The sequence below is a fragment of the Arcicella sp. GW822-FHT02H01 genome (genome assembly GCF_058802005.1).
The window spans coordinates 1856201-1913871 of sequence record NZ_JBXANT010000001.1; the positions used below are offsets into that span (position 1 = coordinate 1856201).

At 33.9% G+C, this 57671-nt stretch carries 43 protein-coding genes (2 of these 43 running past the window's edge); 22 read left to right on the forward strand and 21 right to left on the reverse strand.

Annotated elements, in window-relative coordinates:
- Positions 1-105, forward strand: partial view of a hypothetical protein gene (locus tag AC1RNE_RS07895; protein ID WP_492800476.1) — the 3' portion only. It extends 21 nt beyond the left edge of the window; 105 of the gene's 126 nt are visible here — the last part of the coding sequence; its start codon lies off the left edge, out of view; it ends in the stop codon at positions 103-105.
- Positions 106-123: 18 nt separating this feature from the next.
- Here the strand turns inward: AC1RNE_RS07895 and AC1RNE_RS07900 are convergent, their stop codons facing one another.
- The 14 genes from AC1RNE_RS07900 to AC1RNE_RS07965 all read right to left on the reverse strand — a co-directional run bounded on the left by AC1RNE_RS07900 (position 124) and on the right by AC1RNE_RS07965 (position 18840).
- On the reverse strand, positions 124-513 hold the full coding sequence (locus tag AC1RNE_RS07900) for an Imm44 family immunity protein (RefSeq protein WP_492800477.1): 390 nt from the start codon (positions 511-513) through the stop codon (positions 124-126).
- Between the two features lie 12 nt (positions 514-525).
- The gene (locus AC1RNE_RS07905) at positions 526-3933 is read right to left on the reverse strand and encodes a DUF6443 domain-containing protein (protein WP_492800478.1); all 3408 of its coding nucleotides are present in this window, start codon (positions 3931-3933) and stop codon (positions 526-528) included.
- A gap of 136 nt (positions 3934-4069) precedes the next feature.
- Complete coding sequence (locus AC1RNE_RS07910; RefSeq protein WP_492800479.1) at positions 4070-9379, reverse strand: BACON domain-containing protein; 5310 nt, start codon at positions 9377-9379, stop codon at positions 4070-4072.
- Between the two features lie 513 nt (positions 9380-9892).
- The gene (locus tag AC1RNE_RS07915) at positions 9893-10141 is read right to left on the reverse strand and encodes a hypothetical protein (RefSeq protein WP_492800480.1); all 249 of its coding nucleotides are present in this window, start codon (positions 10139-10141) and stop codon (positions 9893-9895) included.
- 2 nt (positions 10142-10143) lie between these two features.
- Entirely contained in the window at positions 10144-10569 is a 426-nt protein-coding gene (locus tag AC1RNE_RS07920; RefSeq protein WP_492800481.1) for a hypothetical protein, read from the reverse strand.
- Positions 10570-10733: 164 nt separating this feature from the next.
- A complete protein-coding gene (locus AC1RNE_RS07925) occupies positions 10734-10919 on the reverse strand; it encodes a hypothetical protein (RefSeq protein ID WP_492800482.1) in 186 nt (61 codons plus the stop codon).
- A 57-nt stretch (positions 10920-10976) separates the two neighbouring features.
- Complete coding sequence (locus AC1RNE_RS07930; protein WP_492800483.1) at positions 10977-11981, reverse strand: AAA family ATPase; 1005 nt, start codon at positions 11979-11981, stop codon at positions 10977-10979.
- On the reverse strand, positions 11971-12279 hold the full coding sequence (locus AC1RNE_RS07935; protein WP_492800484.1) for a hypothetical protein: 309 nt from the start codon (positions 12277-12279) through the stop codon (positions 11971-11973). Before AC1RNE_RS07935 ends, AC1RNE_RS07930 begins: the two co-directional genes overlap by 11 nt.
- On the reverse strand, positions 12276-12581 hold the full coding sequence (locus AC1RNE_RS07940) for a helix-turn-helix domain-containing protein (protein ID WP_492800485.1): 306 nt from the start codon (positions 12579-12581) through the stop codon (positions 12276-12278). The genes AC1RNE_RS07935 and AC1RNE_RS07940 overlap by 4 nt, the downstream gene beginning before the upstream one ends.
- Before the next feature lie 151 nt (positions 12582-12732).
- A complete protein-coding gene (locus AC1RNE_RS07945) occupies positions 12733-13710 on the reverse strand; it encodes a hypothetical protein (protein ID WP_492800486.1) in 978 nt (325 codons plus the stop codon).
- 92 nt (positions 13711-13802) lie between these two features.
- Positions 13803-18083 carry a hypothetical protein gene (locus AC1RNE_RS07950; protein WP_492800487.1) on the reverse strand — a complete coding sequence of 1427 codons (4281 nt, stop codon included), beginning with the start codon at positions 18081-18083 and terminating at the stop codon, positions 13803-13805.
- 203 nt (positions 18084-18286) lie between these two features.
- Positions 18287-18457 (reverse strand): hypothetical protein, encoded by a 171-nt coding sequence (locus AC1RNE_RS07955; RefSeq protein ID WP_492800488.1) that lies wholly within the window; start codon positions 18455-18457, stop codon positions 18287-18289.
- Positions 18458-18517: 60 nt separating this feature from the next.
- Positions 18518-18649, reverse strand: a complete 132-nt coding sequence (locus tag AC1RNE_RS07960) for a hypothetical protein (protein ID WP_492800489.1) — start codon at positions 18647-18649, stop codon at positions 18518-18520.
- A gap of 23 nt (positions 18650-18672) precedes the next feature.
- Positions 18673-18840, reverse strand: coding sequence for a hypothetical protein (locus tag AC1RNE_RS07965; RefSeq protein ID WP_492800490.1), 168 nt, complete (start codon positions 18838-18840; stop codon positions 18673-18675).
- Positions 18841-18862: 22 nt separating this feature from the next.
- Between AC1RNE_RS07965 and AC1RNE_RS07970 the strand changes: the two genes are divergently transcribed.
- From AC1RNE_RS07970 to AC1RNE_RS08010, 9 genes are all read left to right on the forward strand, one after another.
- A complete protein-coding gene (locus AC1RNE_RS07970) occupies positions 18863-21490 on the forward strand; it encodes a type I restriction-modification system subunit M (RefSeq protein WP_492800491.1) in 2628 nt (875 codons plus the stop codon).
- Entirely contained in the window at positions 21480-22703 is a 1224-nt protein-coding gene (locus AC1RNE_RS07975) for a restriction endonuclease subunit S (protein ID WP_492800492.1), read from the forward strand. Before AC1RNE_RS07970 ends, AC1RNE_RS07975 begins: the two co-directional genes overlap by 11 nt.
- Positions 22704-22795: 92 nt before the next feature.
- Positions 22796-26140, forward strand: a complete 3345-nt coding sequence (locus AC1RNE_RS07980) for a type I restriction endonuclease subunit R (RefSeq protein WP_492800493.1) — start codon at positions 22796-22798, stop codon at positions 26138-26140.
- A 3-nt stretch (positions 26141-26143) separates the two neighbouring features.
- A complete protein-coding gene (locus tag AC1RNE_RS07985) occupies positions 26144-26824 on the forward strand; it encodes a M48 family metallopeptidase (protein WP_492800494.1) in 681 nt (226 codons plus the stop codon).
- The gene (locus AC1RNE_RS07990) at positions 26772-27092 is read left to right on the forward strand and encodes a hypothetical protein (RefSeq protein WP_492800495.1); all 321 of its coding nucleotides are present in this window, start codon (positions 26772-26774) and stop codon (positions 27090-27092) included. The genes AC1RNE_RS07985 and AC1RNE_RS07990 overlap by 53 nt, the downstream gene beginning before the upstream one ends.
- Before the next feature lie 564 nt (positions 27093-27656).
- Positions 27657-29429, forward strand: coding sequence for a DUF8426 domain-containing protein (locus AC1RNE_RS07995; RefSeq protein WP_492800496.1), 1773 nt, complete (start codon positions 27657-27659; stop codon positions 29427-29429).
- Entirely contained in the window at positions 29416-30735 is a 1320-nt protein-coding gene (locus tag AC1RNE_RS08000) for an McrC family protein (RefSeq protein WP_492800497.1), read from the forward strand. The genes AC1RNE_RS07995 and AC1RNE_RS08000 overlap by 14 nt, the downstream gene beginning before the upstream one ends.
- Before the next feature lie 1405 nt (positions 30736-32140).
- Positions 32141-35236, forward strand: coding sequence for a SusC/RagA family TonB-linked outer membrane protein (locus AC1RNE_RS08005; RefSeq protein ID WP_492800498.1), 3096 nt, complete (start codon positions 32141-32143; stop codon positions 35234-35236).
- Positions 35237-35248: 12 nt separating this feature from the next.
- On the forward strand, positions 35249-37066 hold the full coding sequence (locus AC1RNE_RS08010) for a RagB/SusD family nutrient uptake outer membrane protein (protein WP_492800499.1): 1818 nt from the start codon (positions 35249-35251) through the stop codon (positions 37064-37066).
- Positions 37067-37381: 315 nt separating this feature from the next.
- On the opposite strand, the gene AC1RNE_RS08015 is transcribed toward AC1RNE_RS08010, so the two are convergent.
- From AC1RNE_RS08015 to AC1RNE_RS08030, 4 genes are all read right to left on the reverse strand, one after another.
- On the reverse strand, positions 37382-38803 hold the full coding sequence (locus AC1RNE_RS08015; protein WP_492800500.1) for a RagB/SusD family nutrient uptake outer membrane protein: 1422 nt from the start codon (positions 38801-38803) through the stop codon (positions 37382-37384).
- Positions 38804-38845: 42 nt separating this feature from the next.
- Positions 38846-42355, reverse strand: coding sequence for a TonB-dependent receptor (locus AC1RNE_RS08020; RefSeq protein WP_492800501.1), 3510 nt, complete (start codon positions 42353-42355; stop codon positions 38846-38848).
- Positions 42356-42537: 182 nt separating this feature from the next.
- On the reverse strand, positions 42538-43638 hold the full coding sequence (locus tag AC1RNE_RS08025; protein WP_492800502.1) for a FecR family protein: 1101 nt from the start codon (positions 43636-43638) through the stop codon (positions 42538-42540).
- A gap of 131 nt (positions 43639-43769) precedes the next feature.
- A complete protein-coding gene (locus tag AC1RNE_RS08030) occupies positions 43770-44378 on the reverse strand; it encodes an RNA polymerase sigma factor (RefSeq protein ID WP_492800503.1) in 609 nt (202 codons plus the stop codon).
- A gap of 233 nt (positions 44379-44611) precedes the next feature.
- On the opposite strand from AC1RNE_RS08030, the gene AC1RNE_RS08035 reads away from it, so the two are divergent.
- The 4 genes from AC1RNE_RS08035 to AC1RNE_RS08050 all read left to right on the forward strand — a co-directional run bounded on the left by AC1RNE_RS08035 (position 44612) and on the right by AC1RNE_RS08050 (position 47452).
- A complete protein-coding gene (locus AC1RNE_RS08035; RefSeq protein ID WP_492800504.1) occupies positions 44612-44836 on the forward strand; it encodes a hypothetical protein in 225 nt (74 codons plus the stop codon).
- Positions 44836-45576 carry an ATPase gene (locus AC1RNE_RS08040; RefSeq protein WP_492800505.1) on the forward strand — a complete coding sequence of 247 codons (741 nt, stop codon included), beginning with the start codon at positions 44836-44838 and terminating at the stop codon, positions 45574-45576. The genes AC1RNE_RS08035 and AC1RNE_RS08040 overlap by 1 nt, the downstream gene beginning before the upstream one ends.
- 93 nt (positions 45577-45669) lie before the next feature.
- On the forward strand, positions 45670-46722 hold the full coding sequence (locus tag AC1RNE_RS08045) for an arginyl-tRNA--protein arginylyltransferase (RefSeq protein WP_492800506.1): 1053 nt from the start codon (positions 45670-45672) through the stop codon (positions 46720-46722).
- Positions 46723-46783: 61 nt separating this feature from the next.
- Entirely contained in the window at positions 46784-47452 is a 669-nt protein-coding gene (locus AC1RNE_RS08050) for an NAD-dependent epimerase/dehydratase family protein (RefSeq protein ID WP_492800507.1), read from the forward strand.
- Here the strand turns inward: AC1RNE_RS08050 and AC1RNE_RS08055 are convergent.
- Entirely contained in the window at positions 47449-48573 is a 1125-nt protein-coding gene (locus AC1RNE_RS08055) for an adenylate/guanylate cyclase domain-containing protein (RefSeq protein ID WP_492800508.1), read from the reverse strand. The genes AC1RNE_RS08050 and AC1RNE_RS08055 overlap by 4 nt on opposite strands.
- 267 nt (positions 48574-48840) lie before the next feature.
- Here AC1RNE_RS08055 and AC1RNE_RS08060 point away from each other — a divergent pair, with 267 nt between their 5' ends.
- The 8 genes from AC1RNE_RS08060 to AC1RNE_RS08095 all read left to right on the forward strand — a co-directional run bounded on the left by AC1RNE_RS08060 (position 48841) and on the right by AC1RNE_RS08095 (position 55430).
- Positions 48841-49587: an acyl-CoA desaturase gene (locus tag AC1RNE_RS08060; RefSeq protein WP_323246181.1), complete on the forward strand. Its 747-nt coding sequence runs from the start codon at positions 48841-48843 to the stop codon at positions 49585-49587.
- A gap of 117 nt (positions 49588-49704) precedes the next feature.
- Positions 49705-50517 (forward strand): phytanoyl-CoA dioxygenase family protein, encoded by an 813-nt coding sequence (locus tag AC1RNE_RS08065; RefSeq protein ID WP_492800509.1) that lies wholly within the window; start codon positions 49705-49707, stop codon positions 50515-50517.
- A 133-nt stretch (positions 50518-50650) separates the two neighbouring features.
- Complete coding sequence (locus tag AC1RNE_RS08070) at positions 50651-51037, forward strand: group III truncated hemoglobin (protein WP_492800510.1); 387 nt, start codon at positions 50651-50653, stop codon at positions 51035-51037.
- 211 nt (positions 51038-51248) lie between these two features.
- Entirely contained in the window at positions 51249-52328 is a 1080-nt protein-coding gene (locus AC1RNE_RS08075) for an efflux RND transporter periplasmic adaptor subunit (protein WP_492800511.1), read from the forward strand.
- Positions 52325-53584 carry an ABC transporter permease gene (locus AC1RNE_RS08080; protein WP_492800512.1) on the forward strand — a complete coding sequence of 420 codons (1260 nt, stop codon included), beginning with the start codon at positions 52325-52327 and terminating at the stop codon, positions 53582-53584. The genes AC1RNE_RS08075 and AC1RNE_RS08080 overlap by 4 nt, the downstream gene beginning before the upstream one ends.
- A 1-nt stretch (position 53585) precedes the next feature.
- Positions 53586-54269, forward strand: a complete 684-nt coding sequence (locus tag AC1RNE_RS08085) for an ABC transporter ATP-binding protein (RefSeq protein ID WP_492800513.1) — start codon at positions 53586-53588, stop codon at positions 54267-54269.
- Positions 54270-54336: 67 nt separating this feature from the next.
- Positions 54337-54849, forward strand: a complete 513-nt coding sequence (locus AC1RNE_RS08090; RefSeq protein ID WP_492800514.1) for a hypothetical protein — start codon at positions 54337-54339, stop codon at positions 54847-54849.
- Positions 54846-55430, forward strand: a complete 585-nt coding sequence (locus AC1RNE_RS08095) for a Fic/DOC family protein (protein ID WP_492800515.1) — start codon at positions 54846-54848, stop codon at positions 55428-55430. The genes AC1RNE_RS08090 and AC1RNE_RS08095 overlap by 4 nt, the downstream gene beginning before the upstream one ends.
- Here the strand turns inward: AC1RNE_RS08095 and AC1RNE_RS08100 are convergent.
- The gene (locus AC1RNE_RS08100) at positions 55399-55560 is read right to left on the reverse strand and encodes a hypothetical protein (RefSeq protein WP_492800516.1); all 162 of its coding nucleotides are present in this window, start codon (positions 55558-55560) and stop codon (positions 55399-55401) included. The two genes, AC1RNE_RS08095 and AC1RNE_RS08100, sit on opposite strands and share 32 nt — an antisense overlap.
- Positions 55561-55718: 158 nt before the next feature.
- Positions 55719-57671, reverse strand: partial view of an alpha-amylase family protein gene (locus tag AC1RNE_RS08105; protein WP_492800517.1) — the 3' portion only. Its footprint extends 150 nt past the window's final position; only the last 1953 of its 2103 coding nucleotides appear in the window; its start codon lies off the right edge, out of view; it ends in the stop codon at positions 55719-55721.

Below are 57671 nucleotides of genomic sequence, written 5' to 3' on the forward strand. Positions count from 1 at the left end.
CATGAGATTGGCGAACACAATGACATGGTGAAACACTACGCGAATAGAGGACAAAACTCATATCCAGACCTCCAATTTGTACATATCGGATTTGCATCTTTATAATGCTATTATTAATCAAGTTTATTCTCTTCTCAAAAAAAAATCTAAATCAGATAAAAAAGATTTATAGTCAAACTCTTTAATACTTTTATTTTCAAGTATTTCTTTAATATTTTTCAAATATTCAGTTTCAATATATTTTACCTGCCGTTCTTCATTCATTGCCTTAAAAGTCTTGAAATCTAATTTGTATTCAAAACCAAGTTTAGCCGTTTCTTTCACTATTCTTGCTTTGCGGATAGGGTGTAATAATTCAAACCTATCAGAAACACATATTATTATGGTTGAAATATGTCTAATTGAATTACCATAGTTTTTCTCGTAAAAAAAACTATTCAATTTATCTTCAAATTCAACAGTTCTAAGGTCGGGAATCTCATACGAAGATTCGCTTGTTATAAAAAAAGTCATAGTAGTTAATTTTTATCTAAAATACTTATTCCCTGGAGGTAATGAGCCACGATTAAAATAGTATCCATATATAAGATATTTTTCAAACACTTTTATTTCAACCTGATTCCCATAAAATATATCTCTCCTTGTTACTCCTCCGGGAACCATTGTTTCTAACTTTTCATCAGAATATCGTTGTTTACCAATTGTTGTTTCACCATATTTCCAAATCTCTCCAGCACTTAATGTGATAGGATTTCCTCTAACATCCAAATATATTCCTGCTCGCCTTACTCTAAGTTCATAAACTGCTCCATTATTAGGAAGTGTTTTTTCCTTTATTCTGTCTATTTCTTTAGACATCTTTTCAACGATACCTGATGTTGCTAGTGCATAAATACCAACAACAATAGTAGCCACACCCATTACTGCTTCTCCTGCTGGAGTAGGCTCACCAAGAGCAATACCCCATCCTGCGGTTAAAAATTTAGAAATATCACTTTCATTGGATGTCGAATTTACAGTCCCTAAAAGTCGTGTTCCAGTGTTATAAGTGCTAATACCTGATGATGAGTTTTTATTTTCTTCTTTCTTCTTCGTTCTATTCTTGTCATCCCCTTCTTGGTTTTCATTAAATATGGTATTATACTCGAAACCTTCTTTTAAACCATAATCAATGGCTGCCATTCCGTCAGGATCAATAAATCGAATAGGGTTATTATATGTATAGGTATAAGGAGACCATCGTCTTGATATTTCAGCCATTGGATCCACTCCCATCCATCTACCAAGTTCTGGTTGATACATCCTAGCCCCATAATCTAACCAATTAGTCCCATCCTGTAACTCCTTATCATTGTAAAGATACTTATTAACACTCGTATTTGGTGTACTTACCGCTACGCCAAAGGCTGTATAATCACTTATCTGTACTTGTGTTGCGTTGGCATCATCACCTATTACTACTCTTACATTCCCTAAATGGTCTTTTAAACTGTAAAAGTAATTATATTTTCCTGTACTTGCTCCCGGTACATAATTAGGGTTTTCCATAATATAACCCTCAGAGGTTGCCATACGGTATAATTTACCGCCTACGTATTCTCCTGAGCCTAAGTATGCCTTCCAGCTAGTACCATTATGCTGAGCTAATTTCGCTCCACTGCCATCATATAAATAACTTTGGGGTGCAATAGGGCTTGTTCCAAATCCTGTTACCTTTCGCACTAAATTAAATACATTATAAACAATATCAATTCCTTTATCATTATCTTTTAATAAATTTCCATTGGCATCATAAGTAAAATCATTTGTAGTACTTGTTTTGTCGGTATAACCCCCTACGTTAGTAGCACCATCAGTAACTTTTAATAATTGGTTGGTATTATCTGTTGCATTATCTTCAATGTACTTATAGCTTAAATTATCTACTAAAGTATTATTAATATTCCTTTGTAATGTCTTGATATTACCATTCACATCATAAGTCAACTCTTCACTGTGCTTACCTGTCGAACTTGTTAAACGGTTTAAACCATCATAAGTAAAATCACTGATATTGTCATTCCACGTCAGTTTCCCAATATTACCATTATACTGATTTGCATTGCTATAGTTCAAGCTAAAGTCAAAATTCTTTACACCGCCTACCGTATTACTACCAGCATTGGGCTTCTGATAACCTGTAATATTCTCTAGCCATCCTCGTAAATTGTAGCTATATGTCAACACTTCTGTAAATGCCTTATCTGTTAATGTTGCCAAAGTAGCTGACGGGAATTTACCTAGTTTTTTAGTCGTTAAACGTCCTATAGCATCATAAGACTGGCACTGTAAAAGGCGAGAAGCTTCCGTATAAATTACGGCATTGTTATTACCAGCATCATGCTCACTTAAGGTTTGGCAGGTGCTTATCAAACGTCCTACATGGTCATAGGTATAAACCTCTTTGGTTTTGATGGTTAATGCCGATGATACTTTCTGCTCGGTTGTACTTTCTTCTACTCTACCTGTATAGTGTAACTTTAGATGGATAGTTTCTGAAATAACTTTTGTGCCATCAAAGGTTTCTTTGTAAGTAGAGACTACTCTACCACGGCTATCATAATAAATGGAACTCTTTAATTCTAATAATTCAGCTGTTTCTATGCTACCATCAGCTTTTAATATTCTTCTGCTACTTCCTGTTAAAAGTCCTTTTTTCACGTTTAAATCTACATTACCATAAGGAAAATCAGTTATCTCTTTAGGACGATTACCATCATAATTGTTTTTAACTAACCATTGATCTGTATTAATACCAGTATTTGTTAATCGGTTTAACTCATCATACTCATAATAAGTCACTGTACCTTTAGCATCGGTTTGAGTTTTTAATAAATCGGTATCGGTATAAGTCATACTCGCCCAACCAGCATCAGGTACTTTTTTCTTGACGACTCTACCTTGGTCATCATAGCAATAAATAAAACCTAACTTACCCAATGCTGTTGCTAATTTATCCGCTGCTGCGTCGCTATTTAACAGCAGACTTAATTTAGGAGGAAATACCCCCCTGAGTTGGCCATAAATATCATATACATAATAGGTATCTAAGCTGTATGTCTCTAAGGTATTGGTCCCTGATATTTTTCTAACATCATAGCTCCGCTTTAATATCACTTTACCTGAACGGTCTTTATATTCTTGGATTCTATTACCTCCAGTACCAGTCGTATTGTTTTCATCCAATGTCTCTGTAACCAGTAATGTTCCAGCACTATAAAAGCCTATTTTAGTAAAACCTCCCGCATTTGAGGGCGTACTACTTGAACCAAAGCTATTACCCGAACCATCTATGTTACTTGCACTAAAAATAATTACATTATCAGCAGCTACATTAGCTAAGGTTTTTACTTTAACCGTACGATCATCAAATTCCGTTGAAGAAGATTTAAAACTCCAAGCATCACCTGCACCTGCTTGTTTAACTACTCGGTTTAAAGGAGAATTTTCATAAACACTCTCTGAAAAGGGGCGATTATCATTTCCATAAAATGATTTAGCATTATTAAAAAAATCAACATCTATATCTCCTTTTCCAGATGATTTGGGATAAGGCAGATAACTTTTGGATGGTCTGCCATAAGCATCATACTCTGTTGCTGTGATAATATCTTCTCCCGTTGAACCTTGTGAAGGTAAAACTGTTTGAATAGGACGCCCTAGACCATCAAAATACGTAATTTTATGTTGTATTTGTTTGGGGTCGCTATAATTGATTATATTACCAGATTGTACAGATGGTTTAGCTTGTTGGAAGCTACTTTCTCGAACAAAGTTTTTACTTTGAGCATTTGACATCGTTTGTGCTTTTGCTTGAAAGAAAAGCCCTAGAAAAGTGACAAACAACAGCGTTAAACGTTGTAATATGGGATAAAAATATTGTTGATAGAACATGAGCATTGATGCTTTTAGAATATTTTTAGAAAGTTTTTTGCTAGTATCATTTATTAGAATTTGGTAATCCTAATAAATGATAACACATAGCTTAAAAGACAATGAGTTACAATTTGGTTTGAACTACAGTCCTTACTTATTGTTTGATGATTTTTGTAACTAATTGCTTATTATTCAATTGTAGCTGAATAAGATAAGTCCCAGAGGCATATTGTTGTAAATCAAGGTCTATAATATTAGTCCCTGCATCAGCATCCTTGTCATATATACCAATAATACGACCTTGTGTATCAATCACTGACAGACGTACTGATTGTGCTTCGCTTAAATAAAACGCAGCTTTAACCTTTCCATCTGTTGGATTTGGTGACACAACTAATACATCCTCTTTTTGCTCTTCTTGCTTTTGATACACATCATTCTGAACAGCTATTCTTAATGTTGCATTTTCTTGTACACTAAGATATACTTTGTCTCCACTGACTACTGAGCTAAAATCTGGGAAATACTGACAATAATCTTGACAGGTACTAGCTTGACTCCATTTTTGTACACCATTCACATATAGTTTAAGTACTTTAGAAGTAGTATTCGGCCACCAAATATCAACACGATAACCAGAGCTTGTAACGGGTAGATTAATGTCATTCTGATAGGTTGAATAAATAATATTACCTGCACCACTAGCATATCCTTGAAGAAAACCTGCATTACCATAGAAAGGCTGTGTACCTCCGTCAAGATTATTCCTAGGGCCTGCAATATTGGTAGAAGCATAGCTAGAATAAAATCTAAACTGATTTGCTGGAATAGTGCCCGTCAAACAATAGTTCTGAGGAGTATCTCCACAATTTGCTGCAATACTACATGTATTACTTAATTGTAACCCTGAATAGTTAATAGTACCAATAGCAGTTCCATGCCACAGTGTTGTTATATTTCCATCTTGGGCCTGACTAGCACCAATAACTGTTCCTGTTAATTTAGTTGACCCACTATAAAACTCTAATTCAAATAACTCTCCATAACTATTTGCACTAGCCTGAAAGCGAACATACTCATAAGCAGTACTATTGCTAAAAGTAAACTCTTGCCAGCTAGAGGTTCCATTACTAGTAATTGTATAAATATCCGTCCAATCACTATTGTTGTTAGAACCTTGGATTTTAGCTCCTACCAAACGATCCACACAACAGTCTCTGAATAACAACCTTACTTTATTAATAATACAAGGTTGGGCAGTTGGAGAAATTGCTTGGTTTACAGTTACAATTTGGGTAGCTCCTTCACCCGTTACAGTTATGGTAGCTGCTCTTGCTGCTCCAGTATTAGCTGCAGCTGTTAAGATAAGAGATCCATTATTGCTTCCTGAACCAGGAGTCACACTTAACCATGTATCACTACTAGTGGCTGTCCAAGATACATTTGAAATAATACCAATATTTATTGTACTATTACTAAATGAAGGTGACCAACTATTTTGTGATAAACTTAGCGTAGGAGCTGCAATACTGCATGTATTACTTAATTGTAACCCTGAATAGTTAATAGTACCAATAGCAGTTCCATGCCACAGTGTTGTTATATTTCCATCTTGGGCCTGACTAGCACCAATAACTGTTCCTGTTAATTTAGTTGAGCCACTATAAAACTCTAATTCAAATAACTCTCCATAACTATTTGCACTAGCTTGAAAACGAACATATGGATAAGATGTAGTATTACTAAAAGTAAACTCTTGCCAGCTAGAGGTTGCATTACTAGTAATTGTATAAATATCTGTCCAATTACTATTGTTGTTAGAACCTTGGATTTTAGCTCCTACCAAACGATCCACACAACAGTCTCTGAATAACAACCTTACTTTATTAATAACACAAGACTGGGCAGTTGGAGAAATTGCTTGGTTTACAGTTACAATTTGTGTAATGTTTCCTCCCGTTACAGCTATACTAGCTGTTCTTGCTGCTCCAGTATTAGTTGCAACTGTTAGGATAAGAGATCCATTATTGCTTCCTGAACCAGGAGTCACACTTAACCATGTATCACTACTAGTGGCTGTCCAAGATACATTTGAAATAACACCCACATTGAATGTATTACTACTAGATGAAGGTGTCCAATTAGTTTGTGATAAACTTAGCGCAGGAGGAATGACTGCACACATACTAGTTAGCTGTAAACCTGCATAGTTACCAGTACCAATAGCAGTACCATGCCACAATGTAGTTACATCACCATCTAAGGCTTGTCCCTCTCCAATAACAGTACCTGCTAATTTGGTTGAGCCATTATAAAATTCTAATTCAAATAACTCTCCATAGCCATTTGCACTAGCCTGAAAACGAACATAAGGATAAGATGTACTATTGTTAAAGGTAAATTCTTGCCATTGACCTGTTCCATTACTAGTAATTGTATATAAATCTGTCCAAGTACTATTATTAGTAGAACCTTGGATTTTAGCTCCTGCAAGACGTTCGAAACAACAGTTGGATCTAAATAATAATCTTACTTTGTTAACAATACAAGGGGCAGAAGTTACAGCAGCGGATTGAGTAACTGTAACTCCCACTGTTTGAGTAATTCCATCTCCTGTTACAGTGATAGTAGCAATTCTAGTTTGTCCTGTAGTATTAGTAGCTGCTGTTGAGGTAAGTATTCCATTATTGCTTCCTGAACCAGGAGTCACACTTAACCATGTGTCACTACTAGTAGCTGTCCAAGGTACATTTGAACTAACACTAACTGTTGTACTATTGCTATTAGCACTTGGATTCCAACTATTTTTTGATAAACTTATCGTAGGAGCGGCACATGTGCTAGTTAGCTGTAAACCTGCATAGTTACCAGTACCAACAGCAGTACCATGCCACAATGTAGTTACATCACCATCTAAGGCTTGTCCCTCTCCAATAACAGTACCTGCTAATTTGGTTGAGCCATTATAAAATTCTAATTCAAATAACTCTCCATAGCCATTTGCACTAGCCTGAAAACGAACATAAGGATAAGATGTACTATTGCTAAAGGTAAATTCTTGCCATTGACCTGTTCCATTACTAGTAATTGTATACAAATCTGTCCAAGTACTATTATTAGTAGAACCTTGGATTTTAGCTCCTGCTAGACGTTCGAAACAACAGTTTGATCTAAATAATAATCTTACTTTGTTAACAATACAAGTACTAGTAGTTCCGCCAGTTGTGGCTTGAGAAACTTCTATTGTTTTTGTTATTCCTCCTCCTGTTACAGTGATAGTAGGATTTCTAGTTTGCCCAGTAGTATTAGCTGTTGCTGTTAAGGTAAGTGTGCCATTGTTACTGCCTGAACTAGGGCTAACAGTTAACCATTCTGTACTACTAGGTTTAGTCACTACCCAAGATACATTTGAACTAACATTAATTGTTGTACTATTACCACTAGCACTTGCACTCCAGCTATTTTGTGATAAACTTAGCGTAGACGAAGAAGTATTCTGATAGAAATATAATATCGGATTATTATCAGCATCTAAAAAAGTACTACTCAACCAGCCTGTAGGTACGTAGTTACTAGCAAAGGGATTCGCTAATCCAAAGTAGTTTGACTCATTACTATTAATACATGTATAATATTGATCTGCATTACTGTTCTTTGCAAAACCACTCCAATTCCAGTAATTCTTCCCTCTAGGTACATACCTAGTAACTGTCTCACTAATAGATTTTGTGCATAAAACATAATAGGTATCAAAATGTCTTATTACTACGTCCAAATCACCTTGCTTACCGACTAGCACTTCATCTGGTGGACAACCTGTACCTGCTTGTGAAACTGCAACTGTTCGTGAGATTCCCCCTCCTGTTACAGTAATAGTAGCAGGTCTACTATCTCCTGTATTAGCTGTTGCTGTTAGGGTAATAGTTCCATTGTTACTACCTGACTCAGGGCTAAAAGTTAACCATCCTGCATTACTAGTTACTACCCAAGATGTATTTGAACTAACACTAACATTGAATGTATTACTACTAGACGAAGGTGACCAACTAGTTGGTGATAAAACTAATGTATTTGTGTTTTGATAGAAATATAATATTGGATTATTATCACCATCTAAAAAAGTACTACTCAACCAGCCTGTAGGTACGTAGTTACTGGCAAAGGGATTCGCTAATCCAGAGTAGTTTGACTCATTACTATTAATACATGTATTATAATATTGATCTACATTACTGTTCTTTGCAAAACCACTCCAATTCCAGTAATTCTTCCCTCTAGGTACATACCTAGTAACCGTCCCACTGATAGATTTTGTACATAAAACATAATAGGTATCAAAATGTCTTATTACTACGTCTAAATCACCTTGCTTACCCACTAGTACTTCATCCGGACAGCCAGAAGATCCAATCTGAACAACTGTTACTGTCTTTTTTAAGCCCTCTTCTCCAGTTACTGTAATTATTCCTGTTCTACTATCAGTTCCTGTATTTTCAGTTGCTGAAAGTGATAATGTTCCATTATTACTACCTGTTTCTGGGCTAACACTTAACCAACCTGCATTACTACTTGCTGTCCAAGATACATTCGAAGTAACATTGGCACTAAAATTAGAAACGTCTTTTGTAGGATTCCAGTTGGAGGGATTTATCTCCAAATTTTTAGCACTACCACAACTTGGACAATCAACAGCAGTTACAGAAAAGGATTCAAGAGGGTTTTCAATACTCTGACCTACATAATGATAAGTATATTCTTTGAGTTCTCCTACATTATCACTAACACTTTTTAAACGATTAAAGCTGTCATAAGTATAAGTTGATGTCTTATTGTTAATATCTTCTACTGATTTTAGACCTATTAGGGGATAATAATCATATTTAGTCTCTTGATTTGTATTATTCTTATATGATTCAACTAGATTGTCTTTACCACTGCCTGTAAAGTAACTAAATGTATTTTTCAGACCATCTTTAGCTTTATATTCTGTTAGGTTGCCTTTTCCATCATACTTCAAAAACTCTACTATTGTTTGAAAAACCGTGGCATCTCCTATTTTTCTCGCTATTTTAGTAGGTAAAACTAGTCCTGAAGGATTAGTTATTGGATCTTGTGTATCAGTATAGGTAGTATAAGTAGTAGATAGTATTTTCGTCTTACTATCATCTAAAACACCTGCATTATACCATTCAAGGCTTACAACCTGTTCAATTACTTGTGAAACCATGTTGCGATCCACCATCCTAGTATGTACAGTATTGTTAGGAATAGCATAGTCAAAAGCATACTTATAACTGGTTGAATTCCAACTACCATCACTATTTTGTGTCCTTACTTTTTTTACCTGAAAGTACTGATTTTCATATTCTGTAACTGTTGTTTGTTCAAACTGAGCATATAGGGACTCTTTAGGAAAAAGTGTTAAGAAAAAACTTAACATCAAGTAGAAATATTTTAACTTCATAGAGATTATAGTTTCGTAGCAAGAAAATTATCGCTACAAATCTAACTTTATAAACCAAGGAAGTAAATAACTTAAAAGCATTATTTATATACTACATTTATAGTATAACCCTATTCTATATACGAATAGGGTTATACTTTATATTCTCTAATTTAGATTTAATATTAGTCATGCTACCTAGTGTCTTTAGTTCTTTAAAGCCAAAACCAACAACATTGTTTTCGATTCAGATAGATGGTTATCTAACTACTCTTGCAAAACGGATTCCAAAAAACATTTAAGTATTGAGTAAAAATGCTATCAAAGTATGTTAGTAATTTGCTTTTATAAACTCCGACACAAGTGGATTGTTTAGGAAACTATAACAATTTCTCTGTGTAATAAATAAAGACTTAATCTGACAGTTTCGATTATTTAGTAACTTAAAACAAAGATTAAGTCTTACCTAATTCAAAAGTCTGAAACATAAAAACCAGACTTTTGAATAAATAATTAGCGAATGTTTTAAACGATTTAGGGCTTCAATAATATTTCCTTATTAACCTCTTCCAACTTATCCTTCTCTATTTTCTTCTTAGGAAAATAGAAATACAAAAGGTAAAGACCAGCTCCAAAAACAATAAGTAAGAAAAAAAATAAAAAACGCCAAAAGCTAAAGCCTTTGCTCTTGTGAGGCATTACGGTTTCAATTGTTTTCTCGATGACAATGCCTGACAAACCTTCACCAGCATTTGTAAACGGATGTGATATTACTTCAAACATGATTATGATAGTTTTACAGTGTCTAATAAAATGGTATAAACATCTTCAATTTGATTAATAGTTTTACTAACCTTTTCGCCATGAATGTTTTTGTATTCAACTTTTTGACCTTGTCGATTTTGAAAAGCCTTTTTCAGTAAATCGTTTTCATAAAAACCAACTTTTCTTTTTAAGTTTTGAATCTCTCTTTGCTGAAACTCTAATTTAGTTGCCAGTTCTGAGGTATTACTTACGCTAGATTGAGTGTTAGATTTTCTGCTTGAAATAACTGTATCGACATACTCGCTTAACGTCATTCCTATTTGTTGAGCCTCTTGTGCTAATTGAATCTTTGTTCCTGCATCACACTTAAAGCCCAGTGTAACTTTGTTCGTAGCATTTTGGAGTCCTTCCAACTGTAATGCCCTTCCTGTTCTGATTTCGTTCATGTTTCTCTTTTTTTAAATTAACCACGATTTACCTAATTGAATTAACCTTTATTAATTCTTTTGCTGTAAAACTAATTAACCCCAATAAACCACTTTCGTGTTAGTTGGGGTTAATGTGGGTTAATTCGGATTAATTCAAGTTAATTCCTGAAAATTGTTATAAATTAATCTGGTGGTTCGCCAAGGTGGTTAATTATGATTAATACTTCTTTGGGTGTAAGTATTCTTGTAGATTTGTCAAGGATGAAGTCTGGTATTTTTGCGAGCATTTTATTAAAAGTCTTCAAACATACTTGATAACGCTGTGCCAATTGAGTGCGAGTCATGGCTTTATATTTTGTAGTTTCCATTGTTTTTAAATTCTGAATCCGTAACAGTCGTAACAAGTGTTACGGGCGTTACGATTGTTACAGACTATATTTATCTATCATTCTTTTAATCCTCATTTTATTTGTACTCAATGCTTCTGCGATTGTACCCATTGACACTTCTGGATTCTCTGCTTTCATGCTTATAATTGTATTTTTCATTTCTTCATCCGCTTCTTTTTTGGGCTTTAAATGGTTATGCTCATAATCACTTGAGATAAATTCAAAGCCTAAGAAATTATAAGGTTTCGATAATTCACAAGTCCAAACTTCCTCCATCATGGCACAAGAACGAGCTTTCAATTGTTTTATATACCTAATAGAAGCCCCCTGATTACTTTTACCAATACAGAAAATGCTATCAGCAAAATTGGCTAATTGTCTGCTACCTGATAAGTCATTTATTGTCAAAGGGTTTGATGGATTAAGCCTTTTGGGCGTATGAGCTAAAACTAAAAGACTTAATCCAAATTGATTTTTTAGTTTGGTTAGGTACTTCATCAAAGGCAAAGCGTTTTTACTACATTCGTTTGCCTCCATACTTAGAAATGTGATATTATCGACAATTATAACCTTTGACTGATTTCTGATAATTTGCATCTCTATTTCAGCAAAGAGCTGTGTTTCAAAAACTGAAAAATCTGAAAAGTTAGGATTGATTTCAACTCTTAGAAAGTTGTCATCCCACAAATAATGTTTTTCCCATTCAATAGAATAGCGTTTCTCAAATTGCTTGATACTTAGTTCAAAGTCTAAGTATAATACTTTTTGAGGCTGAGTTTCGGTGTGAAAAATACCTTCATTCTTTCCTCTACTAATATTATCAGCCACTTGAACTGCATATATTGATTTTCCTACATTAGTATCGGCAAAAAGAATACATACTTCACCTTCAAACCACAGGTTTCCGCAAAGCTTTAGAGGTATAGGTTGACTTTTTGCCTTCTGGATACACTCATTTGCTGATTGTACTATTAATAATCCTTGAGGAGATTCTTGCCTTTCAACAGACACATTTTTTTTAGAGATAGGTTTAAATTCCATTTTCATAGAGGTTGATAGGTAAATTACATAGCAAGCCTTCTGGATGAGTACGAAGTTGTATCTGAATTCCAGAAAAATTAGCGTCACTATTTTCCAGACTTGTCCAATTATTTTCAATACTTTTCCATAAATCTTGATGTTTTAGAAGACTAAACTCATTATAGATTTCTGTAAGAGATTGTATTAATTGGTTCTCTCGGTTAATATAAAAATCACTAGCATTTTCTTTTTGAGCGTAGGTTTCCAATTGTTTCCTAAGACCTATGATGATTTGCTCTAAGGCAGATAAATGATTCATCGTACACCTCCTTTCTTCCTAAAACCTTCTGCTTCTATTTCCTTTTGGGTTTTCTTTTTGCCTCCTTCCACCCACTCAATAAGTTCTTGTTTGAAAAATAGTATTTTCTTACCTACTTTTTGGAAAGGAATTTTTCGAGTTGAAGTGAATTGATAAAGTGTTGATTTAGGAATGTGCAAAAACTCCGAAGCCTCATCTATTGAAAGAGGTTTATCATTGAAGTCAGGTGATTTTGGAGCGTGTTCTGCAATTGCTTTGCGAACTGAAGTTTGAATTAGTACTGCTAATTCATCGGGAGTCATTAAGACTAATTTAGGGGTATTTATCATTATATCACTCTAACGGAGGATTATTTATTCCGTTTAGGTGATACAAAGGTGTTGTGGTTTTTAATAGTTGTTTATCAGTTTGTAGTACTACAAAAATGTTTTGTAGTACTACAAACTACTGTAACTACCTGTTAATCAGACTCAACAAATCCTCAATCTTTTCTTTTACTACAATTTTATCATATTTGTCAATATCTTCAAATTTATCTAATTTGACTCTAATATTCTGCTCATTATACCCAGTCATTGCTTTAATTGATAATGCTATATTTGAAGCAGGTTGATAATTTTTTTCTTGAATAATAATGCCATATCCTCGTAATAGAGAGAATAAATAGGTTGTTTGGTTAGATGTAAGAGATGTTATTTTGTCGTTTGGACTGCGAGTAACTTTAGGATAAGTTATACTTATTTTTTTATCTGTTTGGTCTTCTTCTAATTGATTAATTGAAAAATTTTCATCTCTATAATCTACAATCCTTTGATAATACTCCATCTGAGAATGAATCGAAAGAATTTCTTTAGAAAGCTTCCTAATTAATTTAATAAAATTATCTGAGAAATTACAAACTGCTAAAATGATTTGAATGATTTCTCTACTCGTTAATTCTGTAATACTTTTTTGCATCAGCAGTTTCACCTCAGGCGATATTCTTTCTTCTATACTTTGAAAATATTCAGGGTCTTGAAAATTATAAATGTTATTTAACTCTTGTATAAATACTTCTGAATATTCTATTTCTTCATCTTCAAAATTATGTTTGAGGTCTTTTAAAACGTCCATCATAGAAATATCCCCATCCGTAATTTGAGAATATACCTCAATAATTGAGCTATTACCAATGACATATAGACGACTTCTTAACTCATCATCCAAAATCTCTGCACATTCATTTATCTCCTGCTCAAGTCTTATTTGATTTGATACTCCTTTTCTTTCAGCAATTTCAAGTCTATGCATAAGAATTCTGAAATCAGCATCCTGAGTTCCCTTACTACCGAAAACGGAATTTACATTTTCTCTTATTAATTCTATTAAAGGAATACTTGCATAATCTCCTATTGAAGTAAAAAAATCATTGAGTTTAAATTCTGTTAGCATTTAGTAAATGGGTTTTGTAAAAAATAGTATCAGTTATTTCTTATTTTCAATTTAAAATAAGAATCTTATTCATCAGAGTCTTTCCTTCTTTTCTAATAATTAACGAAAATTAGCCCAATCTTATCACAAAATACATTCACTTGTGAAACAGTTGAAATATCTATTTTATTCATATAATAGTCTTCTTCAAATTCTTTTAACTTTCTATTTAAATTCCAGAATAAATCATTTCCTTTTTCTACATATTTATTTACCATTTCTCTAGTCTGATTAAAATGATTTTCATTATTCAACGAGTATTTTTTAAATATTTCAAATATTAAAGTATCTAAACCTCCTCTATAAAAACCATCTTTATTCTTGATTCTATTAGCAATAGCTAGTTGTAAAAGTTCCTCTAAAATTAAAAATGAATTATTGAAGGGTATTTTGGCTATTGATGTAATCCAATCTTTTTTTTCATGGAACTCATCCCCTTTTTCTTTTACATAATTCCTTAACTCTTTTAATCCAAGAATATCACTATTCAAAATTAACTGATTCATTACCTTGAAACGGTTGTCCTCACTTAGCTCTTCAGTAAGACTGTTTTCTAGAATACTATTAATTTTTGGTAAATATTTACTATGAGACGAAAGTTTTTCTAAAACAAACCAGTCTGAATAACTTTGGACATCAAAATTTGTAAGCTTGAAAGCTAAATCAGTAACAGCGCCTTTCAATTCTAAGTATATTTCAATAGCTACTTTTTGAGTATGATTACTAAGAATTTCTTTTTTTATTGCTTGTAATAGATATGGTGTAGCCTCAGTTATTTTTAATTTTCTACATATTCGGAAATGATTAGATATAACATTTGGTACTAATACATTATTTTGCAAATTCTCCAAGATTCGTTTTTTTACAATACTTTCATTACCAACTTTCTCAATCACTATATCAGATATTGATTTTACTCTCTTTGATTTATTATTACTATAGTCTATTTCATAAATTCCACATATATCGAAAGAAAGCATATCTAACATCATCTCTTGGGGAATAACTAAATCTATCTTTTTGAAAAAATTAGTAAAATAATATTTTCTTGATTTGTAATATTCTTGCCCATTTTCTATACTACTAGAAGTGGTCTTGAAATTGAGAAATGGCAATAAAGAATAACACCATTCTTTTAGATAATTAATATTTTCAAGTGGTAGCTCCTTTTCATGTATATTTAATCTTCTATCAAGTTGATTTAAAACATACCATGTCCAGTTTTCTTCACTTTCAATTTCATTAAAAATATTTTTAGCATCTATTTTTCCATTGTCTCTGTAATATTTTTCAAGATATTCATAAGGTAGATGGCATTTAATTGTATTATTTTTATATTCAAAATGTCTAATTTTTTCTAATGTAAAATCATTCCTCAATTCTTTTAAAACAAGGTAAACAAGTTCTTTAAATCTCGTCTTATTCAATAATAATTCTAAATCATTTACTTCTCTCTCTTTTCTACTCTCCACTGTGTGTAGAAGTACAGGGTATTCGTGAAAGGACTTGGAAACTAAATTAATTTCTTTAAGGAAGTATTCCAATAACTCTTTTTTATCTAATGCCAATAAATCGAACTTAAACTCCCAAACATCACTGTCATTAAAATAACCTTTTTCATACTTTACGAGCCATTTTTCAATAATGGGCCTAGTCACCCAGCAAGTAACCCAACTACGTACATACCACTTAATTTCTTTCTTTTTTTCCCTTTTCCAGAAATACCAAAAAGCAGTTTCGGTGGTATCTGAACTTTCAAAAAACAGTTTAAATTTTAAAAATAATTTATTTTCATAGTCTTGATATAATTTTTGCTCAGCAAATTTAACTATCTTAATAAATAGTTTCTTATCGGAATTATACCCCTTAGCTAACTGAAGCAAAAACTTTTCTAAAAAAATATTTTCAAAACTTTCTCCATAAAATATTCTACTCCTCTCTTCATATACATCTTTGTTATCCTTAATGATATAATCCAAAATTTTATGGATTGAGTTTATTGATTTAACTTTAAGAATCCCTTCATAGAAATAACTTTTCGCATCTGTACTTATACGTACACCTTTTTTAATAAGTTCTTTATTACAAATAGGAATACATTCTATGTAAAAATTTATATATTCATCAACTAAATCCAGTCTATTGATTAGTTGAAACACTATACTAATAATATTTTTATGTTCTAATGAGGGCTTGTAAATAAATAGCCACTCTATCAATCCAATATTAGCTAAATTAAGTTTGTAAAAAACCCTAAGAGCATCTTCATGTATTTCATCATCATAAGTGTTGATTAAGAGAACATTTTTCAATGCTCCAGCTATTTCTCCTTCTAACCCAAATAACTCGTCAGGGTCAGCAAATTTCAATAAGTAAATAAGTTCTCTTGTAAGTTTAGGATTATTGATAGAGATATTCTTAATAAGGTATTTAATTACTTCTGGATTTTCATGTATGCCAGCGAATTTTATAAGTTCTCCAGAGTCATAGTTTAAATAATCTCTTTCTGGGCTTTCTATAATTTTCCTGAAAATACCATAACGTAATTCTAATGAAAGTTTTTCCAATTCAAACCTTATTAATAAAGTATGGTCAGACTCAATTATGAAGTCTAATAGATTTTTAAAAATATCGGATTCTTCTGGTAACAGGCTGAATAATGATGATAATGTATTAGTCCATTTAGGCTTTACTTTTATAAAATCTGGTTCAAAGGATATACATTTTCTTATAGTGTCAAATGACTGTCTTGCTAAAAGTTTGGCGACAAGATATTCTTGAAATAAGTTATGTGAAAATTCAATTTTGCTTTCTTTTTTACTTATTAGGGGAGAGTATTCTATTATTTTCCTATCATCATTAATAAATCCTTCTCTATATTCTTTTGAATCTAAAATATTCTTTCCCATCAGTAGCATCATAGTTGCTAACTTAGATAGAAGATAATCTTGTTTAATTTCAATATCTTCCCAGTCCGATTTTGAAATTCTACAAGAAGAAATTTCTTCTCTGTTAACTAGGTCAATAATTCTATTAAAGATTTCCGTTTTATTGTCAGGGAAATTATTAGGTGATTCGTTATAAAGTTGGGTGAGCTTAACCAAATAAAATGGTGTTACTAACAAATCATTCATTTTGTTAGTACTAATTAGATTCATAAACTCCTCTGTCCTATATTGTAATTGTTGATAAATATATTGATAGACTTCGCCATATAAGCTAAGTTTTTGAAGATAGTAAACTTCAAATTGTTCAAAATTAGAAATTCCGTTGTTTCTTGAGGATATTACTATATTAATCATCGGATGGGTCTCAACTAAGCCCCCTATTCGCCTTCTTAAATCATCTTTAGCTATTTCTTTGACTTCATCATAACCATCAAAAATTAATAATAATCTTTTTTGATTTATTTTCTCCCAGCCTTTACAGTATTTAGTTAATAATTCATAGAGGTCTTCATGGACATAATCTCTCAATCTAATCAGAATCGGATATAAAGATTCAGGTGATTCGAGCGATGAAAAATGATGAGCAAGTTGTTTTAATTCTGATGTCTTACCATCCCCTGCGATACTTAGTAGAGTAATTTTCAGAGGTTTTTCTTTTTTTTCAAAGAGTTGTACTAATGAACCTTCAATTGAATCTTGCCTATACAATTGAGTGTCATTTCGCTTTGTTAATCTTCTGGTTATATAATCAGGAACAGGAGGATAAACCTTCTTTTTAATATCATAATGCAGTGTGTCAACTTTATCGTGACCACAAAAAGCCTTAACAAAGTTTGGCTCTTGTCCTCCATCAAAAAACTCAAAAACTAATTGAGGAAATTCTTTGAGTTCAATGTTAAGACGCTTTGAATCCCAGATATTTAAATTGATTCCTTCAGAATACAGTTCAATTTTTAATTCGTTAATTATCTCATCAGAAGTACTTAGGTCTGTATTTGTACAAAAATAAAAATCCCTTATTTTATCGCAAAATGAATTATTTCTGACCTCGTCAATAGCATCTATGATATTTTTCCTTGAAATTTTTTGATACTTCTTACATTGATAAACATCATAAGTACCATCTTCTTTATAAAGTTTAAAAATGTCAATACCTTCTTGCTTGCTTCCTTCTTTTTTATAAAGCTGTGTGTCATTTTTTTTAGTACAATCCTTAGCTTGGGCTAACCTTAAACACAGTCTTTCAAAATCTTTCCATGTCGAAAGACGTTCATACGGTAATTCTTGAAGAGCAGTTAATACTGGATAATTTCCTATAGTGAGAGTATTAGGTTGATTGAAAAGTTCATCAGCTGATGTTATTTCTTGATAATCATTTGAATTCATTTGTAATAGATATAATGGGACTAATTGAACTAAAATATATTCTAATTTAATTAAAAACTTAATCATTTTATAACAAAAATGACTATCCTTATAATTCAGCAGATTTCATACAAATAACTTTAACTTAACCTATTAAAAAAAGCCACGGATTAGGTGGCTTTTTTATTGATTAGTTCTGTGAATATCTTTAAAAGGATAAAAAATCATTTACTAAATCCTTTTATTTTTTGAATAATGTCTTCTACTTTTTGAAGTGGTAAACCAAAAGTATCTGCTATAAAGTTGGCATCAAAGCCTTTCTTCATCAAAGCTTCAACATATTTAATCGTTATTTGCTCAATAGTAGCAGTGCGAATTTGCTCAGCCGTTGTCATAGTATTATTTGTTAGATTTGTTGGAATTTGAATAAAGATACCTGTTAGTTTATACTGGATTTAAAGTAAATTCAAGGTAATTTCATACACATCTGCATTTTCAAAAGAATCAAGATATACTTTTGTAACCTTTTCAGATTCATGCCCTAAAAACTCACTTATTTTGCTGATTTCTACTCCACTCCTCTTCAATACTGTAGCGAACGTATGACAAGCTACGTAGGTAGTAGATTAGTTTCGATGCCAGCCATTTCTGCTAAAACTTTCAAGTCTTGATTGATTTGCTTGGTTACTTTCTTAACACGATTATTAATTTGAACTACAGTCTTGTGTTTATTTTTATCCAGTCCTTTTATTAATACCTTTGCCAATACGAAAAACATTACAATTAAATTAAAGTACTTTATGTCTAAAAAATTAACCCTCTCTTATCTCGAAGGTTTTTTGTTTGATGCCTGCGATATTCTAAGAGGAAATATGGATGCCTCAGAATTTAAAGAATATATCTTAGGAATGTTATTCCTAAAACGCCTAAATGATAAATTTGAGGCTGACCGTGATAAACGATTAAAAGATTTACTTACAAAAGGAATTTCTGAATTAAAAATAGAAGAAGCCCTTGAAAAAAGAGATAATTACCAATATTATGTACCGCCAATAGCAAGATGGAATTACGTTGTTAAAAAAGAAATCACAGAATTTGATGCCGAGCTTTTTGCCCAAACGAAAAATCTTGAGGAAAGTCAAAAAACGGTATTGGTTGAGGTAAATGAAGGTGTCCTTCACTTAAAAAAAGATGTTGGCGATAGCCTCAATAAAGCTCTTGCAGCATTGGAAGAGGAAAACCCCGAAAAATTAAGCGGTGTTTTGACCAATGTTAATTTTAACCGTACTATCGGAAAAAATAAAAGTACACTGACGGATGAGAAACTAGTTGAGTTTATCTTCCACTTCAATAAAGTAAAACTTACCGACGATAATTTTGAGTTCCCTGATATTTTGGGTGCTGCCTACGAATACCTTATCAAGTATTTTGCCGATAGTGCTGGTAAAAAAGGGGGTGAGTTCTATACCCCTGCCGAAGTGGTAAAGCTTTTAGTAACAATGCTCGAACCCGAGGCCGATGCTTCTATCTATGACCCTACCTGTGGTTCGGGCGGAATGTTGATTGAAGCAAAAAACTATGTGCAGTCTCGTTATGGTGATACGTCTCGACTGAGCTTTGCAGGGCAAGAACTCAATGGTACTACTTGGTCGTTATGCAAAATGAATATGCTCTTCCATGATATTTTTGATGCTGATATTCAACAAGGCGACACTCTTGCTGAACCTCAACATAAAGAAAATGGCGAACTCAAACACTTTGATATTGTGCTGGCTAATCCACCTTTTTCACAGGATTACTCAGATATAAAAGAACATCGTGACCGTTTTACTTATTGGATGCCCAAAAAGAGTAAAGCCGACTTTATGTTTGTGCAACACATGATTGCGGCACTGAAAGACAACGGTCGTATGGCGGTAGTAATGCCACACGGAGTGTTGTTCAGGGGTAGTGAAGAGAAAAGTCTGCGTAAATGGTTGGTAGAACGTGGCTTGCTAGAAGCCGTGGTAGGCTTACCCCAAGGCTTATTTTATGGCACTGGCATTCCTGCTTCGATATTGATTATTAATAAAAAAGGAGCTCATAGCCGTAAGGATGTACTTTTCATCAATGCCGACCGTGAATTTAAAGAAGGAAAAAACCAAAATAAACTCCGCCCCGAAGATATTACCAAAATAAGCTATATTTACCGTAAACGTGAAAATGTAGAAGGCTATGCCGAACTGATTAGTAAAGAAGATTTACTCCGTGAGGATTTTAACTTTAACATCCGTAGATATGTGGATAACAGCCCCCCTGCTGAACCGCAAAACGTGAAGGCTCATTTGCATGGTGGTATTCCTTTGGCTGAGGTAGATGATTTAGCGGTATTTTGGAAAAACTATCCTGCCTTGCGTAAAGACTTATTTACAGAGGCGATTGGTGGATACGCTCAGTTTACTGAGGCTATTACTTCTAAAGACGAACTCAAACAATTGGTACAAGCTCATCAGGCTATTCTAAACAAACGATTGGCTTACGAGAACTCTCTGGAACTATGGTGGCAAACCAATCTGGAGCGCTTTGAAGCGTTGCCTATCAACAAAAATGTTTTTGAGTTGCACCGAGAGTTTTCAAAAAGTATCGCTTATGATTTTAGTGCTTTGGGGGTGTTAGATATGTACAAAAGCCGTGGGGCTTTTGCATCCTATTGGGCTACGCTAGAAACCGACCTAAAATCGGTAGCGGCAAGTGGCTGGAATGCCGAACTGATTCCTGATTCAGAAATTTTACAATCGCAGTTTCCTGAGGTGTTGGAGGAACTGGCACGCAACGAAGCCCGAAGAGACGAACTAGAAGCCATGTTTAAGGAAGTAAACGAGGTGGAAGAAGAGGCATACAACGAAGAGGATTTTGAGGTATATCCTACTAAAATACTAGCCGACTTTAAGGAGCAATTGAAGGTACTGAATGGCTCATTGAAAACCCTAAAAAATGAGATAAAAGCCCTACATATCCGTATTAAAGCCAATACCGAAACTAAGGCACTGGAAGCCGAATTGAATGAAAAGCTAAAAACCCAAACGGATTTTGAAACTGAAAAAGAAGCGATTGAGGTAAAGTTAGCCAACCATACGGCTCTGGAAAAGGAATTAAAGGACTGCAAAGCTACCATTAAGGAAATAAAAGACCGTAAAGAGGAATTAGTAGAAAAAGCACGGGAGAAAATAACGCCCGACGAAGCCAAGGCTTTGATAATGGCACGGTGGAAACTGACCCTACAACAAACCGTAATGGACTACGTAAGCCGTTTTGAACGGGCTTTGGTACACGACTTAGAAAAACGCTATACCAAATACTGCGAAACCCTAAAAGGTATTTTACAAGACCGCGATACCGCTACAAATAAATTGGATAACTATTTAATTGAATTGGGATATGAAGGATAATTGGGTGAACGTTCAGCTAAGTGATATGGTTGAGTGTTTGGATGGACAAAGAAGACCTATTAAAAAAGAAGTTCGAGAGTTAATTAAAGGTAATATCCCTTACTATGGAGCTTCAGGAATAATTGACTTTGTTAATGATTACATTTTTGAAGAAGATTTAATTTTACTTGGAGAAGATGGTGAAAACGTTATTTCTCGAAACCTTCCACTTGCCTTTAAAATATCTGGTAAAAACTGGGTTAATAATCATGCTCATGTACTTAGAGCAAAAAGTGGTTATGATACAGATTTTTTGGTTTACTTACTCGAAAATAAAGATTATACTGATATTGTTTCAGGGTCTGCTCAACCTAAAATCAATCAAAATAATTTAATGAAATTGATTTTTAAAGTTCCAAAATTCTTCCCCCAACAAAAAAAAATAGCTAAAATATTAAGTACTTGTGATGAAGTAATAGAAAAAACAGAGGCGGCAATTGCCAAATACAAAGCCATCAAACAAGGCATGATGCACGATTTGTTTACTCGTGGCATAGACACCGCCACAGGCAAACTCCGCCCAAGCTACCAAGAAGCCCCAGAACTGTATAAAGAATCAGCGTTGGGAATGATTCCGAAGGAGTGGGAGGTAAAGAGGTTTTCTGAGTATTTTAAGTTAATTTCTTATGGATTTACTAATCCAATGCCAGAATATGAAGATGGTCCTTATATGATTACTGCTGCAAATGTAATTGGAGGTAAAATAGATTACAATTCAGCCAGAAAAACATCTAAAAAGCTATTTGATACTATACTTACAAATAAAAGTAGACCTAAAATCAATGATTTATTATTGACAAAAGACGGTACTCTTGGAAGGGTTGCAATCGTTGACAAGGAAAACATTTGTATAAATCAGTCCGTTGCAATCATAAGATTTAATGATGGTATAAATCCTTTTTTTTTTAAATATCTTCTTGAAACATCTATTTATCAAAAAAAGATGTTAGATGATGCTGGGGGATCAACCATAAAGCATATTTACATCACTATTGTAGATAAAATGCTTCTTAGTATTCCAAAAGGGAGAAAAGAAAAAAATTGTTTTGTTGAAATATTAAATAATATTGATGAAAAACTCAAAGCAGAAGAATCTTCATTATCCAAATACAAGAAAATAAAAGAAGGTTTAATGCAAGATTTACTAACGGGGCGGGTTGAGGTATCAATATAATTTTTGTATTTACGTATTAAAGAGGCAGATTTACAATAACTAAGTAATTTTAAAGAAAATACCCTATCATATTCAATAAAGCGTCGTACCTCATGGCAGAATATAAAAACGTCGAAAAACCCTTTTTAACTAAATTAACAGCATTAGGTTGGCAAGTAATCGACCAAGGCTTTGGTATTCCCAAAGACCCTGCAAAAAGTTTACGCACCAATTTTAAAGAAGTTACCCTAAAAGAAGTCTTTAAAGCAAGTATCAAAAGCATCAATCTACACGAAAGTAAGCCATGGTTAACAGCCAAACAGCTTGACGACATTTATCAAGAAGTAACAGCCAACGAACGCAAAAACGCACCTTTATTAGAAACCAACCGTGCAGTATTTGATGTGCTTACGGGCAGAACCAAAATAACCGTTTCGGAAAACGAGCAAACAGGCGAGCAAAACCCACCTATAAAACTGATTGACTTTGATAATTGGGAAGCCAATACCTTTATAGCCATCAATCAGTTTAGGGTAATAACTACAGGTGGCCCCCGAGAAGGCATCATTCCCGACATCGTACTGTTTGTAAATGGTTTACCCTTTGTTGTAATCGAATGCAAAGACGTGGACGTAGCCGACCCCATCTCAGAGAGCGTCAATCAACTAAGACGTTACGCCAATACCAGAGACAGCGACTTTGGCATTGTAGAAGGCGAAGAAAAGCTTTTTCACTATAATTTATTAACTATAGCCACACATGGTGAAGAAGCCAGAGTAGGAACCATAACGGGCGATGCCGAATATTACCTAAACTGGAAAGATATTTTTCCAGAAATCTACAAAGCCATTGACATCAGTACCTATACCGAAGACGAAATACTTCGCTACCGAGAAAACGGACTACTAAAAGACCCAAAAGTTAGGCAAGAAGTGATGATTCACGGAATGCTCAATAAAGAAATTATATTAGACGTCTTACGACATTTTACGCTTTTTACAGAAGTAAAAGAAGGCGTAATCGTAAAGATAGTTTGCCGTTATCAGCAATACAGAGCCGTAGGCAAAATATTAAATAAACTTCGTAACGGACACACAGGTAACGAACGTTCGGGTGTGGTTTGGCATACACAAGGCTCGGGCAAATCGCTAACGATGATGTTTTTTATTCGTAAACTTCGCTCACAACCAGACCTTCGAGATTTTAAGGTAATAGTAACCGTTGACCGTTCGGATTTAGAGAAGCAATTATCTAAAGATGCCAAACAAACAGATGAGTTTAAAGAGAAAAACATCGTAAACACACGTAAGGAGTTATCCCAAAAACTAAGTGGAAATAGTTCAGACCTCAATATGGTCATGATACATAAGTTTGTGCAAGAAGAGCTAAAACATTCAAAAAGCTTGATGAAAGCCTATGTAGAAGAAGGTGTTGTACCCGAATTTAAACCCTTTGAAGTAGTAAATAAGTCAGAGCGGATTATCTTACTAATAGACGAAGCACACCGCACCCAAGGGGGCGACATGGGCGATAATTTATTTGCTGCTTTTCCGAATGCTACTAAAATAGCTTTTACAGGTACTCCTCTACTCACAAACCGCCATAAACAAAAAACCCACGAACGGTTTGGGGGTTCAAAAGAATTTATTGATACCTATAAAATACGTCAAGCTGTAGATGACCGAGCCACCCTTGATATAGTATATATCGGCAAAACCACCAACGACCAGATAAAAGACAAGGAGGCATTCGATAGAGCATTCGAAGACGTATTTAGCAAGCGTAGCAAAGAAGAGAAAGAAGAAATACAAAAACGCTACGGCACTATGCAAGCCTATCTTGAAAACATGGATAGGTTACGCCACATAGCCGACGACTTGGTGAATCACTACATCGATGAAATACTTCCTAATGGCTACAAAGCCATGGTAGTAGCCAGTTCTATTTTGGCAGCAGCAAGGTATCAATACCTAATATTAGAAGCCATTAAAAAACGCTTAGCCCTTGAAGAAGCCAAAGAAGTACGAGACGAACAACTGATAAAGCAAATAGCTTTTATAGATGCCTGTACCGTTGTTACGATGCAAGAAAACAACGAAGAAGCCTATATTAGTGCCGTTAGAAAAAAAGCAAAGGAGCTAAATGCTGTTGAAAACTTCAAGAAAGACTTCAACTATTCAACCGACGAATCGGGCAAATACTTAAAACCAGAAACAGGCGTAGCGTTTTTATGCGTATGCGACCGCCTACTAACAGGCTTTGATGCACCCATTGCCCAAGTAATGTATTTAGATAAAAACATCCGTGAACATGATTTACTACAAGCCATTGCCAGAGTAAACCGAACGAAAGGCACAAAATCGCATGGGATTTTAGTAGATTATTACGGCGTATCGAATCATTTAAAAGAAGCCCTCAATATTTGGGGAGCAGAAGACGAAAAAGATATTAAAGAGCTTTTAGAATATTTCAGAGACATCAATAAAGAAATTCCTGTACTGGAAGCTCGTTATAATAGAATGATTCAACTCTTTGAAGATAAAGGCATTAAAGAATTCAGAGCATTTGTTGAACAAACAATGACCGACAAAGTAGCAGAGTTTGATTTAGCCGAGCGTTGTATTACTTTAGCTGAATCTGTTTCGTTTCGAGCTCAGTTTGATACTTACCTAAAAGCCTTCTTTGATAGTGTTGATTTGCTTTTCAATAGCAGAGTGGCAAAAGAATATTATATACCGACAAAACGATTTGGGTATTTATTAGTAAGAATCCGAAACCGTTACAAAGATGCTACTTTAGACCTAAAATGGGCAAAACCTAAAGTTCGGAAACTGATAGACCAATATCTTGAGACACTCGGCATTGATAGTAAAATACCACCAGTCAGTTTATTATCAAGTGATTTCTTTTCAGAACTCAATAAATTAGGCGGGCATACACAATCAAAAGCATCGGAGATGGAACACGCCATTAGAAGGCATATAAAGGTAAATATGGAAAAAGACCCAGCCCTTTATCAACGTTTTTTTGAGCGTTTACAGCAAATTTTAGAGCGATATAAAGGGAATTGGGCAAATCAAGTAGATGAATTTACGAGTTTGCATAATGATATTGCCAAGGGACGAAAAGAAGATAAAGAAGAAGGACTCACTGAACAAGAATTACCCTTTTATGATTTAATTGTTCTACTGGCTTGTAAAGAAGGTGAGACATTATCTGACGAAGATAAAAAAATAGTAAAAGAACTTGTTAAAAACCTAATTGGCAACTTACAAGAAGCCATTAATAAACCTGATTTTTGGAAAGGAAGAGAATCTGAAATCAGAAAATTAAGAGGCGAAATAGATGATATGTTTGATTTTTCAGAAGTTGATGCCATTTCAGCAAACCATGAGAAATTAAGCACTGAAGTATTAAATTTAGCCAAAAAACGTCATCAAGAATTAATCAATAATTAAAAAATGGTTATTTGGGGTATAGACATACAAATTACAAAAAGTAATAGAAAAACAGTAAGCATCTACATAGAGCGAGATGGTACTGTAGCTGCACTAGTACCTGAATATCTAACTGATGAGGAAGTAACAGAGGTAATCAAAACAAAAGAATATCAAATACATAAAAACTTAGCACAGTGGATTCAATTAAATGAAGCCAAAATAGAGCGAGAATACGTAAATGGACAGTCGTTTATGTATTTGGGCAGAAATTATCGTTTACGTTTGGTAGAAGAAAAACTTGGAGAAGTAATCCTTAAAAATGGTTATTTCCTTTTAAGTAAACATGAAAAAGCCAAAGCAAAAGAACTCTTTATTGATTTTTATAAAGCTAAACTAAAAGAGAAAATTTCCCCTATCATTTCCCGTTACAAAGGTCAAATGAATGTAGAGCCTAAAGAGCTAAAAATCATGGAATTACAAAACAGGTGGGCATCATGTACTTTAAAAGGAAATGTTAATTTTCATTGGAAATGTGCCATGGCACCAATTGACGTTTTGAATTATATCGTTGTGCATGAATTAGCCCACTTAATTCATCCAAATCATTCACCAGAATTTTGGAATACAGTAGATAAGGTATTAGCCAACTATGATAATCATATCAAATGGCTACGCATCAACGGTGCAGGAATGGATTTGTAAAACCCCACGCTGTTCCACGTCTTTAAGACTAAGAACTGAATTACCTAAAATTTATAGCCAAGATTTATTGAATAACCTTTTTAAACATCCATGCACAAAAATAGAATTTATTCAAGAATATTTACAGGTAGGAAGGCTTACTGCAACGAAGTATTTAGACCAATTAGTTGAGATGAGATTACTTACTAAATACAAGATTGGGAAAAACAGTTACTATGTAAACCATGCTCTTATTACGCTGTTCTCGCATGATTATACCATTCAATAAATCGTAATTTTATATACATAAATATACAGATATGTATAGAAAAGAACTATTTTCTATACATGAACCATTAATATTGATATAAAATACCCTTTGTAGGTATAAAGTTTTATACTAAACGAATAATCAAAAAGACAATTCTAAAGAATGACTAAACTACAACAACTACACGAAGACATCTATTCTTTTTTTAATGGACTATCATCAGAAAAATCCTTCTTTTTATTTTGCTCCAAGAACAAGGTCTATCACGCACGCAAGGGAAGAAACTTGATAACAACTCATTTAATGGCAATGAAAATTATTTATTTATAGGTACACGAAAGTATGATTAGTAAAGATATTGTTTATGACGACAGTATTAATCAACTTAAAGAAAAGGATACTTTTCAAAAGAACGAGCGTTTAAATATTTTAAATACAAGTCTAAGTAATTGGAGAAACAATCTTGCTTATTTGTTCAAAATAGAAAACAAATTATTGATACATACTTAACTTTAATCAGTAGTTCTTTATCTCTGAAAACAATTTAAAAGTTACATAAAATACATCGAAAATATTAAAAAAATGAAGACAGATAAACGATATTGGATTTATGCACCTGGGGAAAATGCTAATATGTGGGATGAGTTTTACCAAGATGGAATAATGGCTCTTGCATGGGATTATCTTGAAGATTTGAATAGCTTCAAAGATAAAAAAGATATTGAGCAGCGTTTACAATTAGAAGAAAATACGACAAATTCTATGAGAAACGCTGCCACCGCAAATAATGATTTTAAAGAAAAAATGTCAGTTGGTGATATAATTTTCGTAAAAAAAGGAAGAAGTGAATTATTAGGTTATGGTGTAGTAACTTCCGATTATTATTACAATGAAACAAGAAGTCACTACAAACATTGTAGAAATGTGGAATGGAAAAAAAAAGGAGTCTGGAAAACAAATCATAATTTGGTATTAAAAACACTTACTGATATTACCAATTCGTCTAATAGAAATCCCAATTTCAATCATTATTATGAAGTTTTGTTTAATCTTATGGAAAGTAAATCTAATTTTAACATGAACACAACCTCCTACCCTCTCAACCAAATTCTTTATGGTCCTCCAGGCACAGGCAAAACTTACAGTACTGTTGAATTGGCTTATGAAATTATCCATAATGCTAAGCCCAATAGCTATGAAGAGGCACGTAATTGGTACAAAACGGCTTTAGCTAATACAGAAGACCGTCAGGTTGATTTTATTACTTTTCATCAAAATTATAGTTATGAAGATTTTGTGATGGGAATCAAACCTCAGTTAGGCGACGATACTTTGGGTTTTCGTGAACATAAAGGAATTTTCTTTGAGATTTGCCAAAGGGCTTTGAAGAATTTATTAGATAGTCAGAAACCTATTGAGGTAATCAAACAGGAAATTGGAATAGAAGACTTATTTGAGGATTTTAAAAACGATATAATTGACCAAATAGATACTTCTCCTAATCGTAGATTAGAACTAAATGATAACGTTTATACTGAATATGTTTTTGATGATGCATTCTCCTATTCAGGGGAAAATTGGAAGCATCAACTTAGAATGAAATTTACAGACATCTTAAAAATATACAATAACCCCAAAGCTATAAACAGAAAGGAAGCAAAAAAGACGCCTGATATATCACGAACAGCAGAAGAGCATATCACGTATTTCTTTAAAATGGTTACTCTTTTTAAAGACTTTACTAAAAACCATAATATAGGAGGAAATAATATACAACCCATAACTCTCAAAAACTACGTGTTAATCATCGATGAAATCAATCGGGCTAATATTTCACGAGTATTTGGAGAGTTAATCACTTTAATTGAAGAAGACAAACGTTGGGGTAATGAATTTGAAACAGAAGTTCGTTTACCCGATGGTGTCACCAAATTTACTGTACCTAAAAATTTGTACATCATTGGTACAATGAACACCGCTGATAAATCTATCGCTTTATTGGATATTGCTCTTAGAAGACGTTTTAATTTTGTGCCTTTATACCCTGATGTAACTAAAGTTGCTAAAAAATACCAAGCTTTTTTTGAGGAACTCAATAAGCAGATAATTACAAAGAAAGGCATTGATTTTTGTATTGGTCACTCCTACTTTATGGAATCGTCTGGTAAAATATTTGACTTTGTAAATACCATGAATTCAAAAGTAATTCCTCTTTTGAATGAATATTTCTATAACCCTAAATCAAACAGAGAGGTGGTATCCTTGATAGAAAACGCTTTAAAGGCAACTTTGCCAACTTTCAAAGTGCAAGAAGGTATGTTTCAATTAACCATTCAAGCCAATGATAATACATAATATCTTTGAGTACAGTAAACACTTTGATTTCCCCAAAGATAAACTGGTAGGTTTTAAAACTTACTTGAACGAAATTTGGACTAAACGCAATCAATATGGAGTTACTACTAGATATGAGACTGATGAAACAGAGGAGTTGGTAGAGCAGAACGAGGAAATTGGAGATAGAAACAAAAATGCTAAAAACTTTTTTAATTTTGATGGGAATGCTTGTAGAGCTAAAAACTATGTAGGCTTTATTCAATATGAAGATATTCGGATTAATATCTATCCTAAAATTGTAGATAAGACAGAGAACTATTCAGAGATTATCAAACAAGTTTTTTACTGGTTAAGTTATGGGAAACGCCTTCATTTTCCATTTTCAGAAGTACCGTATCAAAACCAACATTTTGATGATTGGATTGAAGCATATATTTACTTGTTTGTGCATTATACTACCGAAACGCTAAGTGCTCAACCTTACCAGACTTATCAAGAAGTAACAGAAGAAACTACCTTTTTGCGTGGCAGACTTGCTATGTCTGACTATATTAGAGAGAATTTAATTACTGGACGTCACCAACATTTTCAAAGTATTTATGAGCCTTTTGTCTATGATAATCAATTCAACAGAATAGTAAAAAACGTCACTAAAACACTACTAAAGTTTAGTACAAATGAGAAGAATCATGAGAAATTACATGAACTCTTATTCTTGTTAGATGAAGTTAGCGAAGTTTCTTGTGTGGCTACTGATTGCGATAAAGTGAGTTTAAATCCATTATATCAGGATTTAAACATGATTCTATCAATGTGTAGAATGTTTTTAGAACATTCAAGCGTGAGCGATAATAATAACAATAGCGACAATATTTCGCTACTATTTCCGATGGAAATCATTTTTGAAGATTTCATCTTTGGCTTTATTGAAAAACATTTTCCAGAGCGTAAACCAAATGCTCAAAAAAAATCTTATTTGGCATTAGATAAATCAGGCAAAGGGGTTTTCTCTATTAAAAATGATATTATCTTAAAATACCCTTACCTAATTATCGATACTAAATATAAGATTAGGGTTAAAATAGATAGGCAAAAGGGAATATCTCAGGCTGATTTATATCAAATGTTAGCCTACGCTGTTAGAAGAGAAATTGACCAAGTTCTTTTGATTTATCCGATGGTTGGAAAGCTAGAACATGAAGTTGACAGTTTTGTAATTAACGATAAATTTGCTGGAGACAAACCAATAACCATCAAGGCAACTGATATTGATATTTGTTCCGAAGAGTATGAGATAAAAGAACAGTTAGAAAGGATTCTGTAAATGTTTTTTTATATAAGCAATGATATTGATTAATTACCCATTTTACAGCTATTAAGCCATAATCAAGATTTAATCTCAAAAGGAATTAACAGATGAGTAACATTATACTTGACAATGATTTGGTATAAATGTAGAATTTAAATTCGATGATATTGGTTTGATACCAAAAAAGTCGCTTATAATACTCTATCAATCAAAACTTTGTCTATATCCGTCTAGACTGTAAAAGCACTCATAAATGGGTGCTTTTACGGTTTTATAGCCTTTAAAAGGCTTCATATTTCTTGGCATTAACCAATCGATTCTAGGTCAGCGGTAGTATAATTTATTTATCTTTATTACCCGAATTTACCCTTCTAAAAACATATGCAGGGACGCTTTTTGTATATCTAATGTTACGTTTTTTATACCATTCATTAGCATACTTTTAAAAGCTAATACTTTCTTCCATAAATATATCTAACAACTCATCTACTATCTTAAAGAATCTGTTTGTATCACTACAAACAGCTTTCATTTGGAGTCTCGACTATGCGCCACCGACTAAGTACTCCATTGATGAAATCATCGACACCTACGGCATGAACCTTCATATGCTGGTCTCATAATCTATTGATAAAAAACCTTATTTATATGCTAAATAATTCAATTATAACATGGATTAGCCTACGATTATACACAATTTTAAATATTGGCAAAAAACTATAATATCTTGCAAAAATTATACAAAAAATCAGACTTTACAAATACTACTTTTGTATAGTGTTCAATACAGAAGTTTTGACCCTCCGTAATAAACTTGTTAACTAATTGATTAATAAAAACTATGAACAAAATGCAATTGCTCGACAATTGTAGTTTAAATGCTATTTCAATACAGTATCTCATAATTTTATCTGACTTATTATTTGACTCAAAGGTCTAGAAATTAAAGTCTCCTTCACAACAAACAGCTTTAAAAGTTAATCGTGATGATATAGATACATTGATGTTTGAAATTGATTATTTATTATCCAATATTATCATATTAAGTAAAAGACTTTATTACCCTTCAAATATTTCCTTTACCCACAAACAATTAAATTGTTTATGGGCTTAAAGGCAATTCTTGAAGAACTTCCCTAATGCTTACAAGCTTATAAAACAGGTACTAGTTTGTCTATATTTCTATGGACTAAAGTAAGAGACAAAACTTTCGTGTAGTCGTATAGTAATTATCGTTTTTAGCTACCTAAAACTAAATTGGTATTCAATTCTTCTGATTTACTTATCTACATCATCCCTGAAAATCTTTTAAAGCAAAAAATAACTTTTTTGCTCAGGGCATTACTATGTATTAAAGTGAGAAATAAATAATTCAATAAAATTCATTTTTGCCGGTCTATTTAACAAAAACAAGAAAACAATGAAGTTACCACTACAAAAAATGCACAAAAAAGGTAAAACATTGGTGGGAAGTTGCAAGCCTCTTATTTTGGCTATTTTTCTTCCAATCGCTGATACTGCTTTTGCTACTATTCCCACCAATTCTCTAGGAATCTCAAAACTTGAGATTAAGAGTGTAACTGTAAATGGAGTAGTTACTGATCAAAAGGGTGAATCACTACCCGGAGTATCAGTAAAGATTAAAGGAACAACGATTGGCACACTTACTGATGCAAAGGGTGCTTTTAAACTAAACCTAGCAACAGGCAACGAAACGTTGATATTTAGTATGATAGGCTATTCAAGTATTGAGGTATTAGCTGGTGGAAAAACAACTATCAAAGTTACCTTGAATGAGACCACTTCGGCATTGGATGAGGTGGTGGTTATTGGATATGGTACTACCAAAAAAAGAGACTTAACTGGCTCGGTGGTATCTATTCGTCAAGAAGACATTAATGCTACTCCTGTCAACAACGTGATGGAGGCCTTACAAGGAAAAATTGCAGGGGCAGATATTAATAGAACTTCTGGTGCGGTAGGTACTGATGCAGATGTCTTATTAAGAGGAAACAGGTCGGTATATGGAGATAATTCACCCCTTTATATTGTTGATGGTATTCAATCAAGTTATTCTCAGATAAACCCTTCTGATATTGCCAGTATTGATGTCCTAAAAGATGCCTCTTCTACCGCTATTTATGGCTCTGCTGGTGCAAATGGGGTTATCATTATTACCACAAAAAAGGGGAAAGAGGGAAAATCCAAAATAGATTTCGATTCTTTTTATGGTATCAGCGGAAATCCACATTATACCAATAGTATGGTAGGTGATGAATATATTAAATATAGACAGGAACTTTACAGAACTACTAATGGCGTATATGCAGATGATATTTCTCAGATTTTCACCAATGTCAATATTTTAAATGCTTATAATGATAGACAATGGATAGATTGGACAAAAGAGCTCGTAAATAAATCGGCTGTTCAACAAAAATATAACTTATCGTTTACAACAGGAACAGAAAAAACGAAAGTTTTTACTTCATTTCTGTATACTAAAGAAAGTGGATTATTACCAAGAGAAAATCAAACGCGAGGTGGTGTAAGGTTAAACTTAGATCATTCATTTAGTAGCTGGGCTAAAGTAGGAACTAACATCAACTTAAATTATACCGTTAGAAATGCCCGTAATAATAATATTTTCACTAAAGCACTCCCTTCTTTCCCACTAGGAAAACCAAGAGATGAGTTTGGCAATATAAATGTCAATTATATTGATGGCGAAACAACGCCGCTAGGAGATGAAATCCCAGATCAATACTCTGATAATACTCGCTCTATTTACGGACTCTTAAACACTTATTTAGAATTCACTCCAATTACTGGTTTAAGTATACGCTCAAACATTGGAATGTCTTTAAATAGTAGTCGCCAAGGTAGGTATATTGGTAAACAGTCTACTGCCTTACCTCCTTCGGGTTACACATTACCATTAGCAACACTTACAAATTCAAATGGGTATGGTTATATATGGGAAAACACAGCTACCTATAATAAAACCATTGCTGATGACCATAATTTTACCGTGACAGGCATTACGTCTTGGGCTGATAATAGATCTGAGTTTAATAATTCTTTAGGTCAAGGCCAAGATTTAGACAGCTATTTGTTTTACAATATTGGAAACGGGACACAAAAATTTGGAATAGGGTCATCATATCAAAAGAAAACCAGACTATCATTTGCAGGAAGAGTCAACTATTCTTATAAAGGGAAATATTTACTAACATTTACAAACAGATGGGATGGGGTTTCTCATCTTGCTCAAGGACACCAATGGAGTGCTTTCCCTGCAGGAGCGCTTGCATGGCGTATTTCTGATGAAGGGTTTATGGCTGGCACAAAAAATATCATTAGCGATTTAAAATTAAGAATAGGTTATGGTGTAACAGGTAATTCTGGAGGGATGGATGCATATTCATCTCAAACACAAGTAACTACTTATCAGGCGGTATCACTCAATGGTGCTCTTGTTCCTAATGTGCAGAATGTTGGTACATTTTCTAATCCCGCAATATCATGGGAAAGAAGCTACAACTTAAATTTAGGGGTGGATTTATCACTATTGAAAAATCGTATAGAATTATCTGTAGATCTTTATGATACTGACACTAAAGGTCTTTTGTTCAAAAGAACCTTACCAATTACTGCTGCAATAACTGCATGGGGGTCACCGCTACAAACTTGGCAAAATATTGGCGTAACCAATAACAAGGGTATTGAAGTTAGTCTAAGAACTATCAATATTAGTAAACCAAATTTGAAATGGACAACCAATTTTTCATTTACAAGAAATCAGGAAAAAATAGTAGACTTACCTGATGGTGATATTATTGCCGAAAAACTATTTGAAGGCTATTCTGTTAGAGCTCTTTACGATTTTAAATACTTAGGTATATGGTCAACAGCTGAAGAAGAAGAAGCGGCAAAATATGGTGCTAAACCTGGTTATGTAAAAGTGGCAACTAATGAAAAAATTGTAAATGGAATAAGTGATGGAGGAGTACATGTCTATTCTGATTTTGATAAAATGATTATCGGTAACTCAGCTCCTAAATGGTTACTTGGTATAAATAATACAGTAAACTATAAAGGTTTTGACTTTGGTACTTTCATCATGGCGCGTTGGGGACAGCTTATTCAGAGTAAACTTCTGGGATGGTATCGTGGTAATGACGATGGTCAACCTGCTGGAGTTGACTACTGGACACCTGAAAACCAAACCGCTTATTTCCCTCGTCCGGGTATTGCTAGCACTACAGGCATCGCTTCTTTAACTTATGTAGATGGTTCATTTGTAAAACTAAAAACTGTTACTTTAGGCTACACCCTTCCTGAAAAAGTTGCAAAAAGAGCTTTAATGAGCAAAGCAAGAGTTTATGCAACTGTTTATAATCCATTAGTATTCACAAAAGAAAAGTCTATAAGAGATACAGACCCCGAAACAAATGGCTCTGATACCTTCCCATTGTTTGCCTCTTTTGTTGTTGGTCTAAATGTTTCATTTTAATAAAGTATAATCATGAATTTTCGCAAAATTATAAATATATTTTCACTCACGTTGTTATTAGTAACTGGGTGTCTGACTTCTTGTACATTAGAAGAAGAAAACCTTTCTGGTTTTACGTTAGAAGCACTAGCTAAGTCGTCGGTTGATGGGTATAAAAAACTCCTTAATAACTGTTATTTCGGAATGGAACGTCAGCTTTATGGTTTTAACCAATGGATGATGTTTACTGAAGGTGGTACAGATATCTGGACAAATGCTAAAAATAGTCCAACCTCAAATATCATTTTTTTTAAATGGGGAGGTAGCTCAAACATTCCTACCAATACATTGAATACTGTGTGGAATGTATGCTATGATGGGATAGGTTATTGCAACCTTGCCATAAAATATGCAGAAATGGCTCCTTTTAAAACTGTCGAGGAAAAAAATGCTGTAGTAGCACAAGCTTATTTTATGAGAGCCATGTACTACTATAACCTTGTAGAACAATTTGGGGGCGTAACTGCACCAACCCAACCTTTAGCAGAAATAAATACTCGTCCAGAGCGGATTCCTCCACTTGAAATTTATAAGACAATCATTATTCCTGACCTTGAGTTTGCAGCTAAATGGTTGCCAACAACTACTGTAATAACTATCCCATCTAAGAAATCAGCAATGGGTTTTTTAGCAAGAGCTTATTTACAAACTGTTGAGTATGACGACGCTAAAACATTTGCTCCAAAAGCCTTGGAGGTATCGAAAGCCCTCATTAATGACTGTGAATCGGGCGGAGGGCAATACAATACTTATATGTATCCTACTTTCGATGAAGTATTCTTAGAAGCCAATAATTTACAAAATAAAGAAGCATTATGGGCACATCGTTTTGTAGTGGGTGGTGTAAGTAATAATGGCTGGGTTATGAATATGAACAACGAGCTGTTTTATGCCGCTGTTACTGACTTCCCTGCTATGAAATTCACTTTAGAAGATTATACTACTTGGGGACGTAGGTCTAGTGGAAGCTTTATGCCTACTCATTATTTGCTAAATTCTTTTGTGCAAACAGATGGAACGTTAGACCCTCGTTATCATAAATCATTTCAGACTACATGGACATCAAACAGACCATCTTTTGTTTGGTCGGATGCTAATTTAAAAACATTTGATCGTGGTTCTGCTGTTACAACTACCAGTAGTATCGTAGCGGGTAATACAAGTATTGATTTTATACATCCAAATGATGCTGATTATAGTGCAAAAGTAACAACCAAACTTAATCAAAAACACATTGTAGTAGATTATAACGATTTGTATGACGCTACCACCAAAACTGTAAAGATGAATTACACACGTGTTAACAGAGACCCTGCTACTGCAACTAATCCATTTTTAGGATTTTATCCTTCATTAATAAAGCATAACAGTAGTAACTATTATGTAAACAATGCTAGTAGTAACCGATATGGAAACCTTAATGCCACTTTTATGATGCGTATGGCTGAAGTATACCTAATTGCAGCAGAAGCAGATATTTATGTAAATGGTGGTGCAAATACGCTTAGTTTCATTAATAAAGTGCGTGCAAGAGCTAAGGCAATACCTTTAGCTAATTCTGCTACAGTGCAAACAGTGTTGGACGAAAGAGCACGTGAGTTATGTGGTGAGTATGTACGATACTATGATTTAAAGAGAACCAAAAAATTAAATATGGGTTATTTATCAGAAACAAATCCAGATGTTGGTCAATTTTTTAGAAATGGGATTAATGAAGTAAAACCTATTCCATCAGGTTTCTTAACGTCTCTTCAAGAAGGTGGGGTTTATTATCAAAATAATGGTTATTAATTCTCTGTCTTAGTAAGGACTAATATTCATAAAATACCCTTTAAAGTTGTTTTTTAGATACAACTTTAAAGGGTATTGTTTATTGATTTAATTTGGGTAAAATCGAGCTTTCAACTCTTACTATCAGTCGGTGACTTAAGTCATCGACTGATAGTAAGAGTTGTCCCATGGCGGGTCTCCCGACAAGTCCATAATACTAGATAATAGAGAGATGCTTTATAAAGGGGAAATAAAAAAAGCTGTCTACATTAATCTTGTTAACACAAAATCGATGTGGACAGCTTCAAAAATGTAGATAGGTGAGTTTAGTAATTTTTAATTATACCCATTATTCTGCGTAATACCAGCATTCTGTGAACGGACAATCTGAGGGATTGGTAATAATAATTTATCGTTGGTAATGGCTTTGCCTTTGGTTGCTAATAAAGATAAAGCCCTGTTACTACGTTTTAAATCAAACCAACGGTGGAATTCTAGGGCTAATTCTACTCTGCGTTCGTGTTCTATTGCCAGACTTATCGTCGAATAAGCGGCTGGATAATTGGTTTCGCCAAATTTTGGTAGTCCTGCTCTGGTTCTTACTAAATTCAAGTAGTTCGCTTCTCCTGTAGCCTCAGCCAACATCAATAAAACATCAGCATAACGCAAAACCATAAAATTGTTATTGGCTAATGGATTTCCTCCTCCTAGTACGGCGTTGGTATGTACCCATTTAATTGGATATTTCTGGGCAATAAATGTGTTTCCATTATTATAGCCCAACGCAATTGACAAGTCGCGACGAGGGTCTGTACTTTCATATTCGTTGTATAAATCATCTGTTACTTGGTTCATGCCTGCTCCGTAAAATCCTAAGAAATTATTATTTGGATAAAACGTTTGGTAGTATCTGCTATAAGGTGCCGATACTGAACCTCCTAAGTATTGAATCTCGAAAATTGATTCTTTTGTATTCTTTACGTTTGGTCCCCAAAGACTTGCGTAGCTTGGCAACAGGGCATATTCATTACTATTATAAACTTCTTTCAAAACCGCAGCAGCCGATGTTTTATCGCCCAAGGTTAAATATACCTTTCCTAATAACGTTTGGGCTGCTCCTTTTGAAGCACGACCAACTTTTGTACTTGGTATAGCTGAGGCCAAAGGTAATTTATCAACGGCAAAAATTAAATCCTTTTTAATTTGCTCGTATACTGCTGATTGAGGTGAACGGAGGATAGCATACGCTTCATCACCTGTTAATGGGGTTGTTACGATGGGTAAATCTCCCCAAGTTTGAACCATATTAAAATAATATAAGGCTCTTAGAAACTGCATTTGGGCTTTTACTTCATTTTTATAAGCTGCACTCAAATTAGCTCCTTCAATTTTATTCAAGACAATATTGGCACTAAAAATTGATTTGTAATAGTCTTGCCAAAATTGGTAAACCATCGTATTGGTGGTCATTAATGAGTAATCTTTAAATTGCCATTTATCAGCTTGAATACCTGAAATATTGAACATAATAGCATTATCACTCATTTGTTCATTGCAATATGATACTGGTCCTTCAGGATGATATATCGTATAAAGAGAAGCGTAGGCTGAATTGACAGCCAATTCAAAATCATCAATACTTTTGAAATTATCTGCCGTAGCATTTGAAATGGGGGCTAACTCCAAGAATGAATCCTTACAACTTGTTGCCATTAAACAGATGGCTAACAGGACGTATAATTGTTTAATTTTTTTCATTGTCTTATCTGTTTTGAGGTTCCTTGAAACCAAAATATCTTCTTAAAAATCGAATTTTGCACCAATCGTAATTACTCTTGGAATTGGATATGAACCATAGTCAACCCCTACAAAAGCGCCATTTGGTGCATTTCCTGAGGCATTTAGCCCAGTTGAAGTATTTCCATTGGCTTCTCCTGAGAAACTCGAAGCATTATAGGTAGTATTTTCAGGGTCATAATTGGTATAATGACTCCACAAGTAAACGTTCTCAGCATTCATATAAATACGCGCTGTTTTTATCGGTAATTTTCTTAAGATACTAGCAGGTAAGCTATAAGAAATACGGATATTTTTTAATCTTACGAATGAGGCATCTTCAACCCATAAGCTGGTAAATTGGTCTTGAAAGCCCGTTAAACCCAATGTTGCTCTGAAATGCTGTCCGTCCCCAGGGTCAATCTCTGAACGCCAACGATTAGCGACCCCTGAATACATATTACGTCCATTATTCCAAAAACCTGAGTAACGGAAGTTTTGATTAACAATTTCGCCTCCGAATGTTCCTTGAAACATAAATGAAAAGTCGAAGCCTTTGTATGAAAAAGTGTTGTTCAATCCCGCCATAAAATCAGGCTGATAATTTCCTAATGTCGTACGGTCATCTACCGTAATTTTTCCATCGCCGTTTACATCTCTGATAATTGGGTCGCCTGGGTGTGTCGTTGAATAATGTGGATAAGCATCTACTGCGGCTTGATTTTTAAAAACCCCATCTACTACATATCCGTAAAAGTTAGAAATAGGTTGTCCAACTTCTGTTTTTACTGCTACCACAAAGTCTGTATACGTAATAGGTGCATTACTTTGACCTAATTGTAATACTTTGTTACGGTTCAAACTGAAATTAAAATCAGTCGACCAACTGAATTTTCCTTTTACGTTTTGTGTATTCAGGTTCAACTCAATCCCCTTGTTCTCCATTTTACCAATATTGGTCAATTGTGTTGCAAAACCTGTAATATCAGGCACGGGAACATTCAATAACATATCGTTGGTAGTAGAATTATAATATTCTGCTGATAAGCCAATGCGATTATTCAATGCTTTTAAATCAAAACCTATGTTAAATTGAGTGGTACGCTCCCACTTTAAATCTGTATTAGCAATGTTCGCAATGGTCAAACCCGGTGCTAATGTTGTTCCTGATACATAGTTAGATGAATTCAACAAACTTTTTGAACCATAATTTGGAATTTGGTTGTTTCCCGCCATCCCATAGCTCACTCTCAGTTTAAGGCTACTTATTGCATTGACATCTTGTAAGAAGCTCTCGTCTGATATCATCCACGCCCCAGATACAGAAGGGAAATAACCCCAACGAGTATTTGAGCCAAAGCGAGAACTACCATCACGACGAATAGCGGCTGTCAGGAAATATTTATTCTGAAAATTATATTGTGCTCTCGCTAAATATGAAAGCATAGACCATTCAGAGGCATTGGTAAAACCGCTTGATACAACCCCTGCATTAAGGGTTTCAACCAAATCATTAGGGAAACTTCCAGAGGTAATCGATGCAAATTCATTGCGTTGTTTCTGAGCCGAATAGCCTAATAATACATTGACATTATGTTCTCCATACGACTTTTCATAACTCAATGTATTCTCACTTAGCCAGTTAAACGTATATCCGCTCGTTGAATATCCTTCGGCTGCTAACACTCCCGAATATCCATAACCTTGTTTGTTTATACGATAAGAATTATAACGAGTATTATACAAATTGGCATTGATACTGGTTCTGAATTTCAATCCATCTATTATCTTATATTCTAAAAACCCTGTCGCTAAGGTATTAAAGGTTTTATTTTCTTTGTGGATATAACGTGTTAGTGAATATGGATGCCATAAATTCAAATCGTTATAAGCCACATATTTGTTCCAAACTGAATTAGGGTCACGATAACCGATGTTGCCATTTTCGTTGTAAACAGGAAATATAGGGTCGCTTTGTAGGGCTAAACTCACGACATCACTTTTACCTTGTGTTCCATCAGTACGGTCGAAAATACTGGTTACGCCCAAATTCAGTCCAATTGTAAATTGCTCGCTAAGTTGATGTTTGATGTTAGAGCGGATAGAAAGGCGTTTATAATAATTTTCATCCAAAACTGCCTGCTGATTAAGATAAGCCGCTGAAAACATAAACTGTGTTTTCTCTGTACCACCTGATGCTGATAATTGTGCATTTTGCGAGGGAGCTACTCTGAACATCACATCTTGCCAATCAGTCCCTTTTCCAAACTGTTGTGGATTAGTTAAAAACTCGTCAGGTATTTTATAAGTTGAAGTACGAACGCTATTTGGGTCTGAAGCCTTATTCTTGGCTGGATTTAAATCTACCCACGCATTATTATGCGCATCAATATAATAATCAATCCATTGCTGAGCGTCCATCATAGAAACTCTTCTTTGTACACTTTGCACACCAGATTCATAGCCTACGCTAAAGGTAGTTTTTCCTGCTTTGCCCAATTTTGTGGTTACTAAAATAACGCCATTTGCTCCGCGTGAACCATAAATTGCCGCTGACGAAGCATCCTTCAAGACCTCCACCGATTCAATATCCTGTGGATTAATCATATTCAAGTTGAAGTTTTCTAAAGGCACACCATCTACGACAAACAATGGGTTTGTCCCTGCCGTAATTGAACTAACGCCACGAATACGAATAATAGGCGAAACCCCTGGTGCTCCTTGCCCCTGCGAAATGTTTACCCCAGCAATCTGACCAGCCAAAGCTTGCGTAACATTACTAAAAGAACGGTCTTGAAATTGTTTGAAATTAACAGACGACACAGCCCCTGAAACCGCTCTTTTGCTTTGTGTTCCATAACCTACTACTACTACTTCATCTAAAGATTTTTGGTCGACAATCATCGAAATATTGAAAACTGTTTTATTTCCTACAGTTACTTCTTGTTTTCCATACCCTACATAACTAAATACCAAGACGGTGTTTTCATTGGCAACATCTATTTTGAACTGTCCGTTGGCATCTGAATTTGTGCCTTTGGTTGTTCCTTTTATGGTAATATTTACTCCTGCCAAGGGATTCCCTTTTTCGTCCTTTACCGTTCCAGAAACACTTTGTTCCACGGCAAATTCTTCCTTGCTTTCCTCAATAATATTCAAGGATTGTGAAGCGTTTTCCAATTTTCTTAATACAATTTGCTTGTTTACCACAACATAGGTTACCGCTAACGGCTTGAGTAAACGTTCGAGCACTTCTGCTAGTTTTTCATTCTTGGCTGATAAAAAGACAAGTCGCTCTAATGGCACTACTTGTGAGTTATAAGAAATGCGTATTTGAGCAGTTTTTTCAATTTTTTGCAAAGCTGACTTCAGCGCAATGCCATCAATCGATACACTGATTTTTCTATTGAGTTCTTCTTGGGCTGAACTTTTAGCCCAAGAGAAACTCGTGAGAGATAAAATCATGAAAAACTGTAGTCCAGTTATTTTCATAATAGTAAGCCATAAGGCATTTGATTGTCGATTTTTTTTCATATAATTGTTCGTTTTTGGAATACAAAAGCACAAAAAATCCCCTTCCCCTCGCTAAAGGGTTTATGTTCATCAGGCATCAAGGGGATATAATATTAAGGTGTTAGCGGTGGTGGTACATTGCTAATACCTTTTTTTGTGTCTATGGAGGTAATGTTAAAGGAAAAAGCATAACATGTCTTATTTTATTGGTTACAACCTCGTGATTGAATAATAATCTTTTCGTTTACTACTTCAAAACGAGAATTTGGCCCTATTGCTTCACAAATCAATTTTAGTTTTTCAAATAGCGGTTCGTCGGCTAGGCTTGTCGTTAACGAGCAATCTGCCAGTAGTTTTTGGTCAAAATAGATAGAGATACCATAGGCTTTTTCAAGTGTTTGAAAGATCTCACTAATAGGCGTATCATTAAATTCTAGCGTAGGCATACTGCTCGAAGTAATTGCCAAAATTTGCTCAGGTTTAACATCCGACTGGTTAGCACTATGGTTTTCATTGTTCACAATTACCTGTTGATTAGGCAATAATGTGATGGTATTGGCACTATTATCAATATTAGAATCTTCTTTTGGAAAAACCATCACTTTTCCTGTTTTTACTACCACCTTTACGTCTGTAGATTGTAAAAAGGCTTGAACGGTAAAACTTGTTCCCAATACCTTTACGACAACGTCTTTGGCATACACCAAAAAGGGATGGTTAGCATTTTTAACTACTTCAAAAAAAGCTTGTCCTTTTAAATAAACCTCTCTGTTGTTAGCATGCTCAAAAGTTTCAGGAAAACTTATTGTACTATTCGGTTGTAAAAGTACAGTACTGCCATCTGGCAATTCCACAGGCATTTTTTGAGCCGTAAAGTTTTCTTTCTCAATCAGTTTCTGATTGGTTTTATTCACAAAAAGTTCTTGTGAAATATTTTTCTGCCATAGATAAGTCGCTAATCCAAGTATAAGCAGTAAGGCTACTGACGCAACCATTTTAAAAAGTGATTCCCTATTTCGAAAAATTCTTAAAGGAAAAGATGTGCTATTATTGGCTGTGTTAATGACACTTAGGGTTTTATTAACTAATAACTCTACTTGAAAATCACTCACCGATTCTTCTTTCAAGGCAGTAGCAAGGATAAAGTCAGTAGCTTGTTGTACAATAGTATGTTGCTGAGGATTTTCATTAACCCACATTGTCCAAAAGTCATCAGGGTTTTTATAGCCTGCATTCTTAACCCATTGAACAAATGTTGGTTCAAGGACAAAATCATCTATCGTATAATCATTATATTTTTTCATAAAATAATAATATGCTTTCTATATACAGTAGAAAGACTGCAATAGGCTGATACTGCTTTTTTAAATAAAAAAATAAAATTATTTATAATAAGCTGATAGTCAGATTATTATAAATAATATGACAGGAAAATTTAATTAATATAAACCAGCAGTAGACTTAACCATACAGCATCATTTGGAAAAACTGTCCGTAAAAAAGTAAGGGCTTCGTGAATTAAATTACCAACTGTTTGATACTTCACACCCATAATATCAGCTATTTCCTGATTAGTAAGTTCTTTGAAGTATTTTAAATAGATGGCTTCTTTTTGGCGTTTAGGAAGGCTATTAAGATGCTGATTAATGATTTTCACACGGTGAAGCTCGGTTTCATTTTGAATGATTTTCTCTTCGATAGAGAAACCAATATCAAAATATCCATCAGATGCTGAATTGTCGTATTGAGTAGCAGTAAAGACATTTTTCTTGACTTCTGTAATAATTCTTCGTCTTACCGAAGCAAAAATATAAGCCTTTACAGAACCTACATCTTCTTTGAGGGAGCATCTGTATTGCCAAAGCTGGATAAATACTTCTTGAATACAGTCTTCAATGACAGCATCGTCACTAATCATTTTTCGTCCATAACTTATCAGAGGCTTCGCATAAAGCCTTAAAAGAGTAGCCAAGGCTTCTTCGTCCCCATTACGCAAATCGTACCAAAGGGCTAATTCATCATATCGTGAAGACGAATATAACATAAGTTATGGGTTGAGTTAAACAATCATTAAACACCAACAAACGGTTTACACAGAATATCAATAAATAAAAAAGAAAAAATACTAAAATTCTACTCAAAAAACAACCTCCTTTTATTAATTATTTTTTTCGAATACTTTCGTTTTTATTAAAATACAAATAATCATATTAATATCTGCTGTAGTTTTTTATCTTTGTTTAAGGGTAAATTCATATTAACGAAAACATCTATCTTATGCTTAGTGAACAAGAACTTGATTATTTAGAACAACAAATTCCACTTTTAGCGGAGACTGCTACTAAGCAAGCTTATTGGCAAACGCTTTCATCAGGTGATAAGGTTATGATTGCTAAGGATGGGCAATTAATTGAAGTTTCGCCTAATGGAAACAGAAGAATTATTAGGGAAATTGATAAACCTATAAGGGTTACTAATCGTTTTTTTAAAATTAAGAAGTAATGGACGTTCCGCGATTAAGAATATTTGCCGGGCCTAACGGTTCAGGAAAAAGTACTATTAAAACTGTAGTATCCTCAAGTTTGCTAGGACATTACCTTAATCCTGATGATATAGAAAAGGAAATCAAGAGTAATGGATACTTAGATATTACAAGCCTAAATATTCATACTCGTCAAGAAGAAGTTGTCTTTTTTTTCAGTAAACATCCACTAATCAATAAAACAGCATTAGGTGTTTTTGTTGATAAAATAACGTATAGTAAACAAGGATTCATAAGTTTCGACAACGTAGGGTTTGATTCTTATATGAGTGCAATTTTAACAGATTTTCTTAGACATAAGTATTTAGAAACAAATCAATCATTCACCTTTGAAACAGTAATGTCATCACCTGATAAGGTAGAAACCTTAAAAAAAGCACAAATAAAAGGTTATAGGACATATTTGTATTTTGTAGCCACAGAAGACCCCTCTATTAATTTATTAAGAATAAGTCATCGTGTTAAAATGGGTGGTCATGACGTACCAGAAGATAAAGCTGTTCAGAGATACTATCGCTCCTTAGAGTTATTGTTTGAAGCTGTTAAACATACAAATCGAGCTTATATTTTTGATAACTCGGATGAGGATAAAACTTGGATTGCTGAAATAACTAATGGAACAGATGTTGAATTGAAAGGTGATGAGATTCCCACGTGGTTTCAAAAATATATACTTGATAAACTTAACTCAAATCAATAAATTAGCAAGCATACCTTTCCCTTCCACTTTTATCAAACAAACATTTTCCTTATATTTATAGCTAGTTTTATATTAAAATTTTACTGTTTCTAGATGTTTGCTAAATTAATCTTTCCTGATGCTATACACCCCGACGACCTAGATAGTTACCTTTATGATGGATGGTTCAGAATGGGACAAACTATTTTTACTACTAATTTTCTAAAATTCTCAGGTACTATCTATAGTGCTATCTGGCTAAGAATTAATTTACTGACTTTTGAAAAATCGAAAACGCAACAAAAGCTCTATAAACTCAATGCTGATTTTAGGGTCGAGATTCAACCTATTAACCTCACTAGCGCTCATGAAGACCTTTTTCAAAAATACAGGAGCCATATTGCTTTTGATGCTTCGCCTACGCTTGAAAACCTCCTCTTCAACAATGGTATCAATGATGTTTATAATACCTACGAGGTAAATGTTTACGATCAACATACATTAATTGCTACGGGATTTTTTGATTTGGGTAGTACTTCCTCGGCTGGTATTACTTGTTTTTATGACCCTGACTATCGAAAACATAGTTTGGGTAAATTTCTGATGTATCAGAAAATGGAGTTTTGCCAAAAACTTGGACATACTTATTTTTACCCTGGTTATTTTGCTCCTGGCTATCGCTTATTCGACTATAAATTAGATTTAGCTAAATCAAGCCTTGAATACCTTGATGTTTGTACTGATACTTGGCTTCCGTTTAGTCAGTATGACCCCAATACCAATCCTTTAGTAATAATGACTGATAAGCTTAGTCAATTATCAGCCTCCTTAACAGAAATAGGATTTGAACATACCTTCTTTCAATACGAATACTTTGATGCAGACTTAATGACGAGTTTGAATGCTCTGAACTTATTCGATTTCCCTGTCTTTATTTATTGTTTTGAAGTAGATGATACGAATACTAGTCCAATGATTGTATATGATGTACGAGATAATCAGTTTCATTTGATGCTGTGTTCTAGTGTTTTTAGAACCCATAGCGACTATAATATTGATGACCATTATTCTACTAATCTATTAAAAACAGTTAAGCACTTATACTCAACCGAATCTGTAAGGATGATGGCAGATATTATTTCTATGTCTTTGATTAAAACTGTATAGGGGTTAATAACAATACTTCAAATTTTTATATGTAATTTAAAAGATATATTTATCCAAAATTATGAAGAAAAAGATAAAAGCAATCATTACGGGGACAACAGGTATGGTTGGCGAAGGTGTTTTACACGAATGCTTACTGCATCCACAAGTTGAAACGGTTTTGGTTGTAAACAGAAAACCTTGTGGTATCAATCATCCAAAATTGATTGAAATTATTCATCAGGATTTCTTCGATTTTTCTTCTATTAAGGATGCCTTATCTGATTACAACGCTTGTTATTTTTGTTTAGGGGTTACTTCTTTAGGAAAAAAAGAACCCGAATATACTAAGCTAACCCATACACTTACGCTTCATATTGCTGGGATTCTCAGTGAATTAAACCCTGATATGACTTTCTGTTATGTTTCTGGGGCAGGTACTGATAGCACCGAAAAAGGTAGAAGTATGTGGGCAAGGGTAAAAGGCAAGACAGAAAACGATTTGATGAAACTGCCTTTCAAAAACGTTTTTGCTTTCAGACCAGGCTATATTCATCCAACTGATGGTTTAAAAAATACTCAGCGTTACTATTCTTACCTTAGTTGGTTATTCCCTATCTTTCAAACACTCTTTCACAACTATGTTTGTACACTCACACAGCTTGGCTTAGCCATGATTAATGCTACGTTGGATGGATATAAAAAGAAAGTTTTAGAAGTAAAAGATATCCACGAATTAGCAGGCATCTAAAACTGTTCGATACTCATAATTTCAATAAGATTCCGTTTCCCCTTTAATAAAACCTCTCCCATTGATTGTACAATGTATTTTTCTGTTACGTTGGCACAGTCAACTATTTCTTTAGAGGCCAATAAATATTTACCATGGTCATTACAGACACTTTGAATCCTAGCCGTAGTATTCAAGGTATCGCCATGATAGGCAATGTCTCTTTTTATATCTCCAATTTCTACAGCCGTTACTTTGCCTAAATGGAGCCCTGCTTTAAACTTTGGCACAAAGCCATATTCATTTTTATAGGCCTCTGCTCTTTTGTTGAATTGTGCTTCGCAGGCAAAATAAAAAGCGATGCATGATAAATCCCTTAGTCCTTCAGATTTTGCCCATGAAATCACAATCTCATCGCCTACATATTGATAAATTTCAGCACGAAACTCAGGTACTACATAATTAATATCCATAAAGCTGTGTTGAATAAAAGCACTGTATTTAATATGTCCTAAGGTTTCGGCAATGCTAGTTGACGACTGCAAATCCATAAACATAAATACTCTTTCTTCTTCTTTGGGCGAGCGATACCTTCCGAGCAAAAGTGGCAATAATACACCAGGTCCAAATTTTTTATTCATCTGGTTGATAAAACTGATGAAAAGATTCATGAAAAAAGTATAAATAAAAAACAACCAAAAGATATACTTCCATGACTGGTCATTGAGCTCTATATGATTTGCATTAAACATCGGGGCAATCATCCGTTCAAAAAGCACAAACCTGATGATAGAGAAAAGTATGAGGAAAACGATAAAAGAAAGAATACCTTTTAGGATGAAGACTCTGCCGAGTGATTTGCTTCTGAAAAAACTATTTTCTAAATAATATTCTATCATTCCAAAAAAAGTACCATACAAAACACCTAGAATGATTGCCAGAATAAAATTAGAAAATGCAGAGTTTTGCACCACAAGCACGAACTCAGAAGAAAGCGAACGAACAAGTAAATAATTGATGGCTCCAAAAAATAGATGTGCTATAATCCAAAAATTTATTTGGATTGATAAATGGGTGAATAAGGGGTATTTAAAAGTTATTCTCCTAGCACGACTTGTATAATCTAATTTTTCTGCTGACATATCAAATTTTATCAAAATGTAACGCGGTTCTGAGGCTCAAACCAACTACAACAAATAAAGCTATTAAGTTCTAAAGCACATAAGGCTTGGTTAATTAATATTCAAATATTTTCTGAGTACCTAATATTAAAGCTTCGAACTCCAATGAAATTATTAAAGATGGTGGATGTTCAAAATCATGCTATTATTAATCATCCTCAGTATCTCCACTGATTTTTATCATATTTTAAGCCTAGCCCTTGCCATAATTTTGTAAAAAAAACTTATATGGCAATTTTAATTTTCTTTGTAGCACACTGGTACTTATCATTATTCTCGCAAACATTTTTTTTACATCGCTATGCAGCACATCAGATGTTCACGATGTCTAAAGGTTGGGAGAAATTCTTTTACTGGTTTACTTTTATTACTCAAGGCTCTTCATTTTTAAGTCCAAAAGCTTATGGTATTATGCATCGCCTACATCATGCTTATGCCGATACCGAAAAAGACCCCCACTCACCAAGTTATTCAGATAACCTTTTCCACATGATGTGGAAAACGAAGGATTATTATAATGCTGTATTGAACGACCGTGCTGGCATTGAGCCTAAATTCTTGAAGGGTGTGCCCTATTATGCTTTGGTTGAAAAACTAGGAGATAAATGGTTTGTAAGAATTGCTTGGGGTGTTTTATACACTTTATTTTATATGAAATTTGCTACGCATGCTTGGGAATATGCCTTATTACCCATCCATTATTTGATGGGTCCTGTTCATGGCGTAATCATCAACTGGTTTGCTCATAAATATGGTTATGTCAATTTTAAAGTAAATGATACGGCTAAAAACTTATTACCTTTTGATTTCTTGATGATGGGTGAATCATACCACAACAATCACCATAAATTAGGTGGCAGAGCCAATTTTGGTATCAAATGGCATGAATTCGACCCTACTTATCCAGTAATCTTAGTACTGAATTTATTACACGTCATCAAACTAAAACGCAATAACGACTTGAATTATATGTAGGTAATTTAGTGAATGAGTGAGTTGTGAATTAGTGATTAATTGTTCTTAAAGTCAAATAAACTAATTGTACTTTCCCATTCACTAAATCACAATTCACTCATTCACAATTAATAACAAATGGACTTTGAGGCAAAAACTTTTACGCTTGGTGAGCAAATAACACCTGAACAAAAAGCGTATTTCGACCAATATGGATTTATTCATTTCAAAAATTTTATTTCAAAAGAAACCGTTGAAGCTTTCAAAAATGAGGCACACCGTGTAGAAAAAGAATGGCTTACGGCAGGTATCGATAAGATGAATGGAATACCCCTCAAATTCGGAAAGGATGAAAAGGGTAATCCTATGATTCAACGTTTATGCTTTTTATCACAACACAGTGCTATCTTGCATGAGTATTTACAAGACCCTCGTTTAAAGGCTTTACTAACTTTGATTCCAGATAATGCGAATCGCATTGGTGAAGATGAAAAAGATGGTTTGGTTTTTAATCATTATGTAAATGCTGATAACAGTAAGTTCTCACAAATGGGTTGGCATACAGATAGTCCAAGAGATTTATTTTTAGGACAAAAAATTCTGAAAATGCTAAATGTGGGTACACATTTGGATGATTGTCCGATGGAAAACGGAGGATTAAGAGTTTTACCGGGTACACATCGATTGAATAAGATGAAAGTGTTATTTTTGAAAAAACAATTCATCGACCATAATCCTGATAAAAACGAAGTTGGTTTAAATATAGAAGCAGGCGATTTAACCGTACACGATGGTGACCTTTGGCACAGAGTAGAAGTTTGCCCGTTTACGGGTGAAAAATCACGCAGAAGAGTGATGTATTTCCCGATTGTTCAAGGAAAATATCAACCCAAAGATCAAAAAAGCAAAACACCATTTTATCATAAATTGGGTAAATTAGTTGTGAAGTAATAGTTGTGATTGAGTGAATTGTGAGTTAGTGAATATTTCAATAGCTTAGTTGAAATATTTACAGAAAATTCGAAATAGTTCGTTAAACAAAATTTAACAATCACTAATTCACTCAATCACTAAATAATCTCCCATGAAAAAAGATTTAGAAAACCGAGCAGACATTGAACTATTAGTCAATAGTTTTTATGATAAAATACGCGACAATGATACTTTAGGCTATATTTTTGACGAAGTAGCCAAAGTAAACTGGGAGAAACATTTACCTAAAATGTATAGTTTTTGGGAGATGATTTTATTCAATAAAGAAGGTTATGAAGGACATCCACTTCGTCCACACCTTGTAATTAACAATCAACATCCACTAAATCCACAACATTTTAATACATGGCTTGAGCTTTTTGAGGCTACCGTCAACGAACATTTTGAAGGAGAAAAAGCAACTGAAATTAAAAGTAGGGCTAAAAATGTAGCGTTGTCATGGGCTTTTAAAATACATCATTTCAATCAACCAGCTTAATAGAAAGAAACGCTAGAGTGATACTTTGGCTACTAATTGATTCACAAAAAACATTAAAGTCTCATCATTAATCTTTGGTTTTCCGCCAACATATCACATAATAATTATAAAAAATACAGCATTAAAACTATTTTATTTTCTACGCTGAATTCGGTACTTTTGAGAAATCTCATAAATACATTGCCCTAAGTACATTTATAATCGAAAACACATGAAAATAATCTATTTTCTATTCCTTTCCCTCCTACTCTTCTCTTGTAAAAAAACGCAAGAACAAATCCAGCCGAAGGTTATCAATATTTCAGAATCTGTGTATGCTTCTGGCATTGTAAAAAGTAAAAATCAATATCAAGTATTTTCTAAAGTAAATGGCATTATTGATGAGCTTTATGTGAAAGAAGGTGATTTTGTACAGAAAGGACAGCCTTTGATGAAAATCTTTAATCAAACTAGCAGATTAAATACTGAAAATGCTGCTTTAATAGTTGAAAATACAGCTATAAATGCCAATGCTGATAAATTGAAAGATTTGAGTATTGCGATAGACTTAGCCCATAAAAAACTTCAAAATGACTCGCTGTTGTTTCTTCGTCAAAGTAACCTTTGGGCACAACAAATAGGTACAAAAGTGGAGCTTGAACAACGGGCATTAGCCTATTCAAATGCTAAAACTGCTTATCAATCTGCTATTTTGAAGTATAAAGAACTAAAACGGCAAGTGAATTTCTCCGCGGCACAGTCAAAAAAAAACCTAGCCATTAACCAGACTATAGAAGCAGACTATACGTTGAAGAGTGAATATACAGGTAGGCTCTATAGTCTTCAAAAAGAAAAAGGTGAAATGGTTAATTTGCAGACTGCCATAGCCGTAATAGGTGACGCCAACCTGTTTAGTCTTGAACTACAAGTAGATGAAGATGATGTAGTAAGCGTAAAAATTGGGCAAAAAATCATGGTATCAATGGATAGTTACCAAGGCAAAGCTTTTGAGTCCATAGTGTATGAAATAGACCCTTTGATGAATGAAAAAACGAGGGCTTTTACGGTAAAGGCAAACTTTACCAAGCAACCAAAACTATTATACCCCAACCTAACGGTAGAAGCAAATATTATCATTCAGACCAAAGAAAAAGCATTGACCATTCCTAGGAACTATTTGGTAGATGATAGTTATGTACTGAATGAAAAAAATGAGAAAGTTAAAGTAAAAATAGGCTTAAAAGATTATCAGTCTGTAGAAATCATTTCAGGTTTAACCGCACAAGACATCATTTTAAAACCTGCCAAATGAACGCAAAACTCATCATCAGCATAGCCAAATCGTTACTATTAGCACGCTGGCGACAAACGCTAGTAGCGGCTGTGGGGGTTACTTTTAGTATTACCATGTTCATTACGCTACTAGGATTTATGAATGGTCTAAATGACTTATTAGATAATTTAATCCTGAATCGTACTCCACACGTTAGGCTTTTTAATGAAATCAAAGCCAATAAAAACCAACCTATTGATATTTCAGAACGTTATAAAGCCTATCATAATTTTATTCGTTCTATCAAACCTAGTGGTAATAGTATTGAAATTCGCAATAATGGGCTCATCATGCAGGCACTGCGTAATGATGATAGAGTATTAGGCATTTCACCTAAAATGACAGCTCAAGTATTTTATAACATCGGGGATATTGATATTACTGGTGTAGTAAATGGGATAGATGTAGAAGCCGAAAGCAAACTATTTTTCTTTCAAGACTACGTTACAGAGGGCTCGTCACTTGATTTAAAAAATGTTCCTAATAGTATTATTCTTGGAAAAGGAGCAGCAGATAAAATGTTGGCTAAAATTGGCGATGTTATCCAGATTACAACTCCCAAAGGCGAGCGTTTTCCACTGAAAGTCGTTGGTTTTTTTCAATCGGGTATTGTTGAAATTGATAAAGTACAAAGCTATGCGTCAATAAAAACGGCACAGAAATTATTAGGGCAAACCAATAGTTATATAACAGACATTCAAGTTAAGCTAAAAGATATGAAACAGGCTCCTGCGTTGAGCAAGGAGTATGCGCATATTTTCAATACTGATGCCGAAGATATTCAAACTGCCAATTCGCAATTTGAAACTGGGAGTTCTATACGCACGTTAATTTCTTATGCCGTTGGTATCACCTTACTGATTGTGGCTGGTTTCGGCATATATAATATCCTGAATATGATGATTTATGAAAAAATGGATACAATTGCCATTTTAAAAGCAACTGGGTTTTCGGGCAAAGATGTAAATAGAATCTTTATTACAATAGCTTTGAGTATTGGATTCTTTGGTGGAATTACGGGTTTGGCTTGTGGTTTTTTGCTTTCTTCTATCATCGACCAAATCCCCTTTAATACAGCAGCTTTACCCACCGTAACGACTTATCCAATCAATTATAATCTTAAATTTTATTTGATTGGAATATCCTTCTCGTTAATCACAACCTATTTCGCTGGACTTTTTCCTGCCCGAAAAGCAAGTAAAATCGACCCTGTGGACATTATTAGAGGAAAATAATATGCAACACTCGACCATCATTGAGGCAAAAGCCATCAACAAAAGCTTTCATGACCCTATAACAATCCCTATTTTGAAGGATATTAACTTTTCTATCAATAAAGGTGAGTTTACTTCTATCGTCGGGAAATCAGGTTGTGGAAAATCTACGCTGTTATATATTCTTTCTACGATGGATACCGACTATGAAGGCGAATTGCTGATTGATGGCGTTAGTATGCAAGACAAAAAAGAGCAGGATTTAGCCCGAGTGCGTAATGAAAAGATTGGCTTTGTATTTCAGTTTCATTATTTATTGAATGAATTTACGGTATTGCAAAACGTAATGTTGCCAGGCTTAAAGCTGAATAAATATTCGGAGGAAGAATTAGAACATAGAGCGATGGAGCATCTTAGGAAATTGGGTATCGAAAAACAAGCGATGAAAAGTGCCACTCAGCTTTCGGGTGGAGAAAAACAAAGAGTTGCGATTGCCAGAGCCTTAATCAACGACCCACTTATTATCATGGGCGACGAACCCACAGGAAACTTAGATAAGAAGAATACAGAAGTGGTTTTTGATATTTTTCAACAACTAGCCATAGAATATCAACAAGCCCTACTTATCGTTACCCACGACCCAAGCTTTGCCAGTAGAACTAATCGAATTATTGAGATGGAGGATGGTAGAGTGGTAAAGAGTTAAAATAATTTTATTTCTATTATTTTTGATAATTAAAATGGCTAAATCAATTAAATAGAATGCTAGAACTATGAACAGAAGGCAGAGAGATGAGTTAAAAAGTAGATTAAAAGCTTTAGCATACTACCAAATTGCTGGTGGTGTTTATGGTATTTGCAATATAATTTGGGTTCTTGCTACCCATCTAATTACAATAAATGGACTCTTATTATTATTAGTAGTCTTTATTCCTTTTACAATTCTTAACTCCTACTCTATTTTTGTTGGACAACAATTATTGAAAGGTAAAATTGAAAATGGCTTAAAACATTCAATGATTAATCAGGCATTACAAGTATTTTATTTTGAATTGTTTGGATATGCTTACAAATTCGTTGCAGGTATTGGAGGAATCTTTACTATAGATTATACAGATGACCTACTTTTAAGAACCACATTTTCTTTTCCTACCTCCCAATTGTCAATCAATCTTAATGGTGATTTAGTAATTATTGGAATAAACTTAATACCATTGTTTTTGATTAGATTTATTATCAAGGCTCAGGGAAAAATCGAAGAATTAAGTTATGAATTTAGGCTATGAAATATCAGATTCAATATGATCAAAATGAACATCTACCAAATTTACTTGGACTAAAATCCAGCGCAGAAATTGCTTTAATGGAGTTTGAAGGCTTTTTGAAAGCAGAAATTTTTTTAACAGAAAGTTTGAAAGCTAGTACGCCAATTAATGTAAAATATATTTGCCAAATACATAGATTAGCTTTTGAAAACTTGTATGATTTTGCAGGGAAATATCGAACTGTAAACCTATCAAAAGCTGGATTTGTATTTGCTTCAGCTCAATTTTTACAGCAAAGTATGTTAAAATTTGAAGAAGATTTTTTAAAAGAAATACCAATATCAGAAAACATTATAAAATTGGCAGCTAGAGCTCATGCAGAACTTCTATTCATTCATCCTTTTAGAGAGGGCAATGGGAGAACTTCAAGAATATTCACCAATTTGTATTGTAAAAAATACGGATATCAATCGCCAAAATGGGAATTAATAACTGAACAAAATCTAATGGAAATTTATATCAGAAGCGTTCAACAAGCGGGCTTACAAAATTATGAACCAATGGAACAACTTATTGAGCAGATTTGGGGAGGCTCTTTATAACCTTAACTAACACTTCTTGTCCCACAGATTCAGGAATCACAATACCTTCTATACGAGCAGAAGCAATGGCAGAGGCTAAAATACCCTGTCTGAGGCTTTCTGTATTTGTAATATTTAATTTCTTTTTCATGTTTAAAATTACGAAATAAATAACCCTTTAACAATGAAAGTGCCAAATAAAACAACTTTGCTTTAGCTCCATTTGAACAATATCAAACAAAGCAAACATTAATAAAACCAAAACTTCTCTCTGTAAAGAATTCTACCCAAATAGGCGTACTCCCCAAACTATCTATCCATTACAATCCCTTCATACTCTCCTATCTTAGCTAATTTAAAACTGATAAAGCCATCTTTCCAAACATATTTTATGGGGGCTTTAGTACTTAAATAATACACCTTAGTAGGTCTAAAACTGGTCTTAATTTTAAAAGAACGTTCGTACACAGGTAATGCATTAAAATACGAATTACCGCTAAAGCCCGTCAGGTTAATTAAGTGCATAATTAGCCCATCCGTATTTTTTGCAGATACATTAGTAGTAATATTCTTACGATATTCCTGCAAGATTATCTCTATGCGTTCGGGGGCATTGGTTTGTATTAGTTCAGTGGCTTTGGGCATAATATAATCTACGGCGTCTAACAATATATTTTTATGTTGCTCATAGCCGTGTAAATAATATAATTTCCCCAAATTGATAGGCAAAATAATCGCTTTACTCTTGGGAAATTCTTTCATTGCCATGGCAAAATAATTAGTTGGCTCGTGCCCTCCAATAATTTCTGGCGGACCGGGTCTGCCTTTACTTAGAATAGGCAAAAAGGTTTTGTCTGCTCCCGAAAAATCGTATAACCCTAAATTAAATTTCCAGAATAACATTGTTTGCAATTTGAATCTTTTAAAAACTTCGGCATTATCTGGTTTTAAATAAAATCCTGAACCTTCATGGTCTTTATTAATGATTTTTGCCCCAAACAAGCTTTGTAACGTTTCGGGACTGTCAAAAAATGTACGATTTGTGGCTATCAAATTGGTTCCTGCACTACTAGCTTCTTGTAGAATTTGTATGGCTTCTGGTTTTAGGTAAGTGATTTCTGGAAGGATAATCAACTGATATTTTTTTACTTTCTCTGCTAAATTCGCTATTTGGGCATCTTCAATAATATCAAAGGGAATATGAGCTTCTTTCAACATCAACTGAATTCCTCTGTATTCTTGCATGGGGTCGCCACTTGGCCAAGAGCCTGGGGCAATCAATGCTATTTTAGCTACTGAGGTATAATTGCCAAAATAAGCTTCATGTTTTTTATGAAAAGCGTAAATCTTTTTGAATACTGGGAAATTTCTTTCGTCTTCATAACCACGCATATCTCCCATCATACTCAAATCTAAGCCTGAACCATTAGCGATATTTTCGTAAAGTCTAATGCTTACCTCCTCTGGTTCGGCTGCATTATAGCGTGACTGAAAGGATATTTGTTGAATACTACTATTACTAATAATATGCTGTGGAAATGAATTTCGGGCATTGTTTACATTATCAGAGGCAGTATAAGGCCAATAAGGCAAGTTGCTGGTCTGAGATTCATGTCGAATAATATCAACGTGTTTATCTAAATAGGTGCAAATAGCAATCTGTTCATTTTTAGACTTTACCAGTTTGTGCAGTTTCTCTGACCAATCTTCAATCGTACTTTTTTTGAAGGCCAAGTATTTTTGAAAAACAGGGTCGGCTTTGTCTTCTACAGTGGGCAAGGTCAACCCATTGCTATATTCTGCAAAACGTTTTTTATCATATTCATTTTGGTCTATTCCCTGATATTTTCCTTCATAAGGATTATTTACTTGGTAGCCAGGCATATTCAAGAAAATACCATCTATCGGGAAAAAATCTATTACCTCCTCAATAATTTTAAAAGCTTTTTCTTGTACATAAGGAGCATTAATTGATACTACATACATATCGGTATTGATAATCCGCTCATTTTTGGGGGAAATATAACACCAATCTGGATGAGCTTTAAAGATGCTTTCTTGTACTCGACTAAAATCAAAACGGACAATTACTTTGATATTATGCTGGTGGCATTTCTGTACTACTTCTTTCAGCATATTATCTTTCATCCACGGATTTTTGTAATGAAAATCTAGCTTGGTGTCATAAAATGCCATAATTCCTCCCGCATTGATGATTAAGGTATTGGCAGAAAAAGTTATCAAATCTTTTACTAAAGAATC

Bases quoted from the DNA above. Each gene is read 5' to 3' on its own strand.
- AC1RNE_RS07900 (WP_492800477.1), bottom strand. From the start codon at position 513: ATGACTTTTTTTATAACAAGCGAATCTTCGTATGAGATTCCCGACCTT.
- AC1RNE_RS07905 (WP_492800478.1), bottom strand. From the start codon at position 3,933: ATGTTCTATCAACAATATTTTTATCCCATATTACAACGTTTAACGCTG.
- AC1RNE_RS07910 (WP_492800479.1), bottom strand. From the start codon at position 9,379: ATGAAGTTAAAATATTTCTACTTGATGTTAAGTTTTTTCTTAACACTT.
- AC1RNE_RS07915 (WP_492800480.1), bottom strand. From the start codon at position 10,141: ATGTTTGAAGTAATATCACATCCGTTTACAAATGCTGGTGAAGGTTTG.
- AC1RNE_RS07920 (WP_492800481.1), bottom strand. From the start codon at position 10,569: ATGAACGAAATCAGAACAGGAAGGGCATTACAGTTGGAAGGACTCCAA.
- AC1RNE_RS07925 (WP_492800482.1), bottom strand. From the start codon at position 10,919: ATGGAAACTACAAAATATAAAGCCATGACTCGCACTCAATTGGCACAG.
- AC1RNE_RS07930 (WP_492800483.1), bottom strand. From the start codon at position 11,981: ATGGAATTTAAACCTATCTCTAAAAAAAATGTGTCTGTTGAAAGGCAA.
- AC1RNE_RS07935 (WP_492800484.1), bottom strand. From the start codon at position 12,279: ATGAATCATTTATCTGCCTTAGAGCAAATCATCATAGGTCTTAGGAAA.
- AC1RNE_RS07940 (WP_492800485.1), bottom strand. From the start codon at position 12,581: ATGACTCCCGATGAATTAGCAGTACTAATTCAAACTTCAGTTCGCAAA.
- AC1RNE_RS07945 (WP_492800486.1), bottom strand. From the start codon at position 13,710: ATGCTAACAGAATTTAAACTCAATGATTTTTTTACTTCAATAGGAGAT.
- AC1RNE_RS07950 (WP_492800487.1), bottom strand. From the start codon at position 18,083: ATGAATTCAAATGATTATCAAGAAATAACATCAGCTGATGAACTTTTC.
- AC1RNE_RS07955 (WP_492800488.1), bottom strand. From the start codon at position 18,457: ATGACAACGGCTGAGCAAATTCGCACTGCTACTATTGAGCAAATAACG.
- AC1RNE_RS07965 (WP_492800490.1), bottom strand. From the start codon at position 18,840: ATGTTTTTCGTATTGGCAAAGGTATTAATAAAAGGACTGGATAAAAAT.
- AC1RNE_RS07970 (WP_492800491.1), top strand. From the start codon at position 18,863: ATGTCTAAAAAATTAACCCTCTCTTATCTCGAAGGTTTTTTGTTTGAT.
- AC1RNE_RS07975 (WP_492800492.1), top strand. From the start codon at position 21,480: ATGAAGGATAATTGGGTGAACGTTCAGCTAAGTGATATGGTTGAGTGT.
- AC1RNE_RS07980 (WP_492800493.1), top strand. From the start codon at position 22,796: ATGGCAGAATATAAAAACGTCGAAAAACCCTTTTTAACTAAATTAACA.
- AC1RNE_RS07985 (WP_492800494.1), top strand. From the start codon at position 26,144: ATGGTTATTTGGGGTATAGACATACAAATTACAAAAAGTAATAGAAAA.
- AC1RNE_RS07990 (WP_492800495.1), top strand. From the start codon at position 26,772: ATGATAATCATATCAAATGGCTACGCATCAACGGTGCAGGAATGGATT.
- AC1RNE_RS07995 (WP_492800496.1), top strand. From the start codon at position 27,657: ATGAAGACAGATAAACGATATTGGATTTATGCACCTGGGGAAAATGCT.
- AC1RNE_RS08000 (WP_492800497.1), top strand. From the start codon at position 29,416: ATGATAATACATAATATCTTTGAGTACAGTAAACACTTTGATTTCCCC.
- AC1RNE_RS08005 (WP_492800498.1), top strand. From the start codon at position 32,141: ATGAAGTTACCACTACAAAAAATGCACAAAAAAGGTAAAACATTGGTG.
- AC1RNE_RS08010 (WP_492800499.1), top strand. From the start codon at position 35,249: ATGAATTTTCGCAAAATTATAAATATATTTTCACTCACGTTGTTATTA.
- AC1RNE_RS08015 (WP_492800500.1), bottom strand. From the start codon at position 38,803: ATGAAAAAAATTAAACAATTATACGTCCTGTTAGCCATCTGTTTAATG.
- AC1RNE_RS08020 (WP_492800501.1), bottom strand. From the start codon at position 42,355: ATGAAAAAAAATCGACAATCAAATGCCTTATGGCTTACTATTATGAAA.
- AC1RNE_RS08025 (WP_492800502.1), bottom strand. From the start codon at position 43,638: ATGAAAAAATATAATGATTATACGATAGATGATTTTGTCCTTGAACCA.
- AC1RNE_RS08030 (WP_492800503.1), bottom strand. From the start codon at position 44,378: ATGTTATATTCGTCTTCACGATATGATGAATTAGCCCTTTGGTACGAT.
- AC1RNE_RS08035 (WP_492800504.1), top strand. From the start codon at position 44,612: ATGCTTAGTGAACAAGAACTTGATTATTTAGAACAACAAATTCCACTT.
- AC1RNE_RS08040 (WP_492800505.1), top strand. From the start codon at position 44,836: ATGGACGTTCCGCGATTAAGAATATTTGCCGGGCCTAACGGTTCAGGA.
- AC1RNE_RS08045 (WP_492800506.1), top strand. From the start codon at position 45,670: ATGTTTGCTAAATTAATCTTTCCTGATGCTATACACCCCGACGACCTA.
- AC1RNE_RS08050 (WP_492800507.1), top strand. From the start codon at position 46,784: ATGAAGAAAAAGATAAAAGCAATCATTACGGGGACAACAGGTATGGTT.
- AC1RNE_RS08055 (WP_492800508.1), bottom strand. From the start codon at position 48,573: ATGTCAGCAGAAAAATTAGATTATACAAGTCGTGCTAGGAGAATAACT.
- AC1RNE_RS08060 (WP_323246181.1), top strand. From the start codon at position 48,841: ATGGCAATTTTAATTTTCTTTGTAGCACACTGGTACTTATCATTATTC.
- AC1RNE_RS08065 (WP_492800509.1), top strand. From the start codon at position 49,705: ATGGACTTTGAGGCAAAAACTTTTACGCTTGGTGAGCAAATAACACCT.
- AC1RNE_RS08070 (WP_492800510.1), top strand. From the start codon at position 50,651: ATGAAAAAAGATTTAGAAAACCGAGCAGACATTGAACTATTAGTCAAT.
- AC1RNE_RS08075 (WP_492800511.1), top strand. From the start codon at position 51,249: ATGAAAATAATCTATTTTCTATTCCTTTCCCTCCTACTCTTCTCTTGT.
- AC1RNE_RS08080 (WP_492800512.1), top strand. From the start codon at position 52,325: ATGAACGCAAAACTCATCATCAGCATAGCCAAATCGTTACTATTAGCA.
- AC1RNE_RS08085 (WP_492800513.1), top strand. From the start codon at position 53,586: ATGCAACACTCGACCATCATTGAGGCAAAAGCCATCAACAAAAGCTTT.
- AC1RNE_RS08090 (WP_492800514.1), top strand. From the start codon at position 54,337: ATGAACAGAAGGCAGAGAGATGAGTTAAAAAGTAGATTAAAAGCTTTA.
- AC1RNE_RS08095 (WP_492800515.1), top strand. From the start codon at position 54,846: ATGAAATATCAGATTCAATATGATCAAAATGAACATCTACCAAATTTA.
- AC1RNE_RS08100 (WP_492800516.1), bottom strand. From the start codon at position 55,560: ATGAAAAAGAAATTAAATATTACAAATACAGAAAGCCTCAGACAGGGT.